Below are 56,365 nucleotides of genomic sequence, written 5' to 3' on the forward strand. Positions count from 1 at the left end.
CGGCATTGAGCGCGATGCTCTTGGGCAGGCCCAGCTTGGTCGGCACGAAGTACAGCAGGAACAGGGTGAACACATAGAAGGCGATGTCGCCGCCCAGCCGCGCGCCAAAGGCGATCAGCAGCTGCTTCTTGTAGTTGCGCAGCACTTCCATGATCGGCGCGCGCGCTTCCGCATGCGATTCCTCGAGCTTCTCGAACATCCCGGATTCACGCACGTTGGCGCGGATGTAGAGGCCGACGCCGACCAGCAGCGCCGACAGCAGGAACGGCACGCGCCAGCCCCAGCTGAGGAAGGCTTCTTCCGAAACCTGCCAGGTCACCAGCGCGAACACGCCGTTGGCCAGCAGCAGGCCGATCGGCGCCGCCAGCTGCACCAGGCTGCCGAGGATGCCGCGCCGCTTTCCTTCAGGGTCCAGCTCGTTGACCATGATCGCCGCCCCGCCCCACTCGCCGCCCAGGGCCAGGCCCTGCACCACGCGCAGCAGCACCAGCAGCGCCGGCGCCAGCGCGCCCGCGGCGGCATAGGTCGGCAGCAGGCCGATGCCGAAGGTGGCCAGGCCCATCATCAGCAGCGTGATGATCAGGATCGACTTGCGGCCCATCTTGTCGCCGAAGTGGCCAAAGATCGCCGCACCCAGCGGCCGCGCCACGAAGGCCACGCCGTAGCTGGCAAAGGATAGCAGCGTCGCGGTCAGCGGATCGCTCTGCGGGAAGAACAGCTTGGGGAAAACCAGCGCGGCGGCCGATCCGTAGATGAAGTGGTCGTAGAACTCGAGCGTGGTGCCGGCCAGGCTGGCCCCGGCGACACGCGCGACGGATTGCTTCTGGGGCGACGCGCCGTTCTTGGCAGGTGCGTCGATGCTGACTGCTTGCATGGTGGATCCTCCGATGGTCCCTGGCCTGCCCTGGCGCGCGGTGATGGTCCCCGGCGTCGCATTCGGGCGTTGTCTCCGACGCGGCATGCGTGTGCGGCGCCTTTGCTCAGTACATTAGGATATAAACCGCCATACAATCAAGTTGAATTTTGTTTGTCAGATTTGGTGCGCGTGCATGGGGGGTTTTGGTGCAATGCACCAGGATGGGTGTTGTTTGGGTTGGGGCGATGCGGCCGCATGGCGCCAGGCCATAAACAAAAACGGCGCATACCCAAAGGCATGCGCCGCTCTCACAGCAAAACCACAGAAACAGATCAGACCACGATCGTCTGCGCCTCGCCTTCCGCACGTGCGCGGATCTCACCAATCTCCCACACCGCCTCACCAGCCGCTTGCAGGTGACGAATAGCGCGCTCAGCGTCTTCCTTGGCCACGATCACCACCATGCCGATGCCGCAGTTGAACACGCGGTGCATTTCGTCGTCGGCCACGCGGCCCTGCGCCTGCAGCCACTGGAACAGCGGCGGCAGCGTCCAGGCATCGCGCTTGAGCACGGCGGTGACGTCCTGCGCCAGCACGCGCGGCACATTCTCGGTCAGGCCGCCGCCGGTGATATGCGCCATGCCCTTGACCGGCAGGGTTTCGATCAGCGACAGCAGCGGCTTCACATAGATCCGCGTCGGCGCCATGATCGCGTCCTGCAGGCGCTGGCCGTGGAAGTCGGCATTCAGGTCCGGCTTGGCCACTTCGATGATCTTGCGCACCAGCGAGTAGCCGTTGGAGTGCGCACCCGACGAAGCCAGGCCCAGCACCACGTCGCCCGGGGTGATGGTGCTGCCGTCGATGATCTTCTTCTTTTCGACCGCGCCGACGGCAAAGCCGGCCAGGTCGTATTCGCCGTCCGGGTACATGCTCGGCATTTCGGCGGTTTCGCCGCCGATCAGCGCGCAGCCGGCCAGTTCGCAACCGCGGGCGATGCCCTGGATCACGGTGGCGGCGGTGTCCACGTCCAGCTTGCCGCAGGCGAAGTAGTCGAGGAAGAACAGCGGCTCGGCACCCTGCACCAGGATGTCGTTGACACTCATGGCGACCAGATCCTGGCCGACGGTGTCATGGCGGTTGAGCTGGAAGGCGAGCTTGAGCTTGGTGCCCACGCCGTCGGTGCCCGACACCAGCACCGGCTCCTGGAACTTCTTCGACAGTTCGAACAGCGCACCGAACCCGCCGATGCCCGCCATCACGCCCTCGCGCATGGTGCGCTTGGCAAACGGCTTGATGCGGTCGACCAGTGCGTCGCCGGCATCGATATCAACACCGGCGTCGCGGTAGGAAAGGCCTGCCTGGCCGGCGGTCGGGGATGCGCTCATGGGAACCTGCTTGTCCTGGAGGAAATAAAGTGAGGAATTCGGCGCTCGGGTCACCGCGGCTTCCGTTGCTTGGCATCGGAAGGCGGACGCGAGTCCAGTAGAATTGCAATTTTAACGGATAGAGGCCCCCCGCTTCCAGTTTCCGGCGAGATTCCGCCGCAAACAGCGCTGTCGCCCGTTCCCCCCAACTATTTGATGAATGCCCCGCTGTTGAACCAAGAGGCCAAGCGCATCCTGCTCTGGATCGTCGTGGCCGTCGCGCTGTTCGCCGCCATCATCGCGCTGGCGCCGGTGCTGACGCCGTTCCTGTTCGCGTTCATCTTCGCCTATATCCTGAACCCGGGCGTTGACTGGCTGCAGCGCCGCCGCGTGCCGCGCGCGGTGGGCGTAACGCTGATGATCCTGCTGCTGACGGTGATCTGCGTGATGCTGGTACTGCTGGCGATCGCAGTTCTGCAACGCGAGATCCCGCAGGTGCACGAGCAATTGCCGATCCTGCTGAAGAAGCTCAATTCGGTGGTTTCGCCCCGCCTGGCCGAGTTCGGCGTACGCGTGCGCTTTGACTTCCCCGGCCTGCGCAACATGCTGTCGGACCGTTTCTCGGCCAGCCCGGAAGACCTGCTGGTGGTGTTGCTGAACTACGTCAAGATGTCGGGCTCCGCGCTGATCACGGTGGCCGGCATCGTCTTTATCGTGCCCATCGTCATGTTCTACCTGATGATGGACTGGCACATGGTGATGCGCCGCATCGAGGGCGTGGTGCCGCGCCGCTGGGTGCCCAAGGTGCGCGAACTGACCAACGAGACCGACGCGCTGCTGTCGCAATACCTGCGCGGCCAGATCCTGGTGATGGTGATCCTGGCGGCAATCTACTCGATCGGCCTGACCATCGCCGGCTTCGATATCGGCGTGCCGGTCGGGGTCTTCACGGGGCTGGCGGTGTTTATCCCGTATATTGGCTTTGGTGTCGGGCTGGTCATGGCGGTCCTGGCCGCGCTGCTGCAGTTCGGCAACTGGTACGGGCTGGCCGCGGTGGCGGTGGTCTACGGCTTCGGCCAGTTTATTGAGAGCTTTTACCTGACCCCGCGCCTGGTGGGCGAACGCATCGGCCTGCACCCGCTGGTGGTGATCTTCGCGCTGCTCGCCTTCGGCCAGCTGTTCGGCTTCTTCGGCGTGCTGCTGGCGCTGCCGACCTGTGCCGTGCTGCTGGTCGGCGCGCGGCAGCTGCGGCGGGTTTACCTGGCCAGCGACCTGTACCGAAAATAACGGCTGCCCCACTGCTGCCCACACCTGCAAGTTAGCCATACGTCATGTCCCCGCGTCCCAAGCAACTGTCGCTCGAGCTGGGCAGCCCGCCGCCTTCGACCTTCGAGAATTTCGTGGTGGCATCCAACCGCGAGGCGGTGCAGCGCCTGCGCGAGCTGCCCGCCGCGCTCGCCCAGGAGCACGCCAGCGACCGGCTGGTCTACCTGTGGGGCGAGGTCGGCTGCGGCCGTACCCACCTGCTGCACGCGGTATGCGAGGCCGGGCCGCAGCACGGCATCCGCAGCCGCTACCTGAGCCCGCACCACCCGCTGTCGGACTTCCTGTTCGATCCCTGGTGCCAGCTCTACACCGTCGATGACGTCGAGTTGCTGGATGAAGCGCGCCAGATCGCGGTGTTCTCGCTCTACAACGAGGTGCGCGCCCACGTGCGCACCGCGCTGGTGGTGGCCGGCGGCCTGGCCCCGCGCGCGATGCCGGTGCGCGAAGACCTGCGCACGCGCCTGGGCTGGGGCCTGGTGTACCAGGTCGCGCCGCTGTCGGACGACGACAAGAAGGCCGCTGTGCTGCATGCAGCACGCGAGCGCGGCCTGCAGCTGTCGCCAGAGATCACGCACTGGCTGGTGACGCGGCATTACCGCGACATGCCAAGCCTGATGGCGCTGCTGGACGCGCTCGACACCTACTCGCTGGAACGCAAGCGGCCGGTGACACTGCCGCTGCTGCGTGAAATGTTTGCTGAATTCCGGGATTAGCGGCGGCATCGGCGCCCAAACCACACCCAACGCGGCCACGGCACCTGCCTGCCTGCCCGCCCGACCTCTCGCCTTAAGGTAAAATCGCCGCCCATGAATCTGGCACTCTTTGATCTCGACCACACCCTGATCCCAACCGACAGCGACCATGAATGGGGCCGCTTCCTGGTCCGCATGGGCGTCGTCGACGAGGAAATCTACAGGCAGAAGAACGACGAGTTCTACGGCCACTACAAGGCCGGCACCCTCGATATCCAGGCCTTCCTGCGCTTTGCGCTGGCGCCGCTGGCGGCCAACCCGCGCGACCGGCTCGATGCCATGCGGGTGCGCTTCATGCACGAGGTGATCGACCCCGTGATCACGCCGCAGGCGCGCGCGCTGGTCTACAAGCACTTGGAAGCCGGCGACCTGTGCGCCGTGGTGACCGCCACCAACAGCTTCGTCACCGCGCCGATCGCCACGGCCTTCGGCATCAAGCACCTGATCGCGACCGAGCCGGCCACCGTCGACGGCAAGCCCGAGAGCCAGTACACCGGCGAGGTCGAGGGCGTGCCCAGCTTCCGCGAAGGCAAGATCACCCGCGTCGAGGCCTGGCTAAAGAGCCAGGGCGCGCAGTGGGACCATTTCGAGAAAACCACCTTCTACAGCGACTCGGCCAACGACCTGCCCTTGCTGGAAAAAGTCTCCGAGCCGATCGCCACCAACCCGGACGATCGCCTGCGCCACCACGCCGCCGCGGCAGGCTGGCGCATCATGGATCTGTTCTGACGTGATCAAGAAGCTAATTACCCGGCTGCTGGGCAAACCCGGCCCCAAGCTGCGCCGCACCGGCCATGCCCATACGCCGCGCATTGTCGGCGCCGACGAACACCAGATCGACCCCGCGCTGCTGTCGCGCAATGCCGTCAAGGTCACCTCCACGCTGCAGCAGGCCGGCTACCAGGCCTACATCGTGGGCGGCGCGGTGCGCGACCTGCTGCTCGGCATCAAGCCCAAGGATTTCGACGTCGCGACCAACGCCACGCCCGACCAGGTGCAGGCGCTGTTCCGGCGCTCGCGCATCATCGGGCGGCGCTTCCAGATCGTGCACGTGACCTTCTACGGTGGGCGCGAGCAGGAAATCATCGAGGTCTCGACCTTCCGCGCGCTGGTCGACGCCATCGCCAGCGAGACCCTGCCCGAAGGCCGCCGCCTGAAGCGCGCCGAGCTCGACAGCAAGACCCATGCGATCGATGCCTCGGGCCGGGTGCTGCGCGACAACGTGTGGGGTTCGCAGGCCGAAGACGCGGAACGCCGCGACTTCACCATCAATGCGATGTACTACGACCCGGCCGCGCAGACCGTGCATGACTACCATCACGGCATGGAAGACATCCGCGCGCGCACGCTGCGCATGATTGGCGACCCGGTCACGCGCTATCGCGAAGACCCGATCCGGATGCTGCGCGTTGTGCGCTTCGCCGCCAAGACCGGCTTCGACATCGACGAAGCCACGCGCCACCCGATCGCCGGCCTGGCCTCGCTGATCCACAACGTGCCCAGCGCGCGCCTGTTCGACGAGATGCTCAAGCTGCTGATGTCCGGCCACGCCTGGGCCTCGCTGCAGGAGCTGCGCAAGGCCGGGCTGCACCAGGGCCTGCTGCCGCTGCTGGACGTGGCGCTGGAGCAGCCCATGGGCCAGCGCTTCGTGCAGCTGGCGCTGGACAACACCGACCGCCGCGTGCAGGCCGGCAAGCCGGTCTCGCCGGGCTTCCTGTTCGCCGCGCTGCTGTGGCATCACGTGCTGCAGCGCTGGACCAGGCTGCGCGAGGAAGGCGAGCACGCCATCGCCGCGCTGAACACCGCCATGGACATGGTGCTGGAAAAGCAGACCGGCCAGCTGGCGATCCAGCGCCGCTTTGTCACCGACATGCGCGATATCTGGGGCATGCAGCCGCGCTTTGAAAAGCGCGTGGGCCGCATGCCGTTCCGGCTGCTGGAATCGCCGCGCTTCCGTGCCGGCTTCGACTTCCTGCACCTGCGCTGCCAGTCGGGCGAGCTGCCCGAGGAACTGGCCGCCTGGTGGCAGGACTTCCAGGACGCCGACCCGGGCGAGCGCGAGGACCTGATCGACGCGGTACGCGGCGCGCGCGGCCCGAGCGGTCAAGGCGGCCAGGGCAGTCAAGGTGGCCAGGGCGCCGAGGGCGAAGGCCCGGCACGCAAGAAGCGCCGCCGGCGCGGTCCGCGGAAATCGGATAAAGTGTCTTCCCGGAGCGACACGGACGCGGGCGAGGCAGCACATGCCGGCCCCGGCCAGCCGGAGGAAACCTAAATGACGCTTGCCTTCATCGGCATCGGGGCCAATCTTGGCGATGCCCGCCAGGCCATCAAGGACGCCATCGTGTGTCTGGCCCAGCAGGTCGGCATCACGGTGCTGGCGCGCTCATCGCTCTACCGCACCGCCCCGGTCGATGCCGGCGGCGACGACTACTACAACGCGGTGGTCAAGGTGCAGACCTCGTTCACCGCGGCGCAGCTCCTGCGCATCTGCCACCACATCGAAGACCAGTTCGGCCGCGAGCGGCCGTTCCGCAACGCGCCGCGCACGCTGGACCTGGACCTGCTGCTGTTCGGCGACGAGCAGCACGACCACGAGCACCTGACGGTGCCGCACCCGCGCCTGACCGAGCGCGCCTTCACGCTGGTGCCGCTGCTAGAGCTGGATGCCGCGCTGGCCATCCCCGGGCGCGGACGCGCCGCCGACTACCTGGCCGGCGTGGGCGCGCAGCGCATCGAGAAGGTGTCCACCTGCAAGTGCCTGCGCATGCAGGCCGCCGCCGGCGGGACCGGCGATGGCGGCACCCCTGGCTGACCCCGCCCGGCGGCGCCCGCGGCGCTGCCATCCACCCCACTGAAGCCCGGAGCGCCATGCTCGATCACCTGCGCCGCATCGTCGTCGAAGGCCCCGTCGGATCCGGCAAGACCTCGCTGGCCCAGCGCCTGGCGCGCACGCTGCAGGCCCAGGAACTGCCCGACAGCGCGCGCCGCAGCCCCTTCCTCGAACCCTTCTACCGCGATCCCGCGCGCCATGCGCTGGCGCTGCAGCTGTGGTGCCTGACCCAGCGCGCGGTGCAGCTGCAGCAATGGCAGGCGGGGGTGCTGGCCGGCCAGCGCATGGTCACCAATTTCCTGATGGCCAAGGATCGGCTGCACGCGGCGCTGACGCTGTCCGACGACGAACTGGCGCTCTACGACGCCATCGCCGCACGCCTTGACCTGCCGCCGCAGCGCGCCGACCTGGTGATCGTGCTGCAGGCCGCCCCGTCGCTCTTGCGCGAGCGCATCGTGCGCCGCGGCGAGCCTGGCGAGGCCGGCATCGACGAACACTATCTGCAGCGCCTGGCCGGCGCCTACGGCGAATTGTTCCACCGGTACGACGACGCCCCGGTGCTGGTCGTCGACACCGCCCACTTCAATCCGGTGGACAATGATGACGATTTCCGTACACTACTGTCGCGCATCGAAAACATGCGCGGCCGCAAGGCCTTTCTCAATCTCGCTGCGCCCTGACAGGCTCCGCCTGCCAGACCCAACACAATAACGACGGCTGTCGTTGCCGTGCGGGCGGCCCTCCCGGCACCGGCAAAGCCGTCCTATATGGGCACTGCCATGAGCTACCTCCTCGATCCCTCCCGCAAGACCATCACGATTCCCAAACTGCAGGCGATGCGTGACGCCGGCGAGAAAATCGCCATGCTGACTGCGTACGACTCCAGCTTCGCCGCGCTGCTCGACTACTGCGGCGTGGAAATGATCCTGGTCGGCGATTCGCTGGGCAATGTGATGCAGGGCCAGCAGACCACGCTGCCGGTCACGCTGGAACAGATGGCCTACCACACCGAATGCGCGGCGCGCGGCAACCAGACCGCGCTGCTGCTGACGGACCTGCCGTTCGGCACCTATCCCACGCCTGAGGCCGCGTTTGCCAGTGCGGTCACGCTGATGAAGGCCGGCGCGCAGATGGTCAAGCTCGAGGGCGGCGACTGGCTGGCGCCGATCGTCAAGTTCCTGGTCGAGCGCAGCATCCCGGTATGCGCGCATATCGGCCTGACGCCGCAGTCGGTGCACGCGCTGGGCGGCTTCAAGGTGCAGGGCAAGACCAACGCCGGCGCGGCCCAGCTCAAGCGCGACGCGCTGGCGCTGCAGGCCGCCGGCGCGCAGGTGGTGCTGATGGAGGCGGTGCCCGCGGCGCTGGCCGGCGAGATCACGCAATCGCTGACGGTACCCACCATCGGCATCGGCGCGGGCGCGGACTGCACCGGCCAGGTGCTGGTGCTACAGGACATGCTCAATATCTACCCGGGGCGCAAGGCCAAGTTCGTGCGCAACTTCATGGACGGCCGGACCTCGATCGAGGCAGCCGTGCGCGCCTACGTGGCCGCCGTCAAGGACGGCAGCTTCCCCGCCGCCGAGCACACCTTCTCCGCCTGACCCGGTGGAGATCGGCACCGCCACCGCCGACGCCTTCCGCCTGCTGGCCAGCGGCGACGCCGGCCTGTGGTTCATCGTCTGGACCTCGCTGATGGTGGCGGTGCTGGGGCTGGCGCTGGCCACGGTGCCGGCGATCGCCGCCGCCTGGCTGATCGCCACGCGGCAGTTCCCGGGCCGGCGCGCAGTGGTGGTGGTGGCGCAGGCCTTCCTGTCGTTTCCGACCGTGCTGGTCGGGCTGATCCTCTACCTGCTGCTGACGCGCCAGGGCCCGCTGGGCAGCCTGCACCTGCTGTTCACGCCGGCGGGCATGGTGCTGGGGCAGGCGGTGATCGGCTTCCCGGTGGTGCTGGCGTTTGCGCTGTCAACCCTGCAGGGCGCCGACGTGCGCCTGCGCGAGACCGCCTGGGTGCTGGGCGCAGGGCGCTGGCGCACCTTCCTGACCGTGATCCGCGAGCTGCGCTTCGGGTTGATGGCGGCGGTGGTCGCCGGCTTCGGGCGCGTGATTGCCGAGGTCGGCTCGGCGCTGATGATCGGCGGCAATATCGAAGGCTCCACCCGCACCATCACCACGGCCATTGCGCTGGAAACCAGCAAGGGCGAGTTCGCGGAGGGCATTGCGCTGGGCATCGTGCTGGTGGCGCTGGCGCTGCTGGTCAATATCGGCATGGCCTGGCTGCAGGGTGCCGGAGGCTTCCGCCGATGACTCCCTCAGTTGCCCATGACCACAGCCCGCTGCTGACCGTGCGCGGGCTGGCGCGCACCATCGGCCTGCGCAAGCTCTTTGCCATCGACAGGCTGGTGATCCCGCGCGCCACGGCGATCGTGCTGACCGGCATGAACGGCGCCGGCAAGACCACGCTGCTGCGCATGCTGGCCGGGCTGGAGCCGGCACCCGGCGCCAGCGCGCAGTGGACCGACGCCCGGGGCCAGGCACACGACGCCCCCCTCACTCCGCTGCCGCCGGCGCTGCGCCAGCGCATCGCCTACCTGCATCAGCACCCTTACCTGTTCCGCACCTCGGTGCGCGAGAACATTGCCTACGGCCTGCATGCACGCGGGATGCCGCGCGACGAGATCGCCCGCCGCGTTGGTGAGGCGCTGGGCTGGGCCGGCGTGTCGCACCTGCAGGACACCGCGCCCGAATACCTGTCCGGCGGAGAGATCCAGCGCGTGGCACTGGCACGCGCCAAGGTGCTGGAGCCGGAGCTGCTGCTGCTGGATGAGCCCACCTCGAGCCTGGACGGCCATGCGCGCGAGCAGGTGATTGGGCTGGTCGGCGACCTGGCCGCCGAAGGCCGCACCGTGGTGATGATCTGCCACGACCGCGAGCTGATCAACCTGCCGGGCGTGGTGCGCTGGAAGCTGGGCGACGGCGTGCTGGACACGCACCACCCTTAGTCTTCAGGCTTTCTGACTCGGCGTCGCCGCCATCGCGCCGCGCAAGGCGTTGACCAGGACGATGGCCTCGGCGCGCGCGAGCATCGCGCGCGTGATCACGGCTTCCGTCACCGCTTCGCCGGGGGCGCCCAGCGTCGCCCCACCCTCGTCCAGCACCACCGCGCGCATCACGCCGGGCAGGATGTCGGCCGACAGCGGCGGCGTCAGCCAGCGGCCATCGATGCGGACGAAGACCGAGCTGCGCCCGCCTTCCAGCAGTTCACCGCGCGTGTTGAAGAACAGCCGGTCAAAGCCGCCGGCACGCTCGGCGGCCTGCCAGCCCGCATCGAACACTGCGCGCGCGCTGGTCTTATGGCGGCGCAGCGGGTCGGCGGCGGGTAGTGGCTCGGGGGCAATGTCGATCCTGACCGGACCGGCCGGCATCGGTGCCACCGCGCCGCTGGCAAATGCGAGCGCGCCGCACTTGTCCACGCTCATACGCAGGCGCCATGTCCCCGCGCCCAGCTGCGCTACCTGCGCGGCCACTGCGGTGCGTGCCGCATCGGCATCGAAAGCGAAGCCGAACGTATGCGCCGAAGCGCCAATGCGCGCAAGGTGCCGCGCCAGGTAAAGGCACTCGCCGTCCTGCACGCGCATGGTTTCGAACAGCGTCAAGCCGGGATCGTGCCGCGTCAGGAAACGCGCCTTCCAGCCGCATTCATCGAATTCCTCCGCCGCGACGCTGTCATGGACGATGCCGCCGCCCACGCCCATTTCACCCGCGCGCAGGCCGGTGTCCGCGAGAGGCGCCAGTACCAGCGTGCGGATTGCCACCGACAGCGCGAACGGTCCCGCGGTGCTTTCGTCAGTTGGCGCATCAATCCAGCCGATCGCGCCGGTGTACAGCCCGCGCGGCGCGCCTTCCAGCTCGGCGATGATCTCCATGGTGCGCCGCTTGGGCGCGCCAGTGATGGAGCCGCACGGGAACAGCGCCGCCATCAGCGCGCCAAAGCGCGTGCCGGACCGCGCCGTCGCGGTGACGGTAGAGGTCATCTGCAGCACCGCACCAAACGGCTGCACCGCAAAGCGCTCCGGCACCGCCACGCTGCCCGGCTGCGCGATGCGCCCCAGGTCGTTGCGCAGCAGGTCGACGATCATCACATTCTCGGCGCGGTTCTTGGCATCGGCGGCCAGCGCGGCGGCGGCCTGCGCATCGCGCACGGCATCGCCCGAGCGCGGCGCGGTGCCCTTCATCGGCCGGGTCAGCAGGTGGCCCTGGCCGTCGTGGCGCACGAACAGCTCGGGCGACAGCGACAGCACCGTGGCGCCATCCGGCAGGCTGGCCAGCACGCCATACGGCACCGGCTGCGCGGCGCGCAGCGCGGCGTACAGCGCCACCGGGTCGCCAAAGGCATCGAAGTGCAGGCGCTGGGTATAGTTGACCTGGTAGGTGTCGCCGGCTTCGATCCACTGGTGGATGCGGGCGATGGCGTCGTCGAAGACCTCGCGGGAGGTATCGGAGGCCACCTCCATCAGGCCCGCTGGCTTGGGGTCGGCTTTCGATTGCAGCCACGCCGTGACCGCCGCGGCATCGAGCCGGCGCAGGTTGCGGAACCACAGCAGGCGCAGCGCGCCGTTGTGGAACGGCATCTCGTTACCGGTATGCACCGGGGCGTCGACCAGTGCGCCGCCGAATTCGTAGGGGGCAAACAGGGTGGCATGCCAGCCCTGGCGCCAGCCGTCGGCAAGCACGGTGTCGAGCTGCGCGATGTCGCTGCCGGCGGGCAGCACGTCTTCGCGAATGAGGCCGGTGTAGAGGCGTGATGCGGCTTGCGCCGCCGGGGCCGTGGCGTCGTCGAGAAGGACGAAGGCCTCTCCGCTTGCTGGCGGCGTGCTCCCCTCGCCCGCTTGCGGGAGAGGGGAGCAAACCAGCGGTTCGCAGACGCGGAGCGCCGCGCCAAAAACAAAACCGGCCACGCTCGCACGTGGCCGGTCCGATACTGCAAACCCGGTCAGCTGAAGAAGCTCTTCACCTTGTCTAGCCAGGATTGCTCCTGCGGGCTGTGGCGCGAGCCGCCCTCATGCACCGAGCGGTCGAACTGGCGCAGCATATCCTTCTGCGCCTCGGTCAGCTTGACCGGCGTCTCCACGTTCACATGCACATAGAGGTCGCCCGGATAGCCCGAGCGCACGCCCTTGATGCCCTTGCCGCGCAGGCGGAAGGTCTTGCCCGACTGGGTGGCTTCAGGCACCGGGAAGGTGGCCTTGCCGCTCAGCGTCGGCACTTCCAGGTCGCCGCCCAGCGCCGCGGTGGCGAAGGAGATCGGCATCTGGCAGTGCAGGTCGTCGCCGTCGCGCTCGAACATCGGGTGCGCCTTGATGTGGACTTCCACATACAGGTCGCCCGGGGGGCCGCCGTTGATGCCCGGCTCGCCGTTGCCCGATGAGCGGATGCGCATGCCTTCGTCGATGCCGGCCGGGATCTTCACTTCCAGCGTCTTCTGCGACTTCAGCTTGCCCTGGCCGTGGCACTTGGTGCAGGGCTTGGGGATGAACTTGCCGCTGCCGTGGCACTTCGGGCAGGTCTGCTGCATGGTGAAGAAGCCCTGCGACACGCGCACCTGGCCGGCGCCGTGGCAGGTCGGGCAGGTTTCCACGCTCGAGCCCGGCTCCGCGCCATTGCCGTGGCAGTGGTCGCAGTCGTCCCAGTGCGGCACGCGGATCTGCGCCTCGTGGCCGTGCGCGGCCTGCTCCAGCGAGATCTCCATGCTGTAGCGCAGGTCGGCGCCGCGATAGGCCTGCGGACCGCCGCCACCGCGGCGGCCACCGGCCTGCTGGCCGAAGATGTCGCCGAAGATATCGCCGAAGGCCTCGGCGAAACCGCCGTAGCCCTGCGCGCCGCCAAAGCCGCCCGCCATGTTCGGATCCACACCGGCATGGCCGTACTGGTCGTAGGCTGCCTTCTTCTCCGGGTCGGAAAGCATCTCGTAGGCCTCTTTGACCTCCTTGAATTTTTCCTCGGCGATCTTGCCGTCCTTGCCCTCCGGATTGCGGTCCGGGTGGTACTTCATCGCGAGCTTGCGATAAGCCTTCTTGATCTCGTCGTCGCTCGCGTTCTTGCCTACCCCGAGCACTTCGTAATAGTCACGTTTTGCCATGGTGGCTCAAACCCTTTTGGCCGGCACGCGCATGCGGCGCGATACCGGCGAATAGCAAAAAAGCCGAGCGAGGCATCCGACGGCGGTTTCCCGCTGGGTCCGATGGCCGCGCCCGGCGTCGGGGCGGGAGCGGTGCCGGCCAGTGCCTGCACCGCCGCCCGCGTGTCCCGATTACTTCTTGTCGTTGACTTCCTTGAATTCGGCGTCCACAACGTTGTCGTCCTGCGGCTGCGCCTGCTGGCCACCGGCCGCGCCGGCACCGGCAGCACCGGGCGCGGCACCTTCGCCGGCCTTGGCCTGCATGTCCGCGTAGACCTTCTCGCCCAGCTTCTGGCTGACTTCGGACAGCGCGTTGACCTTGGCGTCGATCTCGGCCTTGTCGCCGCCGCGAGCGGCGTCTTCCAGTTCCTTGATCGCGGCTTCGATCTTTTCCTTCTCGCCGCCTTCCAGCTTGTCACCGTATTCGGTGAGCGCCTTCTTGGTCGAGTGGATCAGCGCGTCGGCCTGGTTGCGGGCGTCAGCCAGCTCACGGGCCTTCTTGTCTTCCTCGGCATTGGCCTCGGCGTCCTTGACCATGCGCTGGATCTCGTCTTCCGACAGGCCCGAGTTCGCCTTGATGGTGATCCGGTTTTCCTTGCCGGTTGCCTTGTCCTTGGCGCCCACGTGCAGGATGCCGTTGGCGTCGATGTCGAACGACACTTCGATCTGCGGCGTGCCACGCGCTGCGGGCGGAATGCCTTCCAGGTTGAACTCGCCCAGCAGCTTGTTGCCGGAGGCCATTTCACGCTCGCCCTGGAACACCTTGATGGTCACCGCCGGCTGGTTGTCGTCGGCGGTCGAGAACACCTGCGCATGCTTGGTCGGGATGGTGGTGTTCTTGGTGATCATCTTGGTCATCACGCCACCCAGGGTTTCAATACCCAGCGACAGCGGCGTCACGTCCAGCAGCAGCACGTCGGTACGGTCGCCCGACAGCACCGAGCCCTGGATCGCGGCACCGACGGCCACGGCTTCATCCGGGTTCACGTCCTTGCGCGCTTCCTTGCCGAAGAACTCCTTGACCTGTTCCTGCACCTTGGGCATGCGGGTCATGCCGCCGACCAGGATCACGTCGTCGATGTCGCTGACCTTGACGCCCGCATCCTTGATAGCGATGCGGCACGGCTCGATGGTGCGCGTGATCAGCTCTTCCACCAGGGATTCGAGCTTGGCGCGGGTCATCTTCAGGTTCAGGTGCTTCGGACCCGAGGCATCGGCCGTGATGTACGGCAGGTTGATCTCGGTCTGCTGCGAGCTCGACAGTTCGATCTTGGCCTTTTCAGCGGCTTCCTTCAGGCGCTGCAGCGCGAGCACGTCCTTGGACAGGTCCACGCCCTGGTCCTTCTTGAACTCGCTGATGATGTAGTCGATGATGCGCTGGTCGAAGTCTTCGCCGCCCAGGAACGTATCGCCGTTGGTCGACAGCACCTCGAACTGCTTCTCGCCGTCCACGTCCGCGATCTCGATGATCGAGATGTCGAAGGTGCCGCCGCCGAGGTCATACACGGCAATCTTGCGGTCGCCCTTCTCGTTCTTGTCCATGCCGAACGCCAGCGCGGCCGCGGTCGGCTCGTTGATGATGCGCTTGACGTCCAGGCCGGCGATGCGGCCGGCGTCCTTGGTGGCCTGGCGCTGCGAGTCGTTGAAGTAGGCCGGCACGGTGATCACGGCTTCGGTCACCGGCTCGCCGAGGTAGTCCTCGGCCGTCTTCTTCATCTTGCGCAGCACTTCGGCGGACACCTGCGGCGGCGCCAGCTTCTGGTCGCGCACCGACACCCATGCGTCGCCGTTGTCGGCCTTGACGATGGAATACGGCATCAGGCCGATGTCCTTCTGGACTTCCTTCTCTTCGAACTTGCGGCCGATCAGGCGCTTGACCGCGTACAGCGTGTTGCGCGGATTGGTGACGGCCTGGCGCTTGGCCGGCGCGCCGACCAGGATTTCGCCGTCTTCCATGTAGGCGATGATCGACGGGGTGGTGCGGGCACCCTCCGAGTTTTCGATGACCTTGGGGGTGTTGCCTTCCAGGATCGCGACGCAGCTATTGGTGGTACCGAGGTCGATACCGATGATCTTACCCATTATTCTCTCCTCTTGAGCCAGCGCTATCCGCGCGGCTGCAATTCAACCTGAGGCCGAAATGTGGCCGTCCGGGGGCTTTTCAAGGGCATAACCGGCAAATCCGAGTAATTTTCTCGGTTTATGCACGCTTTCAACGGCATCCGCCGCCGCAGGTTAAGCCGGCGGCGCGGCGCGGTCGCCGAAAGTGGCTTATTCCATACCTCCTGGCGCGTCGCGGTCGCGCTGCCACAGCACGTCCGAACCGCCCCCGGCCCGGTTCAGCACCCGCGCCAGCACGAACATCAGGTCCGACAGCCGGTTCAGGTACTGGCGCGGGGCCTCGTTCAGCGGCTCGGCCGCGCCCAGCGCCACCAGCGCGCGTTCGGCACGGCGGCACACGGTGCGGCAGACATGGGCCTGCGCCGCGGCGCGGCTGCCGCCCGGCAGGATGAATTCGGCCAGCCGCGGCAGGTTGGCGTTGTAGTCGGCCAGCCAGGTGTCGAGCTGCGCCACTTGCTCAGGCTTGAGCAGGGTGTAGCCCGGGATGGACAGCTCGCCACCCAGGTCGAACAGGTCGTGCTGAATATGCAGCAGCGCGGCGCGCACGTCGTCCGGCAGGGCCTCGGTCAGCAGCACGCCGACGTGGCAGTTGAGTTCGTCGACGTCGCCGATGGCGGCGATGCGCAGGCTGTCCTTGCCGGTGCGGCTGCCGTCGCCCAGGCCGGTGGTGCCGGCGTCGCCGGTGCGGGTGGCAATCTTGGACAGGCGGTTGCCCATGCCGGTCTCCTCGTAAGCGTGTGGTAGTCGTGGTCCGCCCTGCAACGCGGGGCGCCAGGGGGAAAGACGCATTATCGCGCCGGACCGCCTCGGCGGGCGAAGCTCTTGTGTCCCGGCGCTGGCTGTGCGGCTATCGGCCAGTACCAGCCGGCCACCGACCGCCGCGGCGCCCCGCCAGGGTGCATGAGCCGCCGCGCGGCGTAGAATGCCGGTAGCCCTTATTCATCGTCCATTCGATCACCGGGTCGCGCCCCTGCCGGCCAGACCGGAGCTTGCTCCGGAGCGCCGCCGCCGGCACCAACGTCGCGCCGACCCGCCGGAGACCCGCATGAACCACCCCACGCCGCCCGCCACGCTCGCCCGCCGTCCGCTGCCGCCCGCCTTCAGCGACGCCCTGGCGGCTCGCTTTGGCGACCGCTTCACCACCTCCGCCGGCGTGTGCGAACACCACGGCCGCGACGAATCCCCGTTCCCGCCGGCCGTGCCCGACGCCGTGGTCTTCGCCCACAGCACCGAGGAAGTGGCCGAGGTGGCGCGCCTGTGCAACCAGCATGGCGTGCCACTGATCCCGTACGGCGCCGGCTCATCGCTGGAAGGCCATCTGCTGGCCGTGGCAGGCGGCATCAGCCTGGACCTGTCGCAGATGAACCGCGTGCTGGCGGTGCAGCCCGAGGACCTGACCGTGACCGTGCAGCCCGGCGTCACGCGCAAGCAGCTGAACCAGGAAATCAAGGACACCGGCCTGTTCTTCCCGATCGACCCGGGCGCCGATGCCTCGCTGGGCGGCATGTGCGCCACGCGCGCCTCCGGGACCAACGCGGTGCGCTACGGCACCATGCGCGAGAACGTGCTGGCGCTGACGGTGGTGACCGCCGACGGCCGCGTGGTCCGCACCGGCACGCAGGCGCGCAAGTCGGCGGCGGGCTATGACCTGACCCGGCTCTTTATCGGCAGCGAAGGCACGCTCGGCATCATCACCGAGGTGACGGTGCGGCTCTACCCGCAGCCGGAAGCGATCTCCGCCGCGGTGTGCGCCTTCCCCAGCATGGGCAGCGCGGTGCAGGCCGTGATCCAGACCATCCAGCTGGGCGTGCCGGTGGCGCGCGTGGAGTTTGTCGATGCGCTGGCGATCCGCGCCATCAACCGCCACGACAACCTGACCCTGCCCGAGACCCCCCACCTGTTCTTCGAATTCCACGGCACCGAGGCCGGCGTGCGTGAGCAGGCCGAGACCGTGCAGCAGATCACCGCCGAGCACGGCGGCCAGGGCTTCGAATGGGCCACGCGCCCGGAGGACCGCAGCCGGCTGTGGAACGCACGCCATACCGCGTACTTCGCCATGCTGCAGCTCAAGCCGGGCTGCAAGTCGGTGACTACCGACGTGTGCGTGCCGATCTCGCGCCTGGCCGACTGCGTTACCGAGACCGAGAAGGACCTGAACGCCTCGGCGCTGCCCTGCCCCATCGTCGGCCATGTCGGCGACGGCAACTTCCACGTGGCGATCCTGGTCGACCCCGGCAAGCCCGAAGAGATGGCCGAGGCCGAGGCCATCAACCAGCGCATCGTCGAACGCGCGCTGGCGATGGGCGGCACCTGCACCGGCGAGCACGGCGTCGGCCTGCACAAGCAGCGCTTCCTGGTGGAAGAACACGGCGAGGACGCGCTCGACCTGATGCGCGCGATCAAGGACGCGCTGGACCCCAACCACATCCTGAACCCGGGCAAGATCTTCAGCGCCACGCGCGCGGGCACGCAGTAAGGCGTACCGGGCAGATGGCCCCCATGTTCAACCGCGTCCCGCCGCTGCACCTGCTGATCGCCTTCGAGGCCGCGGCGCGCCTGGGCAGCTTCGCGCGCGCGGCCGAAGAGCTGTCGGTCACGCCCAGCGCGGTCTCGCACCGCATCAAGAACCTCGAGGAGCTGTGGGGCGAAGACCTGTTCGTGCGCGCCAACGCCGCGCTGCGGCTGACCGCCGCCGGCACGCGCTACCTGCGCAACGTGCAGGACGCGCTCAAGTCGCTCAACGAGCTGGCGCGGCCCGAGTACAACAAGCTGCGCACCCGGCTGCGGGTGGCGATCCCGCCCACCTTCGGGCGCCAGCACCTGGTGCCGCGCCTGCCTGAATTCGGCGCGCTGTATCCGCATATCGACCTCGAGCTGCACCTGGCAATCCCATTCCTGGACGTCAAGGCCGAGGACACCGATGTCGAGATCCGCTACGGCACCGGCCGCTACCCCGACCTGAAGACCACCCGGCTGCTGGTCGAGCCGGTGTTCCCGGCGTGCGGCCGCGAATACTACGAGCGCGTCAACGGCCGCGCCATCACCAAGCCCGAGCACCTGCACGGCCTGGTGCTGCTGCGCAGCCCGCTGGAGCCGTGGAAGCCGTGGTTCGAGACTGCCGGGCTGGACTGGGCCGAGCCGCAGACCGGGCCGCAGTTCAATGACATCGGCCTGATGCTGGAGGCGATCGCGTCCAACCAGGGCGTGGCGCTGGTGCGCCAGCGCATGGCGCGGCACTGGCTGTCGCTGGGGCAGATGGTGCGGCTGCTGGATGTGGAATCGGTCTCGCCGCACGGCTACTACATCGTCGAGCGCGAACAGGCTCCGCTCAAGCCCGAGGCGCGCTATTTCGTCGACTGGCTGCTGAGCCTGGACTGGTAGGAGACCGACCCCATGGAAATCCGTTTGCTGACCCCCGCCGATGCCGCCGCCTTCCAGGCGCTGCGGCTGCAAGGCCTGGCCGAAGCGCCGGAGGCCTTCGCTTCCAGCCTGGAGGAGGAACAGGACCGGCCGCTGGAAGTCGTCGCCGCGCGCCTGGCCGCGACCGAGGGCAAGGCCGTGTTCGGCGCCTTCGTTGACGGCACCGATGACACCGCGCTGGCCGGGGTGGTCGGGGTGATGCGCGAGGAAAACGCCAAGCACCGGCACAAGGCCTTTATCTGGGGCATGTACGTGGCCCCGGGCTGGCGCGACCGCAAGCTCGGCCGCGCGCTGATGGAGCGGGCCATGGAACAGGCCGCCGCCATGCCGGGCGTGCGCCAGGTGACGCTGTGCGTCAATGCCGGCAGCGCGGGCGCGGTGCAGCTGTATGAGTCGCTCGGCTTCGTGCGCACGGGGCTGGAGCCGGATGCGCTGTACGTCGCGCCGCACTTCCACGACAAGCTCGATATGGTCTGCTTCCTGCCGCAGCCGCCGGCACGCTGAGTCCGGACGGGCCGCCTTCCCTGCACCCGCGCCGCGGTGTACGCTGGACTTGCGTCCCATGCCAGGCGTGATTTCCCGCGCAGCCATGATGAGCATTTTTGATCGGCCTGCCATGCGGAATTCACGTCTCCCATGGTGCCCGCGCCAGGTGCCCTGCGCTATAGTCACCCGTCCCCGCGGCAGGCCCTGCATTGCCGCGACCGGCAGGCCGCGCACCGGCCGCCATCCAGGAGGCCCCAGAGGAGTCGTTCATGAATGCCCCGCACGAAGCCCAAACCATCGCCCCCGACGGCGCCCATGCCACGGCCGAAGGCCGCCGCAGCGCGCTGCTGGCCGGCCTGGCGCAGATCCTGCCGGATGCCGCGCTGCTGTGGAAGCCGGAAGACACCGTCCCCTATGAATGCGACGGCCTGGCCGCGTACCGCCAGGTGCCGATGGCCGTGGCCCTGCCCGACACTGAAGAACAGGTCTGCGCGATCCTGCGCTTGTGCCACAAGCTGGGCGTGCCGGTGGTGCCGCGCGGCGCCGGCACCAGCCTGTCGGGCGGCGCCATGCCAATCGCCGAGGGCCTGGTGCTGTCGCTGGCCAAGTTCAAGCGCATCCTGTCGGTCGATCCGTACTCGCGCACCGCGGTGGTCCAGCCGGGCGTGCGCAACCTGGCGATCTCCGACGCCGCCGCACCCCACAACCTGTACTACGCACCGGACCCGTCCTCGCAGATCGCCTGCACCATCGGCGGCAACGTCAGCGAGAACTCCGGCGGCGTGCACTGCCTGAAGTACGGCCTGACCGTGCACAACGTGCTGCGCGTGCGCGCGGTGACGATGGAGGGCGAGGTGGTGGTGTTCGGCTCCGAGGCCCCCGACTCGCCGGGCCTGGACCTGCTGGCCGTGCTGATCGGCTCCGAAGGCATGCTGGCCGTGGTCACCGAGGTCACGGTGCGCCTCATCCCCAAGCCGCAGCTGGCGCAGGTGATCATGGCCTGCTTCGACGATGTCGAGAAAGGCGGCAACGCCGTGGCCGACGTGATCGCCGCGGGCATCATCCCGGCGGGACTGGAGATGATGGACAAGCCCGCCACAGCGGCAGTGGAGGAATTCGTGCATGCGGGCTATGACCTCGATGCCGCCGCCATCCTGCTGTGCGAGTCCGACGGCACCCCGGAAGAAGTGGCCGAGGAAATCGAGCGCATGAGCGAAGTGCTGAAGGCTTCGGGCTGCACCCGCATCGTGGTCTCGCAGAACGAGGCCGAGCGGCTGCGCTTCTGGAGCGGCCGCAAGAACGCCTTCCCCGCCGCGGGCCGGATTTCGCCCGACTACTACTGCATGGACGGCACCATCCCGCGCAAGCACATCGGCACGCTGCTCAAGCGCATCGAGGAGATGGAGCGCAAGTACGGCCTGCGCTGCATCAACGTGTTCCATGCTGGCGACGGCAATATGCACCCGCTGATCCTGTTCGATGGCTCGGATCAGGACGAATGGCACCGCGCCGAGCTGTTCGGCGCCGACATTCTGGAAACCTGCGTCGAGCTGGGCGGCACCGTCACCGGCGAGCACGGCGTGGGCGTGGAGAAGCTCAACTCGATGTGCGTGCAGTTCTCGCCCGCCGAGCGCGACACCTTCTTCGGCGTCAAGGCCGCCTTCGACCCGGCGCGGCTGCTCAACCCGGACAAGGCCATCCCCACGCTGGCGCGCTGCGCGGAGTACGGCAAGATGCATGTGAAGCGCGGCCTGCTGCCGCACCCGGAACTGCCGCGCTTCTGAGCCACGCCATGTCCAGCCCACGCCGACGCCAGCAGCAGGAAGCGTTCATCCGCCAGCGCCTGGGCCAGCCCGAGACCGGCTGGCGCCAGCGCTGGTACACCATCATCTTCGAGGCCGATACCCGCGAAGGCCGGCTCTTCGATGTCGCGCTGCTGCTGGCCATTGTCGCCAGCGTGATGGTGGTGATGCTCGACAGCCTGCCCGCGGTGAACAACCGCCTCGGGCAGCTGTTCACCGTGCTGGAATGGATGTTCACGCTGTTCTTCACGGCCGAGTACATGATGCGCATCCTGGTGGTGCGCCGGCCGTGGCGCTATGTGTTCAGTTTCTACGGCATCATCGACTTCGTCTCGATCATGCCGACCTGGCTGGCTTTCTTCCTGCCCGAGCTGCATTTCCTGATCGATGTGCGCCTGTTGCGGCTGCTGCGCGTGTTCCGGATCCTGAAGCTGACCGTGTACTTCGAGGAAGCCGAGATCCTGTACCGCGCGCTGGTCAACAGCCGGCGCAAGATCTTCGTGTTCCTGGGCACGGTGTTCATCATCACGGTGATCCTGGGCACGGTGATGTACGTGGTGGAAGGTCCGCAGCACGGTTTCACCAGCATCCCGGTCAGCATGTACTGGGCGGTGGTGACGCTGACCACCACGGGCTTCGGCGACATGGTGCCCAAGACTCCGCTGGGGCAGTTCATCACCTCGCTGACCATCCTGCTGGGCTACGGCATCATCGCCTTCCCCACCGGCATCGTCGGCGCCGAGCTGGCCGCCAGCATCCTGAAGCGGCCGCTCACCACGCGCACCTGCACCCATTGCCTGACCGAGGGCCACGAACCCGACGCCGACTACTGCAAGCATTGCGGCAGCCAGCTGCCCGAATACCAGAACGACCGGCCGGAAGTGCCCGGCGGACCTGCCGGCTCCTGAGCCGGCCTTCCCTACCCCACGACGCATATGCAAGCCACCCTCGACGCCATCCGCGACGCCGTCAGGCAAGCCACCGAGACCCGCACCGCGCTGCGGCTGCGCGGCGGCGGCAGCAAGGACTTCTACGGCCAGCCCGCCGCGGGCCAGCTGCTGGACACGCGCGCCTATGCCGGCATCGTCGAATACGACCCGGCCGAGCTGGTGATCACCGCGCGCTGCGGCACGCCGCTGACCGAGATCGAGGCTGCGCTGGCCGAAAAGCGCCAGATGCTGGCCTTCGAGCCGCCCCATTTCGCACTGCCGGGCCAGCCCAGCACCGCGACGCTGGGCGGCGCCGTGGCCGCGGGATTGTCGGGCCCGCGCCGGCAGTCGGTGGGCGCGCTGCGCGACTTCATGCTGGGCGCGCAGCTGATGGACGGCCGCGGCGAGGTGATGGACTTCGGCGGCCAGGTGATGAAGAACGTGGCGGGCTATGACGTGTCGCGGCTGCTGGCGGGCTCGCTCGGCACGCTCGGGCTGATCCTGCAGGTATCGGTCAAGGTGCTGCCGGCACCGTTCGACGAGGCCACGCTGCGCTTCGAGCTGGCGCAGGCCGATGCCATCCGGCAACTGAACCAGTGGGGCGGCCAGCCGCTGCCGCTGGCGTCTTCGGCCTGGCACGCGGGCGTGCTGCATGTGCGCCTGGCCGGCGCCACCGCCGCGGTGCGTGCCGCGTGCGCCAGGCTGGGCGGCGAGCGCGTGGACGCTGCAGAAGCCGCGGCGCTGTGGCAAACGCTGCGCGAGCAGACCCACCCGTTCTTCGCCCCCGCCCAGGCGGGCCGCGCGCTGTGGCGCCTGGCGGTGCCCACCATCGCCGCGCCGCTGGAGCTGCCCGGTTCACAACTGATCGAATGGGGCGGCGGCCAGCGCTGGTGGCTGCCCGAGGACGGCACTGACAAGACCGATGCCGAAAGCGTGCGCGCCGTGGCGCAAGCCGCCGGCGGCCATGCCACGCTGTTCCGCAACGGCGACAAGTCAGTGGGCGTGTTCACGCCGCTGGCCACGCCGCTGGCCGCGATCCACCGCCGCCTGAAAGAGACCTTCGACCCGGCCGGCATCTTCAACCCGCAGCGCATGTACCCCGGGCTCTGATCCGGCAGGTCCAGACAACCCCAGGCACAACCTCCCCACACCATGCAAACGAACCTGGCCGATTTTCTTCGCAACACGCCCGAAGGCGAGGAAGCCAAATCCATCGTCGGCAATTGCGTGCATTGCGGCTTCTGCACCGCCACCTGCCCCACCTACCAGTTGCTCGGCGATGAGCTGGACGGCCCGCGCGGGCGCATCTACCTGATGAAGCAGGTGCTGGAAGGCCATGCCATCACCGAAAGCACGCGCCTGCATCTGGACCGTTGTCTGACCTGCCGCAACTGCGAATCGACCTGCCCGTCGGGCGTGCGCTACGGCCGCCTGGTCGATATCGGCCGCAAGCTGGTCGACGACAAGCTCGAGGCCGAAGGCGTGCGGCGCCCCGCCCGCGAGCGCATCGCGCGCTGGGTGCTGCGCGAGGGGCTGACGCGCCCGGCGCTGTTCGGCACGGCGCTGCGCCTGGGCCAGATGGTGCGGCCGCTGCTGCCGGGCACGCTGCGCAACAAGGTGCCGGCGCAGTCCAGCACCGCCGCGCCCGGCACGTGGCCGCGCAATGTGCATGCACGCAAGATGTTGTTGCTCGACGGCTGCGTGCAGCCGTCAATGTCGCCCAACATCAATGCCGCCACCGCGCGCGTGTTCGACCGTGTCGGCGTACAACTGCTGGTGGCGCGCGAAGCCGGCTGCTGCGGCGCGATCCGCTTCCACACCGGCGACCACGACGGCGGCCTCGACAATATGCGCCGCAATATCGACGCCTGGTGGCCGCATATCGAGGACGGCGCCGAAGCCATCGTGATGACCGCCTCGGGCTGCGGCGCGATGGTCAAGGACTACGGCCACCTGCTGCGCGACGATCCGAAGTACGCCGAGCGCGCCCGCCGCGTATCGGCGCTGACGCGCGACCTGTCCGAAGTCTTGCCGGACTTTGCCGACGAGCTGCACAGCCTGGCCGGCGCGGTCCCGCGCGACAACCGGCGCGTGGCTTACCACCCGCCCTGCACGCTGCAGCACGGCCAGCAGATCCGCGGCAAAGTCGAAGCGCTCTTGACCGGCCTCGGCGTCGAAGTCAAACTCTGCGCTGACAGCCACCTGTGCTGCGGCTCGGCAGGCACTTATTCGGTGTTGCAGCCGGAACTGGCCTACCGCCTGCGCGACGACAAGCTCGCCAAACTGCAGGCCACGCAGCCCGAAGCCATCGTCTCGGCCAATATCGGCTGCATCTCGCACCTGCAGAGCGGCACCGGCACCCCGGTGATGCACTGGATCGAACTGGTCGACAAGATGCTCGGCTAGCGCGGGCGGGCAGCATGGGCGGCAGCGCGCATCCTTCCGGACGCGCGCCGCGCACCTGCGACCAAAACGCCACGCCCCATGCTCCAGACCTTTGCAATCCTGTTGGTTTTCCAGTCCGTCGGTGAGGTGATCAGCTACGCGCTGACCCTGCCGGTGCCCGGCCCCGTGCTGGGCATGATCCTGCTGTTCGGCTGGCTCGTCTTCGACGACCGCCTGCTGCCCATCATCCAGGGCACCACATCTGAACTGCTCAAGCACCTGTCGCTGCTGTTCGTGCCGGCCGGCGTCGGCATCATGGTCCATGCCAACCGCATCGAGGGCGAATGGATGCCGATCCTGGTGGCGCTGGTGGTGTCCACCTGGCTGGCCATCGCCACCACCGCCGTGGTCACGCGCATGCTGATGCGCAAGCGCGCCGATGTCCCGCCCGCCGATGCGAAAGGAGAGCAGGCATGATGACGCCCCGCCTCAACGAGATCTGGGTCTACCTGGCCGCAAGCCCGCTGGTCGGGCTGACCGCTACGCTGCTGGCCTACGTCTTTGCCTTCCGCATCTATGAGCGTTCGCGCTTCTCGCCGCTGGCCAACCCGGTGATGATCGCGGTGGCGCTGCTGGTCACGGTGCTGACCGTCACCGGCACGCCCTACAAGACCTACTTCGACGGCGCGCAGTTCGTGCACTTCCTGCTGGGGCCGGCCACGGTGGCGCTGGCGGTGCCGCTGTACCTGCAACTGCCCAAGCTGCGCACCCATGTGTTCCCGCTGCTGGCAGGGCTGGTGGCGGGCTCGGTGGTGGCGGTGGTGTCGGCAGTGGGCATTGCCTGGCTGCTGGGCGCATCGCCCGAGACCGTGCGCTCGCTCGCGCCCAAGTCGGTGACGATCCCGATCGCCATGGGCGTGGCCGAGAAGATCGGCGGGCTGCCGTCGCTGACGGCGGTGCTGGTGATGGCCACCGGCATCATCGGCGCGATCAGCGCCACCAGCGTGCTGAACCTGCTGCGCATCCGCGACTACAGCGTGCGCGGCTTCGCCACCGGCGTGGCGGCGCACGGCATCGGCACCGCGCGGGCCTTCCAGGTCAACCAGGAAGCCGGCGCCTTTGCCGCGCTGGGCATGGGCCTGAACGGCGTGCTGACGGCGATCATGGTGCCGGTGATGGCGGCGTGGATGCCACACTGACACGCTCCTGACAGGACGCTGTCAGCAGCCCCCGCGCATGATGCGAACTCCTCACTCCCCTTCACTTGGAACCAAGGAGTCTGTCATGAGCAACCGTCTGATCAACTGGCTGGAAATCCCCGTCGTCGACATGAACCGCGCGGTCGGCTTCTACGAGCAGGTGTTCGATATCCAGCTGCGCCGCGAGACCATGAGCCAAGTCGACATGGCCGTGTTCCCCCACCCCGACCCGGGCGGCGCGCTGGTGGCCGGCGAAGGCTACCGCCCCAGCAACTACTACGGCGCGGTGCCATACCTGCATGCGCCGGAACTGGATGTGCTGCTGGAGCGCGCCGCGCGCGCCGGCGGCAAGACCGTGTTCGGGCCGCTGCGCCTGCCGGGCGAGATCGGCCGCATCGCCCATATCACCGACAGCGAAGGCAACCGCATCGGGCTGCACGAGCCCGTGGCCGGTTGACCCCGATGGCTAGCCACCCCCGATGAGCCGCCGCGCCGACCGCCTGTTCCAGATCGTGCAGGTGCTGCGCGGCCGCCGCCTGACCACGGCGGCGCTGCTGGCGCAGCGGCTCGGGGTGTCGGAACGCACCGTCTACCGTGATATCCAGGCGCTGTCGCTGTCAGGCGTGCCGGTCGAGGGCGAGGCCGGCATCGGCTACCGGCTGCGTGCCGACTTCGATGTCCCGCCGCTGATGTTCACCGCCATGGAAGTGGAAGCGCTGGTGGCCGGCCTGCGCCTCCTGAAAGCCTGGGGCGGCGGCGCGCTGGCCGCCGCGGCCGATCCCGCGCTGGAGAAACTGATGGCTGCGCTGCCGCCGCCGCGTCGGCTGGCTGCGCAGCAAAGCCGCGTGTTCGCGCCGGAATACGTCAACCAGGCGCATGTGCGCGAGGTCTTCGACGTGGTGCACGGCGCGCTGGGCGAGCAGAAATTGCTGCTGCTCGACTACTGCGACGTGCAGCAGCGCATCACCGAACGCGTGGTGATGCCGCTGGGCCTGTTCTTCTGGGGCAATGCCTGGCTGCTGGCGGCGTGGTGCACCACGCGCTCGGACTACCGCAGCTTCCGGCTGGACCGCTGCCGCGCCATCCGCATGCTGGACGACCATTTCCACGAAACGCCCGACCGCTCGCTCAACGGCTTTTTGCGCGCGGTGCGCGCCAGCGGCACCTAGTCCTGCTCAGGCAGCCGGGTCGGACAGCAGCTTCTCGATATCGGCGCGCAGCTCGTCGGGCTTGGTGGTCGGCGCATAGCGCTTGAACACCGTGCCGTCGCGGCGCAGCAGGAACTTGGTGAAGTTCCATTTGATGCCCTGGGTACCGAGCACGCCACGCTTTTCCGTGGTCAGCCACTGGTACAGCGGATGGGCGTCGGCGCCGTTCACGTCGACCTTGGCGAACATCGGGAAGCGCACCGCAAAGCGCGTTTCGCAGAACTGGCCGATCTGCTGCGCATCGCCCGGCTCCTGCTTGCCGAACTGGTTGCACGGGAAGCCCAGCACCTCCAGGCCGCGCCCGTGGTATTCGTCATAGAGCTTCTGCAGGCCCTCGTACTGCGGCGTGAACCCGCATTCGCTGGCGGTGTTGACGACCAGCATCACCTTGCCCTGGAACTGCGACAGCGGTACCGGCTGGCCGGCCAGCGAGTTGGCTTCGAACTGGTAGACATTGCTCATGGCAGACTCCTCTAGGTAGCCCAAGCATACCGCCATGCGCACTGGCGTGCACGAATCAGATGACGTTGAGATGCTCGGTGCCGGCACCCAGGTCGGTATCCTTGGCGCTCGCGCTGTGCAGCTTGATCATCAGGCGCAGGTCGTTGAGCGAGTCGGCGTTGCGCAGCGCGTCCTCGTAGGTGATCTTGCCTTCCTCGTACAGGTCGAACAGCGCCTGGTCGAACGAGACCATGCCCTGCTCGCGCGACTTCTTGATGACTTCCTTGAGCTCGTGGATCTCGCCCTTGAAGATCAGGTCGGCCACCAGCGGCGTGCCGATCATGATCTCCACCGCCGGCACCCGCCCTTTGCGGCCCGCGCGCGGCAGCAGGCGCTGCGAGATCATCGCCTTCAGGTTCAGCGACAGGTCGATCAGCAGCTGCTGGCGCTTTTCCTCGGGGAAGAAGTTGACCACGCGGTCGATCGCCTGGTTGGCGTTGTTGGCGTGCAGCGTGGCCAGGCACAGGTGGCCGGTCTCGGCGTACTGCATCGCGTACTCCATGGTCTCGCGATCGCGGATTTCGCCGATCAGGATCACGTCGGGCGCCTGGCGCAACGTGTTCTTCAGCGCCACGTGCCAGGACTCGGTATCGATGCCGACCTCGCGCTGCGTGACGATGCAGTTCTGGTGCGCGTGCACGTACTCGATCGGATCCTCGATGGTGATGATATGGCCGTACGAATGCGCATTGCGGTGATCCAGCATTGCCGCCAGCGTGGTCGACTTGCCCGAGCCGGTGGCACCGGTCACGATCACCAGCCCGCGCTTGGCCATCACCACCTCATGCAGCGTAGCCGGCAGGTCCAGGTCGGCCACCGAGGGGATGCGCGTATTGATGGTGCGCACCACCATGCCGGCCTTGCCCTGCTGGATAAAGGCCGACACGCGGAAGCGCCCGGCCTTGGGCGCGGTGATCGCGAAATTGCATTCGCGGCTGGTGTCGAAGTCCTGCACCTGGCGCTCGTTCATCACCGAGCGCACCAGGCCCAGCGCCTGGGTCGGGTTCAGCGGCTGCTGCGACACCGGCTTGATCTTGCCGTCGACCTTGATCGCCGGCGGGAAGTCAGAAGTGATGAACAGGTCAGAGCCGCGGTTGCTGACCATCAGCTCCAGCAGGTCGTTGATGTACTTGGCGGCGGATTCGCGATCGAGCATGGCAGTGTCCTGCTAGGGAGCGGGCCTCAGCCCATGAACGCGTCGGGGTTCTTCGCGATGGCGCGCGCGTCGTTGTAGCTGATGACGCTGCGCTTGATCAGGTCAGACAGGCACTGGTCCAGCGTCTGCATGCCCAGCCCGCTGCTGGTCTGCATCATCGAGTACATCTGCGCGATCTTGTTCTCGCGGATCAGGTGGCGGATCGCGGGCGTGGCGATCATGATCTCGTGCGCGGCGGTGCGGCCATTGCCGTCGCGCGTCTTCAGCAGCGTCTGCGAGATCACCGCCTCCAGCGATTCCGACAGCATGGTGCGCACCATGTCCTTCTCTTCGGGCGGGAACACATCGACCACCCGGTCGATGGTCTTGGCCGCGGAGCTGGTGTGCAGCGTGCCGAAGACCAGGTGGCCGGTCTCGGCCGCGGTCAGCGCCAGGCGGATGGTTTCCAGGTCGCGCAGCTCACCCACCAGGATCACGTCCGGGTCTTCACGCAGTGCCGAGCGCAGCGCGTTGGCAAACGAATGCGTATGCGGCCCCAGCTCGCGCTGGTTGATCAGGCTCTTCTTGGAGCTGTGCACGAATTCGATCGGGTCCTCCACCGTGAGGATGTGGCCCATGTCGCTTTCGTTGCGATGGTCGACCATCGCCGCCAGCGTGGTGGACTTGCCCGAGCCGGTCGGGCCCGTTACCAGCACCAGCCCGCGCGGCTTCATGCACAGGTCGGCAAACACCGCGGGCGCGCGCAGCTCTTCGAGCGTGAGCACCTTGGAGGGAATGGTACGGAACACCGCGGCGGCGCCGCGCTGGGTGTTATAGGCATTGACCCGGAAGCGGGACAGGCCGGCGATCTCGAACGAGAAATCGATTTCGAGGCGTTCTTCGTAGGCCTTGCGCTGGGTGTCGCTCATGATGTCGTACACCATGGCGTGGACATCCTTGTGCGTCATCGAGGCGACGTTGATCCGGCGCATGTCGCCGTGGATCCGCACCATCGGCGGCATGTCCGCGGAGAGATGAAGATCAGACGCCTTGTTCTTGACAGCGAAAGCCAATAGCTGCGCGATGTCCATCTATAATGACCCCACCCTGAGTTATCAGTACTTTGCGTACTTTCTTTTGTATGTTCGCCGGATTATGTCTGTAATTGCCGCCAACTTGCAAGCCGTTCACCAGCGCATCGCGGCGGCCGCACAACAAGCCGGCAGACAGCCCACGGACATCGCCCTGCTGGCCGTTTCCAAGACCGTTTCCCCCGACCGCATAAGGGCCGCATACGCCGCCGGACAGCTTGCCTTCGGCGAAAACTACGTCCAGGAAGGCGTCGACAAGATCGCCGCGCTGGCCGACCTGCGCCACCGCCTGCAATGGCATTTCATCGGTCCGCTGCAAAGCAACAAGACCCGGCTGGTGGCGGAGCATTTCGACTGGGTGCACGCCGTCGACCGGCTCAGGATCGCCGAGCGGCTGTCGGCCCAGCGCCCGGCCGGCATGGCGGCGCTGCAGGTCTGCATCCAGGTCAATATCAGCGGCGAAGCCAGCAAGAGCGGCGTCGCCCCGGCAGAGGTACCCGCCCTGGCACATACCGTCGCCGCGCTGCCCGGCCTGCGTCTGCGCGGGCTGATGGCCATCCCCGAGCCTGAGGACGACCTCGCCGCGCAGCGCCGCCCGTTCGCGGCCATGCGCGCCATGCTGCAGGCGCTGCGCGCCGACGGCCTGGACCTCGACACCCTGTCGATGGGCATGTCGGGCGACATGGAAGCCGCCATCGCCGAGGGCGCCACGCTGGTGCGGATCGGCACCGCCATTTTTGGAGCGCGCCAGTACCCGTAGCCCAGTCATTTTCCCTGCAAGCCGAGTCCATTCCCTTCAAGCCCCAACGGATCCCCATGCTCGATACCCTTACCTTTGGCTTTCTCGGCGGCGGCAACATGGCCACCGCACTGATCGGCGGCCTGATCGCCCGCGGCGTGCCGGCCGGCTCGATCCGCGTGGTCGACCCCTTCCCCGAGGCCCAGCAACGCCTGGCGCGCGACCTCGGCGTGCATGCCGCCGGGGCGCCGGATGCCGCCTTCGGCGCCAGCGACGTGCTGGTGCTGGCAGTCAAGCCGCAGCAGTTCCGCGACGCCGCGGCGCAGCTGCTGCCGATCCTGCCGGCCAGCGGCAAGGGCAACCTGGTGATCAGCGTGGCCGCCGGCATCCGGCTGCAGGACATGCAGCGCTGGCTGGACGGGCGCACCCGGCTGGTGCGGGCGATGCCGAATACGCCGGCGCTGGCTGGCATGGGCATGACGGGGCTGGCCGCCCCGGCCGGGCTGTCGGCCGAAGACCGCGCGATTGCCAGCGCCGTGGCCGAGGCCGTCGGCAAATGCGTGTGGGTGGATGGGGATGACCAGATCGATGCGGTCACCGCCATTTCCGGCAGTGGGCCGGCCTATGTCTTCTACTTTATCGAGGCAATGGAACGCGCTGCCACGGAGCTGGGCCTTACCGCGGAGCAAGGCCGCGAACTGGCGGTGGAGACCTTCCGTGGCGCTGCTACCCTGGCCGGGCAGTCTTCCGAGCCGGTGTCAACGCTGCGTGAGCGCGTGACGTCCAAGGGCGGCACCACCTATGCGGCGCTGACGTCGATGGAGGCTTCGGGAATTGGTGACGCGTTCGTGCGCGCGATGCGTGCCGCCGCAGCGCGGGGCAAGGAGATGGGGGCGGAGTTCGGGAAGGATTGAGCGCTATCTTGCCCGACTGTTTGCTCCCTCTCCTGCAAGCGGGAGGGGAGCAAACCGGCAGGATTTAATCACCGAATCGCATAAGCCACCGCCGTCCCCGCAAACACACAAGCCCCCAGCCAGTTGTTATGCCGGAACGCCGCGAAACACCGCATCCGGTCCCGATCGCGAATCAGCGTGTAGTGATACCCGGCGCAACCCGCCGCCGCCACCAGCCCCACCCAGTAAGGCCACCCCAGCCCCAGCAGCACCCCCGCCCACGCCATCAGCGCCAGGAAGGCAGCGTAGCAGAGCATGATCGCCGCCACGTCGAAGCGGCCAAAGGTAATGGCTGAAGTCTTCATGCCGATCAGGAGATCGTCGTCGCGATCGACCATCGCATACGCCGTGTCATACGCCACCGCCCAGAACACATTGGCCAGCAGCATCATCCACGCCACCGGCGGCACCTGGTCCTGGATCGCGGCAAAGGCCATCGGGATACCAAAGCCAAACGCGATGCCAAGATAAGCCTGCGGAATCGCAAAGAAGCGCTTGAAGAACGGGTAAGTGCCCGCCACCACCGCCGCCACCACCGCCAGCCATTTGGTCAGCGCATTGAGCGGCAGCACCAGCGCAAAGGCCACCAGCGCCAGCACGGCGGCCACGGCCAGCGCTTCCCATGCGGCGATCTTGCCCGCGGTCAGCGGCCGCTCCCTTGTGCGCTTGACGTGCTTGTCGAAGTCGCGGTCGGCCCAGTCGTTGATGGCGCAGCCAGCCGAGCGCATCAGGAAGGTGCCCGCCACGAAGATCCAGAACAGCCCCCATGCCGGCGGCCCGCCCGCGGCCATCCACATGGCCCACAGCGTCGGCCACAGCAGCAGCAGCGTGCCGATCGGCTTGTCGATGCGCACCAGGCGCGCGTAGAGGGAAAGGCGTTCAAGCATGGGCGTGGGCGGCAACGGCGAGAGGGTCTGCACAGCGCGGATCCGGGAAGGAGGATTCAATGAAAACGCGCCGCAGCCCGGACGGTTGCGACGCGCAGTGCCGGCCGCCACTGAAGGGCAGCCGGAGGTGGCCGGCAGGCCTCAGGCCAGCATCGCGCGCAGCATCCACGCGGTCTTTTCATGCGTCTGCATGCGCTGGGTCAGCAGGTCGGCCGACGGCTCGTCGCCGGCGGCGTCGATCACCGGGAAGAGCGAGCGCGCGGTGCGCACCACGGCTTCCTGGCCTTCGACCAGCTTGCGGATCATGTCGGTGGCCTCGGGCACGCCCTCTTCCTCCGCGATCGACGACAGGCGGGCGTATTCCTTGTAGGTGCCCGGTGCCGGGTAGCCCAGCGCGCGGATACGCTCGGCGATCGAGTCCACGGCGAGCGCCAGCTCGGTGTACTGGGTCTCGAACATCAGATGCAGCGTATTGAACATGGGACCCGTCACGTTCCAGTGGAAGTTATGGGTCTTGAGGTAGAGGGTGTAGGTGTCCGCCAGCAGCTTGGACAGGCCTTCCGCGATCTTCTTGCGGTCCTTGTCGGAAATACCGATATTCACGCTCATCTCATTCTTCTTTGCCATGGTAAATACACTCCGTTCTGGTAAAGCCACGAGGGGCGCCGCCGGGCTTGCCATGTTTCGGGGCCGGGCGGCGCAGTACCCGCATTATTGCATTAGCCGGCGATCCCGGCCAAACCCCGGGCCACCTCGCTGAACATCACGGCCGCGCCGAGCACGATCACGGCGGCGCCGATTTCCTTGCGCCACAGCTTGTGGCGCAGCCGCGCGGCGTCGGCGCGCCCGGGCTGGTCGTGCCCGTCGTGCCACAGCTGCCGCCACTCGTCGATAAACAACCGGATCATCGCCATCATCGTTCTCCGCGGCGCGGCAGCCCGCCAGGGGCGCCGCGCCAGGCTGCCGCTTACTTCAGGTTGAGCGCGCGCTTCACGCCCTCGCCGTAGGCCGGGTCGGCCTTGGTGAAGTGCTCCAGCTGCACGCGCACGATCGCCTCAGGCACGCCCTGCATGGCCGCCGCGACATTGGCGAACAGGCGCTGGCGCTGGCCCTCGTCGAACAGGCGGAACAGCGCGCCGGGCTGGCTGTAGTAGTCCGGGTCGACGCGGTGGTCCCAGTGGTCGGCGGCGCCATCCAGTGCCAGCGGCGGCTCGATCGCGCGTTCGCTGGCGGCGTAGGCGCTTTCGCGGTTGGGCTCATAGTTGAGCTTGCCGCCCTGGTTGCCGTCCACGCGCATCGCGCCGTCACGGTGGAAGCTGTTGTGGAACGGGCATTTCGGTGCATTCACCGGGATCTGGTTGTGGTTGATCCCCAGGCGGTAGCGCTGCGTGTCGCCGTACGAGAACAGCCGTCCCTGCAGCATCTTGTCGGGCGAGAAGCCGATGCCCGGCACGATATTGGCCGGATTCATCGCCACCTGCTCGACCTCGGCAAAGTAGTTGTCCGGGTTGCGGTTGAGCTCGAGCACGCCCACGTCGATCAGCGGGTAGTCCTTGTGCGGCCAGACCTTGGTCAGGTCGAACGGATTGATGTGGTACTTGGCCGCATCGGCCTCCGGCATGACCTGCACGCGCAGGTTCCAGCGCGGAAAATTGCCTTGCTCGATGTTCTCGAACAGGTCGCGCTGCGCGCTTTCGCGGTCCGTTGCCACGACCTTGGCCGCTTCTTCATTGGTCCAGTTGGCGATGCCCTGCTGCGACTTGAAGTGGAACTTGACCCAGAAGCGCTCGTTGTTGGCGTTGATGAACGAGTACGTGTGCGAGCCGAAGCCGTGGATCTGGCGGTAGTTCTGCGGCAGGCCGCGGTCGCTCATCAGGATGGTGACCTGGTGCAGCGATTCCGGATGGCGCGACCAGAAGTCCCACACCGCGATCGGGTCGCGCAGGTTGGTGCGCGGATTCCGCTTCTGCGTGTGGATAAAGTCCGGGAATTTGAGCGGGTCGCGCACGAAGAACACTGGGGTGTTATTGCCGACCACGTCCCAGTTGCCTTCGTCGGTGTAGAACTTGATCGAGAAACCGCGCACGTCGCGCTCGGCATCGGCCGCGCCGCGTTCGCCGGCCACGGTCGAGAAGCGGATGAACAGCGGCGTTTCCTTGCCGACCTGGGCAAAGACCGAAGCCTTGGTGTACCTGGTGATGTCGTGGGTGATCCTGAGCGTGCCATAGGCGCCGGAGCCCTTGGCATGCACGCGCCGCTCGGGGATGACCTCGCGGTCGAAGTGGGCCAGCTTTTCGAGGAACCAGACATCCTGCAGCAGCATCGGGCCGCGCGGGCCTGCCGTCTGCGAGTTCTGGTTATCGGCGACGGGTACGCCGGCGGCAGTGGTAAGGGTGTCCTTCTTGCTCATCTTTTCCTCTTGGTGGGTAGGCTGAAAGGGATCGCTGCGTCAGAGCGCGGCGGCATAGCAGGCAAGGCAATCGAGCAGGCAGCGCCCCATGCGGAGGGGAAACGGGCGCTTGTTGGTTGTTGTTCGAGAGAACTGGACGCTGGCGCTCATCATCGGATCCTGTCCCAGGTCGATGCCATCTGCAGCGACACGAGTCAGCCTACCAATGATCTATCGAATAGAGAATTCAATTATTTGTACCTATGCATTAGGTCAAATCTATCGGGGATTTCTGCAACTTATCGCAGCGGAAAATGACCGCCCGAAGACAGGTAGCGCCGTGGCGGGGCCGGAAATGACGACGGCCGCAGCGGAATCTCCGGTGCGGCCGTGGGAATTGCCGGTACTGCAGGGGTAAGACAATCAGGCCGCTTCGGCCAGCTCCTTGGCGTCCAGCTTGCGCACGCCGGCCAGCTCGCACGCAGCCACGGCGTTGGCCAGCGCTTCCATGGCCGGCAGGCGGGTGAAGCTTTTGCGCCAGGCCAGCACCACGCGCCGGTCGGGCACCGGATCGGAGAACGGCACATAGGACAGCATGTCACCCTTGGCCTTCAGGTCGGGCACCGAGGTGCGCGGCAGCACGGTGATGCCAACCCCGCTGGCCACCATATGGCGGATGGTTTCCAGCGACGAGCCCTCGAAGGTCTTCTGGATGCCGTCGGCCGCCTGCGAGAAGCGCGACAGCTCCGGGCACACGCCCAGCACATGGTCGCGAAAGCAGTGGCCGCTGCCCAGCAGCAGCATGGTCTGCTGCTTCAGTTCATCGGGGTCGATGGAGTGCGCCTGCGCCAGCTGGTGGCCGCGCGGCACGGCGACGACAAAGGGTTCATCGTAGAGCGGGCGCACCGTCAGGCCCGAATCCGCGAACGGCTCGGCCATCACCGCGCAGTCGATCTCACCCTGCTTGAGCAGCTCGATCAGCTTGTGGGTGTAGTTCTCCTGCAGCATGAGCGGCATCTGCGGCACGGTCTCGATCATCTGCTTGACCAGCGACGGCAGCAGGTACGGCCCGATGGTGTAGATCACGCCCACGCGCAGCGGGCCCGCCAGCGGGTCCTTGCCCTGCTTGGCGATCTCGCGGATGGCCATGGTCTGCTCAAGCACGCGCTGGGCCTGCGCCACGATCTGCTCGCCGACCGACGTCACCGACACCTCGGAGGTGCCGCGCTCGAAAATCTGCACGTTGAGTTCGTCTTCCAGCTTCTTGATCGCGACCGACAGCGTCGGCTGCGACACAAAGCAGGCTTCGGCGGCCCGGCCGAAATGGCGCTCGCGCGCCACGGCGACGATGTACTTGAGTTCGGTGAGCGTCATGACTTATCAATTTGCGGTAGGCGATAGATTTTACCTTCGATTGCCGCTTCTGTCAGAGCGCCAACGCATTGTGTCGACGCATGCGAAGCATCGCGCACCTGGACAGCACCGTTCAGGCTTTCAGGTAGTGCTCGCGCCCGCCCAGCCAGCGCGAAAGGTGTGCTTCGACCGCTTCCGGATAGCGAGCCAGCATCAGCTCGGCCGCCTCCTGCGCGTAGTCGACCAGCCATGCGTCGGTCTGCAGGTCGGCAAAGCGCAACATCGCTTCGCCGGACTGGCGCGCGCCCAGGAACTCGCCGGGGCCGCGGATCTCCAGGTCGCGCCGGGCGATCTCGAAGCCGTCGGTGGTCTCGCGCATGGTCGCCAGGCGCTCGCGCGCGGTGGGCGACAGCGGCGCCTGGTACATCAGCAGGCAGACCGATTCGGCGCTGCCGCGCCCCACCCGCCCGCGCAGCTGGTGCAGCTGCGCCAGGCCGAAGCGCTCGGCGTGCTCGATCACCATCAGCGAGGCATTGGGCACATCCACGCCCACTTCGATCACGGTGGTGGCCACCAGCACCTGCATGCGGTTGGCGCTGAAGTCGTCCATCACGGCGGCCTTCTCGGCCGGCGGCAGGCGCCCGTGCACCAGGCCCACGCGCAGGTCCGGCAGTGCGGCCACCAGCGTTTCATAGGTCTCCACCGCGGTCTGCAGCTGCAGCGCCTCGCTTTCCTCGATCAGCGGACAGACCCAGTAGACCTGGCGGCCTTCGGCGGCGGCGTGATGGATGCGTCCGATCACTTCGTCGCGCCGCTCGTCGTTGACCAGGCGCGTGACGATGGGGGTGCGGCCCGGCGGCAATTCATCGATCACCGACACATCGAGGTCGGCGTAGTAAGTCATGGCGAGCGTGCGCGGGATCGGCGTGGCCGACATCATCAGCTGGTGCGGCACGGCGTCGACCGCGGGCACCGTAGCATCGGCGGCACCGGCCTTGCCGCGCAGCGCCAGCCGCTGCGCCACGCCGAAGCGGTGCTGCTCGTCGACCACTGACAGCCCCAGCTTGGCAAAGCGCACCGTGTCCTGGATCAGCGCGTGGGTGCCGATCACCAGTTGCGCCTGGCCCGATTCCACGCGCGCCACGGCCTCGCGCTTGTCGCGTGCCTTCTGGCTGCCGGCTAGCCACGCCACCGGCACGCCCAGCGGCTCCAACCATGCGGACAGCTTGCGGTAGTGCTGCTCGGCCAGGATTTCGGTGGGCGCCATCAGCGCGGCCTGGTAGCCGGCGTCGATGGCCTGGCAGGCCGCCAGCGCCGCAACGATGGTCTTGCCGCTGCCCACGTCGCCCTGCAGAAGACGGTGCATCGGGTGCGGGCGCGTCATGTCGGCGGCGATCTCTTCGACCACGCGCTGCTGCGCACCGGTCAGCCGGAACGGCAATGCGGCCAGGAAGCGCGTGAGCAACCCGCCCTCGCGGCGCGGCATGGTCGGCGCATTTTTTTCGCGCCGCGCCGCGTGCGCGCGCCGCAGCGAGATCTGCTGCGCCAGCAGTTCGTCGAACTTGATGCGCTGCCAGGCCGGGTGCGAGCGGTCGGCCAGCGCAGCCTCGCTCTCCTGCGGCGGGGGCGCGTGCAGCAGCCGCAGGCAGTCGGCCAGCGGGCGCAGGTGCAGGCGTGCCAGCGGCCCCTCCAGCACCGCCTGCGGCAGCGTCTCGGGCATCGGCGTGCGCGACAGCGTGCCGCCGATGGCCTTGCGCAGATAGGCCTGCGGGATGCCGGCGGTGGACGGATACACCGGCGTCAGGCGGTCGGGCAGCGCTTCGCCGGGCACCACCGGGCGCACCGTCGGGTGGACCATCTCGGCGCCGAAGAAGCCGCCACGCACCTCGCCGCGCACGCGCAGGCGCACGCCTTCAGCCATCTGCTTGGTCTGGTTGCCGTAGAAGTTCAGGAAGCGCAGCGTCAGCTCGCCGCTATCGTCGGCAATCTTGACCACCAGCTGGCGGCGCGGCCGGAACGTGACTTCGTTGGAGATGACCTCGCCTTCCACCTGCGCCGGCAGCCCGAGCCCGGCGCGGCGGATCGCCTCGGCGATCGGCGCCAGCGTGGTCTCGTCCTCATAGCGCATAGGCAGGTGCAGCACCAGGTCGACGGGACGACGCAGGCCGAGCTTGGCCAGCCTCGCGGCCGCGGTCGACGTGCCGGAGGCGGCGGCCTTGCCCCTGGCTTCGCCGGCCTTGCCGCGCGCGGGCGCCGCCGTGTCCTTGGCGGCGTCGGCGGGGTCGTGGATCGGTTCAGCGGCGGTTCCGGGCATCGGCGAAAAATTTGGCAGCGGTCGCTCTCGTGCTGCGGGGTTGGCTGGCGCGGCGCCGGCGAATAGCCGGTATCACGCCCGCCCCGGCGGCAAGCGCGCCCGTGGCCTTACAATATCGGATTCGCCGATTGTACCCATGCCGGCTGCCACCACGGGCAGCGGAGTGCCGTTTTGTGCCCCGCTCCGGCCTGCATGGCATCGCGCAGCCCGCCGCTCCCACGATGTTGACGCTTTCTGATTTCGATTTCCCGCTGCCACCAGAACTGATTGCCCAAAGCGCGCTGCCCGACCGCAGCGCGAGCCGGCTGCTGGTGGTCGAACGGCTGGCCCCGGCCGACACCGCCGACGCGGTGCGCATGGTCGACCGTGCCTTCAGCGACATCGTCGACTACCTGCGTTCCGATGACCTGCTGGTCTTCAACGACACCCGCGTGATCAAGGCGCGCTTCTTTGGCCACAAGCCTAGCGGCGGCAAGATCGAGGTGCTGGTCGAGCGCGTGGTCGATACCCACACCGTGCTGGCCCAGGTGCGCGCCTCCAAGACCCCGGCCGAGGGCAGCACGCTGCATCTGGCCGACGACGCCTTCGCCGTCACCGTGGGCCCGCGCGTGGACCAGTTCTTCACGCTGCGCTTCCCCGAGCCGGCGCTGGACCTGATTGAGCGCTACGGCCGCCTGCCGCTGCCGCCGTATATCACGCACGACCCGGACGCCTACGACGAAACCCGCTACCAGACCGTCTACGCGCGCAGCCCCGGCGCGGTGGCCGCACCCACCGCGGGCCTGCATTTCGACGATGCGCTGTTCGCCCGGCTCGATGCCGCCGGCGTGCGGCGCGCCTTTCTGACGCTGCACGTGGGCGCCGGCACCTTCCAGCCGGTGCGCACCGAGAACCTGGCCGAGCACAAGATGCACTCGGAGTGGTACGCCGTTTCCGAAGACCTGGCCCAGGCCGTGCGCGACACCCGCGCGCGCGGCGGCCGCGTGATCGCGGTCGGCACCACCTCGCTGCGCGCGCTGGAATCGGCCGCGCAGGCCGACGGCACGCTTGCCGCCGGCAGTGGCGACACCGATATCTTCATCACGCCCGGCTACCGCTTCCGCCTGGTCGATGCCCTGATCACCAACTTCCACCTGCCCAAGTCGACGCTGCTGATGCTGGTGTCGGCGCTGGCCGGCGTGGAAGCCATCCGCGCCGCCTACCGCCATGCGGTCGAGCAGCGCTACCGCTTCTTCAGCTACGGCGACGCCATGCTGCTGACCCGCCAGCCCGGCGCCTGAATCCAGAATCACAAGCCATGCTCAACTTCGAACTCATCACCACCGACGGCAACGCCCGCCGAGGCCGCGTCACGCTGAACCACGGCGTGGTCGAAACGCCGATCTTCATGCCGGTGGGCACCTATGGCTCGGTCAAGGCGATGTCGCCGCTGGAGCTCAATGAAATCGACGCGCAGATCATTCTGGGCAACACCTTCCACCTGTGGCTGCGCCCCGGGCTGGACGTGGTCAACGCCCACGACGGCCTGCACCGCTTTATCGGCTGGGACAAGCCGATCCTGACCGATTCCGGTGGTTTCCAGGTGTTTTCGCTGGGCGATCTGCGCAAGATCACCGAAGATGGCGTCACCTTCGCATCCCCGGTCAATGGCGACAAGCTCTTCCTGTCGCCCGAGATCTCGATGCAGATCCAGCGCACGCTGAACTCCGACATCGTCATGCAGTTCGACGAATGCACGCCGTATGAGATCGACGGCCGCCCCGCCACGCATGAGGAAGCCGCCAAGTCGATGCGCATGAGCCTGCGCTGGGCCAAGCGCTCGCGCGACGAGTTCGAGCGCCTGGCCAACCCCAACGCGCTGTTCGGCATCGTCCAGGGCGGCATGTACGAGGACCTGCGCGACGAATCGCTGGCCGGCCTGTCCGAGCTGGACTTCCACGGCCTTGCCATCGGCGGGCTGTCGGTGGGCGAGCCCAAGGAAGACATGATGCGCGTGCTCGAGCACGTGGCGCCGCGCCTGCCGGCCAACAAGCCGCACTACCTGATGGGCGTGGGCACGCCCGAAGACCTGGTCGCCGGCGTCGCCGCCGGGGTGGATATGTTCGACTGCGTGATGCCCACCCGCAACGCGCGCAACGGCTGGCTCTTCACCCGCTTCGGCGACGTCAAGATCAAGAACGCGGCGCACCGCAACGACCCGCGCCCGCTCGATGAAAGCTGCGCCTGCTACACCTGCCGCAACTTCTCGCGCGCCTACCTGCACCACCTGCACCGCGTGGGCGAGATCCTGGGCGCGCGCCTCAATACCATCCACAACCTGCACTACTACCTGCAACTGATGCGCGAGATGCGCGAAGCGATCGAGCACCACCGCTTTGCCGACTTCCGCCGCCAGTTTGCGGCCGACCGCGCCCGCGGCACGCAGTGACAACGCCGGGTGGCGCGAACTTTTGCGCTGCCGGCGGTCGAATAGCCGGGTCATCCGGAAGCCACCCGCGAGCCGGAGAGCCCGGCCATGCCGACCCCTGCCGCAAGTTGCCCCGGGCGCACCCGAACAAACCCGTATTCCGCCCTAGAATGCCAAGGGCGGGCGAAATGCGAATGGTAGAATGATCGATTATTTGACTGACTTTTGTGACGGAGAAACAACGTGCTGATTTCTAACGCATTTGCCCAGACCGCCGGAGCCGGCGGCGCGGCTGGCGGCCTGATGAGCTTCCTGCCCATCATCCTGATGTTTGGCGTGCTGTGGTTTATCATGATCCGCCCGCAAATGAAGCGCCAGAAGGAAGCCAAGGCAATGCTCGAAGCACTGGCCAAGAACGACGAAGTCGTGACCGCCGGTGGCATCCTGGGCAAGGTGACCAAGGTCACCGACCAGTACGTCAGCCTGGAAATCGCCGAAGGCACTGAAATCACCGTGCAGAAGAGTGCCGTGACCACCGTGCTGCCCAAGGGCTCGCTCAAGGCGCTCTGATCTCCGGATCGCGCGCGCGACTCCCGCCTTTGTCTTTTCCGGCATGCCCGTTCGCGCATGCCCCGGCAGCCGCCTGATCCAGCCCGACGAAGCCCCCGTGGTTTCGATCCGTGGCTGCCAGGCGGCTGTTTGCCAAACCGGTTCGGCCCCGCCGACGTGGTGCGCCACGCCAGCGCCGGCCCCGCCAACCGCAGAATGACTGGCCCGAGATGAATCGTTATCCGCTTTGGAAATACCTCGTGATCCTGGTGGCCCTGGCCATCGGCATCATCTATACCTTGCCGAACTTCTTCGGCGAGGCGCCTGCCGTGCAGGTGTCCTCGGGCAAGGCCACGGTCAAGGTCGACCTGGCGATGCAGAAGCAGGTCGAAGAGATCCTGGCGCAGAACCAGCTGCGGCCTGATGGCGTCTTCTTTGATATTTCCGGCCAGTCCGGCTCGGTCAAGGCGCGCTTCCGCACCACCGACGAGCAGCTCAAGGCCAAGGACGTGCTGTCGCGCACCCTGAACCCGGACGCGGCCAACCCCACCTACGTGGTGGCGCTGAACCTGCTGTCGGGCTCGCCGCGCTGGCTGACCGCCATGCATGCGCTGCCGATGTACCTGGGCCTGGACCTGCGCGGCGGCGTGCACTTCCTGCTGCAGGTCGACATGAAGGGCGCCGTCGACAAGAAGCTCGACAGCCTGGGCGGCGACGCGCGCACCCTGCTGCGCGACAAGAGCATCCGCCACGGCGGCATCGACCGCGACGGCGAGCGCCTGACGGTGCGCTTCAACAACGCAGACGACGCCAACCGCGCGCGTCCCATCCTGGCCGACAACCTGCGCGAAGTGGCCTTCGCCATGGACGGCAACAATATCGTCGGCACCTTCACCGAAGCCGCGCGCAAGGCGGTGCAGGACGCAGCGGTCAAGCAGAACATCACCACGCTGCACAACCGCGTGAACGAGCTTGGCGTGGCCGAGCCGGTGATCCAGCAGCAAGGCGCCGACCGCATCGTGGTGCAGCTGCCGGGCGTGCAGGACACCGCCAAGGCCAAGGACATCATCGGCCGCACCGCCACGCTCGAAGCCCGCCTGGTCGACAACGACGCGCCGCGCAGCCCGCGCCCGGGCGACCCGATCCCGTTCGGCAGCGAGCTCTTCACGCAAGGCAACGGCGCCCCGGTGGTGCTCAAGAAGCAGGTCATCTTCACCGGCGACCGCATTGAAAGCGCCTCGGCCGGCTTCGACCAGAACCAGCATCCTTCGGTCAACATCAAGCTCGACGCCCAGGGCGGCCGCGTGCTGCGCGACGTCTCGCGCGAGAACCTGAAGAAGCCGATGGCGATCGTGCTGTTCGAAAAGGGCAAGGGCGAAGTGCTGACGGTGGCGACGATCCAGTCCGAACTGGGTTCCAGCTTCCAGATCACCGGCTCCTACTCCACCGAAGCCGCCAACGACCTGGCGCTGCTGCTGCGCGCCGGCTCGCTGGCCGCACCGATGGAGATCATCGAAGAGCGCACCATCGGCCCGTCGCTGGGCGCGGACAACATCCAGAAGGGTTTTGACTCGGTCGCCTACGGCTTTGCCGCCATCGCCGTGTTCATGGTCCTGTACTACATGCTGTTCGGCGTGTTCTCGGTGGTGGCGCTGGGCGTGAACCTGCTGCTGCTGATCGCGGTGCTGTCGATGCTGCAGGCCACGCTGACGCTGCCGGGCATTGCCGCCATCGCGCTGGTGCTGGGCATGGCCATCGACGCCAACGTGCTGATCAACGAGCGCATCCGCGAAGAACTACGCGCGGGCGCGTCGCCGCAGATGGCGATCGCGGTCGGCTTCGACCGCGCCTGGGCCACCATCCTGGACTCCAACGTGACCACGCTGATCGCCGGCCTGGCACTGCTGGCCTTTGGTTCGGGCCCGGTGCGCGGCTTTGCCGTGGTGCACTGCCTGGGCATCCTGACCTCGATGTTCTCGGCGGTGTTCTTCAACCGCGGCCTGGTCAACCTCTGGTACGGCCGCAAGAAGAAGCTGCAGAGCGTGGCCATCGGCCAGATCTGGAAGCCGGGCAACACCACCGACACGCCGGTCGCCAAGTAAGGCGAGCAGCAACAACTAGCAGTACAGAACAGGATTCAACATGGAATTCTTCCGCATCCGGCGCGACATTCCGTTCATGAAGCACGCGTTGGTCTTCAACGTGATCTCCTTCCTGACGTTTGCCGCGGCCGTGTTCTTCCTCTGGCACAAGGGCCTGCACCTGTCGATCGAATTCACCGGCGGCACGGTGATGGAGGTCAGCTACCAGCAGGCGGCCGACCTGGAAAAGATCCGCGGCCAGGTGGGCAAGCTGGGCTATACCGACGTGCAGGTGCAGAACTTCGGCACCTCGCGCGACGTGATGATCCGACTGCCGCTGCAGAAGGGCCCGGACGGCAAGCCCGTCACCTCGGCCCAGCAGAGCGAGCAGGTGCTGGCCTCGCTGCAGGCGGCCTCGCCTGACGTGAAGCTGCAACGGGTGGAGTTCGTCGGCCCGCAGGTGGGCAAGGAACTGGCCACCGACGGCCTGCTGGCGCTGTTGTGCGTGGTGGCCGGCATCGTGATCTACCTGTCGTTCCGCTTCGAATGGAAGTTCGCGGTGGCGGGCATCATCGCCAACCTGCACGACGTGGTCATCATCCTGGGCTTCTTCGCCTACTTCCAGTGGGAGTTCTCGCTGTCGGTGCTGGCGGCGATCCTGGCGGTGCTGGGCTACTCGGTCAACGAATCGGTGGTGATCTTCGACCGGATCCGCGAGAACTTCCGCAAGTACCGCAAGATGACCACGCACGAGATCATCGACAACGCGATCACCAGCACCATCTCGCGGACCATCATCACCCACGGCTCGACCCAGATGATGGTGCTGTCGATGTTCTTCTTCGGCGGCCCCACGCTGCACTACTTTGCCCTGGCACTGACGGTCGGCATCTTGTTCGGCATCTACTCGTCGGTGTTCGTGGCCGCGGCGCTGGCGATGTGGCTGGGCGTCAAGCGCGAGGACCTGGTCAAGGGTGAAAAGAAGTCCGACTCGACCGACCGCAACGACCCCAACTACGGCGCGCAGGCCTGACCCCTGCCCTGCGGTAAAACAGAACGGCGCCCCGCGGGGCGCCGTTTTTTTATGGCTGCAAGGTCTGGGAAATTCAGGCCGGCATCGAGAACCGCTCGATCCACGCGGCCAGCCGGTCGGCCGCGAAGGCCTCGCTGCGCGGGCATGCGCGGCACACCACGGTGTTGCCGTCGCGCGCAAACTGCAGCGCGCCGCCAGCCTCTTCCAGCCACAGCAGGCTGGCCAGCCAGGCCGCGTGCTGCGCGGACACGGGTGCGCCGATCGGCTGCGCGAGGAACTCCGCCAGCGTGGCCGGAGCGGTCCACACCACGGTGTCGCCGTCGCGGCGCACCACCTCGCTGCCCAGCGCATCGACAATCACCGCGGCGGCATCGGCAGCGCCCCGGCCGGCATTGGCGCTGCGCAGGCCCGCCAGGCGCGTGGCCACGGCATGGCCGAAGCTGCCGCTGCGCTCGGCCTCTGCGCGCACCAGGTCGGCGTAGTCCATGCGCTGCCAGTCCGGCTCGACGCTGCCCGCGCCGGCGAGGTCGACCGCCGCGAGGTAGGTCTCCACCGGCTGGAAACGGCCCGGCCCGATCAGGCTGGCACACAGCGCATGCACCATGCCGATGCGCGAGGCCACGGTCTGGGTCTGCAGCACGGACAGCTTCTCGCGCAGCAGCTGGTCGCGTTCCTTGCGCAGGCCGGCCAGTTCCAGTGCCTGCTTCAGCTCCATGCGCAGCGCGGTGATGTCCCACGGCTTCTTGATGTAGCGGTGGATCTGCCCCTGGTTGACCGCTTCGACGGTCTGGTCGAGCTCCGAATACGCGGTGGTCAGGATGCGCACGATATGCGGGTAGCGCTCGCGCGCGTAGCGCAGCAGTTCGTTGCCATACTCGCCCGGCATGCGCTGGTCGGACACCAGCACCGCCAGGCTGCCTGCGTGGGCGTCGAGCAATGCCTTGCCCTCTTCAACGGAGCCGCCGGTGGCCACCGGTGCCAGCGCCCCGATGGCACGCTGGAAATACTTGACTGCAGTCGCTTCGTCATCGACGAACAGAATCGCCGGGGGTGGTGCCTGCGTGGCATTCGGTTCGGTCATCGGTCACTCCTATGCTTTCGACTCTTGAAACTTGGAAAGTCCAGCGTCACCGTGGTGCCGGCACCGGATGCGGATTCGATCCGGATGCCGCCGCCAAACGACTGCATGACGCGGTTGCAAAAAATCATGCCCAGCCCGCTGCCGCCGGCACTGGCGTGGGTGGTGACAGGATCGACCAGCAGCCGCTCCATCACTTCCGGCGGAATGCCCGGCCCGTTGTCGCAGATGCGGATTTCCGGGCGCGGCTGCGCCACCACCACAAAGCGCAACGCCGGCGTGCCGACACTGCGCAGCGCCCGCAGCGCGTTGCTCATCACCGAGGAGAGCACCAGCGCCACGCAGTTGGGCAGCGTCTGCACCGGGAAATCGCCGTGCATCTCCACCTGCACCCAGCTGCGCTGGTCGCCCGCGAACGGGTAGCTGTCCAGCAGCGAAGTGACCAGCGTGCCGGCGCTGACCTCGGTACCGGCATCGGACCGGGCCGGCATGCTGCCGGCACTGTTGCGCACTGATTGCAGGAACGATGACAGCACCGCCAGGCAATACTGGGCGTTGTCGTACATGGCGCTGGCCGCCTGGCCGATCTCGGCCTGGCGGCCAGCGCTGTATTCGCCGGCGACACGGCCGCGGATGCCGTGGGCAAAGTTGGCGATGGCCGCCAGCGGCGTGTTCAGTTCGTGCGCCAGAAAGGCCAGGGTCTCGTCGATCGCCATCAGCCGGTGCTGGCGCAGGGTGCGCTCGCGGTGGCGCTCGGCGGCGCGTGCCAGCACCTCGCGCAGGTCGGCCACGCTCAGCGGCTTTTCCAGGATGCGGAAGACTTCGCCGCTGTTGACCGTTTCCAGCAGCACATCCTTGTCGGCATAGGCCGTGACCAGGATGCGCACGATCTGCGGGTATTCCTGCGCCACCTGGCGCAGCAGCTGGCCGCCGTCGCGCCCGGGCATGCGGAAGTCGGTCACCAGCACCGCCACGCGGGCAGGGTCCGCGCGCAGCACTGCCAGAGCCTCGTCGGCGCCGTCTGCCACCAGCACCTCATAGTCGCCGCCGGCGGCCCGGGCGAAATACTTGCGCGCCATCTCCTCGTCGTCGACATAGAGAACGGCAAGCCGTGCCTGCTTCACTTCGCTCATGGCTGGTTACTCCGCACGCGGCAGGTCGAAGCTGAACGCGGTCCACTGGCCCAGTTCGCTCTCGGCATACAGCTGCCCGCCGTGGCGCTCCACCACCGCGTAGCTGATCGACAGGCCCAGGCCAAGCCCCTGCCCCACCTCGCGCGTGGTGAAGAACGGCTCGAACACGCGCGCCAGGTTTTCCTGGGGGATGCCAGGGCCGTTGTCGCGCACCATGATGTGCAGGCGGTGGTTGTCCCACCGGGCCGTGGTATGGATCGCCGGCGCGGCCGTGCCCGCCTTGCGCATGGCCAGCGCGGCATTCGAGAACAGGTTGATCAGCACGCCGATGATGGCCGCCTCGTCGCCCAGCACCAGGGTGTCGGCAGGCAGTTCGCGGCTGAGGCTGACGCCGCGCAGCTCATGCGCGGTCAGCCGGATCGACGAATCGAGCGCCTTCTCGAACAGGAACGGCGTGCCTTCCACCTCGGCGCCCGGCTTGCGGTAGGCAAAGGTCTTGAGGTCGGAGACGATATGCTGGATGCGCTGCATCCCCTGCTTGGCGTCGACCAGGCACTCTTCCAGCGAAGGGTTCTCCTTGGCCTGCGGCTCTTCCATCGCCACCTCGATCGCCATCAGGCAGAAGTTGACCGGGTTGTTCACCTCGTGCAGCAGCCCGGCCGCCAGCGTACCGATGGCGGCCATCTTCTCCTGCTGCAGCATCTGGCCCTTGATGTCGGCCAGCCGGCGGTTGATCACCTCGAGCTCAGTATTCTTCTCGGCGACCTCGTCCTTCAGACGGAACAACATGAAGCGCGCCCGCTCGTTGAAGAAGGTATAGACCCCGCTGGCCGCCGCGGCGAACAGCAGGAACAGTGAATTGGCGATAAAAGCGCCCACCGGCTCGATGCCGCCGGGGTGGAACAGGCATGCCAGTACGTACAGCAGGTACGAGAGCACGCCGAACACCAGGTTCTGCCACAAGCCGAACGGCAGCGCGATGCCCGACGCGAAGATCGCGAGGTTAAGCCCGACGTAGTATGGCGACTGCGCCCCTTCAGTCTGCCAGATCATCCACGCAATCATGATCTGTGGCAGCAGCAGCCACGTCAGCGTCAGCCATGGCGCGAAGCGGCGCCCCGCAGCGCTGTACAGCACCACCACCACGCCCGCGATCAACAGCGACACCAGCACGCGCGCCACCCCGAAGGCAAGCTGCTGCTGCGGATACTGGCCGTAATCGAGTCCGACGCCGAGCAGAACCAGCGCGATCGCGGTATAGGCGCCGCCACGGCTGAATGCCAGGCGAAAGTCAGCCAGCTCGGACTGGTAGCCGGCGTAGAGTTGGTTGGTGCTCATGGCGTGCCCCGCAAGGACTGCTTCAGTCAATGGTGGCTTCCGCAAATACGTTGACGCCGGTGGCATCGCCGTAAATGCGGTGCGAGTGCGAATTTTCAGGCAGTAGCTGCGCCATGCCCGCGTCGTCGCGGTAGATCAGGTACCACTCCAGCAGGTGTTCCATGCCGAATTTCTCAGGATTGTCGACGTGGACGTTGGTTACCAGAATCTGCCCTCCGTGCCGCGAGCGGGAGGCGAAATACGAGAGTAGCCGCGTACACACCTTGTCGGACAGGTAGTCGAACAGGCCCGCACAATAGACCGCGTCGAACTCCCTTGCACTGATATCGTCCGGCGAGATGCGCCGCTTGAGCAGTTCATGCACGGACTGGTGCACCATCTCGACGGCAACCTTGCTCCCGGCGCTGGTGGCCGAGCGTTCGATCGTGCTACGCGTGAACTCCAGCGTCTCTTCGCTGAAGTCGACCAACTGGAACGACAGCAGTTCGGGGTTGGGGTATTCGCGCACGAAGCGCTGGATCTCGAAGGCAGGGCCGCAGCCCACGTTGAGCACGCGGAACGGCCGGCCAGCGGCGCGCGCGCGATCGGCTTGGCGCGTCAGGAAATCGATCAGCAGTTCGATGCGGTTGCGGTGCGCGGTCGCCACCGCCGCCTTGAGGAAGGCGGTGTTGACGATCTGGAAATAGGTGGTGGGACCCTGCTGCGGGTCGTTCAGGATCTGGTTCACCATCTCGTAGTCGCCGGCATAGCCGAGCGGCTTGGTGAAGGTGCGGTATACGAACGGCGCCCGCAGCAAGAGCGGGTGCAGCGCCGACTGCGCGTAAGTGCGGTGCACCGGCGCGATCTCCGGATCCACGCGCTGGGCCTCGCCCTCAAGCCAATCCAGGTATGTCTTTGTCTTGACCATGATGGGCGTGGCCAGCTCGTAGAAGACGTCCTCGCGGAGCTTGCCTTCAATCTTTGGCAGCGATTCGGTCATGTCGACCTGCTCGACCCAGCGCGACACTTCGGACAGGAACGCGCGCATCTCGTTGACCACGATCTGGTAGTCGCGCCGGATATTGAAGCGCGTGTCCCAGTCCTGCACAAAAAGCTCGGCTTCGCGCGCGACTGACTTGGGCTCGTTGGTCAGGTCCGTCAGTTCGCGCCACTCGTCGATCAGCGTCAGCGACACCACGGCGGTCAGGCCGGTGTTCACCAGGCTCATCACCACGGCCTTGCCGAGGTAGGCGTTCTTGGCCCCCATGCGGACGCTGAGTTCGCTCAGCACCTCGCTGACCTGCACGATCGAATACGGATTGTAGATTTCCATCACCAGAGACTTTCTCTGGAGATTGATGATCGTGCCCCGCACCTGCTCGCCCTGCGAGTTGCGGAAACCAACTACCGGATCGATTTGCGTTTTGGAATACACGGTATTGCGCCAGGGAAAACCGAGAAACGCTGCGGACCGTACAGGCAAGGCGGAACGGCCAGGTACAGCATGAGGGGCGAGGAGGTCGCGGGGATGGCTACCGGTATCGGGACATGCAGCGAATGCTCATAGTGATGCGCTTTAGCCGGTTGCGGGCATGGCTGCCCCCGCCTTGGCAGGAGTAGCATTGCCCCGATCAAGGAGGAATTGCCGCGGGCCATTGTACTGTGCCCGTCGGGGGTCGTACAACCAAGTGCCCTGGCAGGCGCCTGAATGATGCCGGACAACAAAAAAGGCCGGCATGGCCGGCCTTGACTGCCTGGAAGCCCGGCGCAGCGGGCTGGCACGCTCAGTCCGCGCGCACGCCTTCCACCTGGATGGCGAGCTTGACCTCGGGCTTGAAGCCCATTTTCACGCCATAGTCCAGGCCGAAGTCGGCACGGTTGAAATGGCCCACGGCGTCGGCGCCGCAGGCTTCGCGCTTGAGCATCGGGTGCTGGATGCACTTGAAGTCGCGGATTTCCAGCTTAACCGGCTTGGACACGCCGCGCAGCGTCAGCATGCCGTCAACCTCGGTCGGCACGTCGCCCTTGAACTTGGAGAACTTGCCCTTGTAGACGGCCTCGGGGAAGGCTTCCACGTCGAACATGTCCGGGCCCTTGGCGTGCTGGTTCAGCTTGGCATTGCCGAAATCGATCGAAGCCGGGTCGATCTTGACCTCGACCGAGCCCGCCTTGGCGGCACGGTCCAGCGTGACCACGCCGCTGGACTTGTCGAACTTGCCGCGCCAGGTCGACAGGCCGCCCAGGTGGTCGGCCTCGAAGCTCGGGTAGGTGTGGGTCGGATCGAGGTTGTACGTCACGGTATTGGCCGAAGCCACGCCGAAAGCGGCAGTTGCGGAAATGGCCGCGACGGCGGCAACGAGGAAACGCAGTTTCATGAAATCTCCCGACAAATCAGGTTGGGGCGGAACGTTCTCAGGAACGTCGATTGGGTACGTCAGCGGAATACCGGCCTTGCTTCCTACTTCTTGGCCAGCACGATACGGAATTTGATCTGCACGTCGTCGGCCACCACGGAAGTGTCCTTCCATTCGCCGTCGCCGATATTGAAGACCGTGCGCTTGATCGGCAGCGCGCCCTCAAACACCTGGACCGCGCCTTCCTGGCGGTAGGTGGCGGGCACCACCACGTCCACGGTCTTGCCCTTGATGGTCAGCTTGCCGGCCACGTCGTACTTGCCCGGCGTGCCGTTCTTGATGCTGGTGGACTGGAACACGGCCTTGGGGTACTTGGCGGCGTCAAACCAGTCCTTGCCCTTCACTTCCTTGGTGGTCTCGGCGTCGCCGATCTCGAAGCTGGACACATCGATCTCGACCTTGGCCGACGAGGTCGCCAGCTTGGCCGGGTCGAAGCTGACCGCGGCATCGAACTTCTTGAACTTGCCTTCCATCGGCACGCCAATCTGGCGCGCGACCGCGGTCACCGAGCTCTTGGCGGCGTCAACCTGCGCCCAGGCCAGGTTGGCGGCAATGCCGGAGGCGGCCAGGACGGCGGCGATGACGAGCGAGCCGCGGCGGGAATTGCGTTTCATCTCAAAAAACTCCTGTCAGGGTCGGCGCAGCGCGCCGCGGTACGGAAAAAGTTGGCCGGGGCGGCGCCTCAGCGCAGGAACGGCAGCATCCGGCCCAGCGTGCCGTCGCGGTCGACGAACTGGTGCTTGACCGCCGCCGCTGCATGGACAACGACCACAGCCGCCATCAGGTAGTTCAGCCAGATATGGACAAATTTCAGTACTTCTTTCAGTTCGTCGTTCTTTTCCAGCAGCGCCGGCATCTTCCACAGGCCCAGGTAGACCACCGGCACGCCCGCGGCCGAGCTGTAGAGGTAGCCGCTGATCGGCACGATCACGATCAGCAGGTACAGCAGGTGATGGGCGCCGGCCGCAGCCCTGGCCTGCCAGGCCGGCGTGCCGGGCGCCGCCGGCGGTGCCGCATGGGTTGCACGCCACAGCACGCGCAGCACGGCAACCGCGAAGATCGTCACGCCCAGCCACTTGTGCCAGGAGTAGAGCTTGAGCTTGGTCGGCGTCAGCCCCGGAATGCCCGTCATGTACAGGCCGAGCCCGAACGCGGCGAAGATCGCCAGCGCAATGACCCAGTGCAAGGCGATCGCGGTGGCACCGTAGCCGGTGGGGGCATTGGCGGTAGAACGCATCGGATTCCTCTCGCTCGCGCAGGAGCGTTTCACAATTTTGGGGAAGGCACCGGCGAGGGCGGACCCGCCCGTGCGCTTACGATTCTCGCATTATTGCGGCGGGCTGTGCGCCGATGAAGGACAGTCCTTCATTAAGTTATTCAAATGCTTTGAAGTGACATTCTGTCGCAAGCGGCACAAAGCCGCAGCGACCTGCCGGCCGCGCTGCGCCAGAAAAGCAAAAAGCCATCCTCGCGGATGGCTTTTGCAGCACGTCGCCCCGATTCGGGGGCGGAATGTGGCGTCAGATGCGCTCGGCCAGCACCACGGCCTTGCCGATATAGCTGGCGGGCGTCATGTCCAGTAGCAGCTTCTTGGCGTCGTCGGGGATCGCCAGGCCGTTGATGAAGGTCTGCAGCGCCTCGCGCGAGATGCCCTTGCCGCGGGTCAGCTCCTTGAGCTGCTCGTACGGGTTGGGCACGCCGAAGCGGCGCATCACGGTCTGCACCGGCTCGGCCAGCACCTCCCAGCAGTTGTCCAGGTCTTCGTCCAGGCGCTCGGGGTTGGTTTCCAGCTTGCCCAAGCCGCGCAGGCAGGCCTCATAGGCCAGCAGGCTGTAGCCGAAGGCCACGCCGATATTGCGCAGCACGGTCGAATCGGTCAGGTCGCGCTGCCAGCGCGACAGCGGCAGCTTCTCGGACAAGTGGCGCAGGACCGCGTTGGCCAGGCCCAGGTTGCCTTCGGAGTTCTCGAAGTCGATCGGGTTGACCTTGTGCGGCATGGTCGACGAGCCGATTTCGCCGGCCTTGGTCTTCTGCTTGAAATAGCCCAGCGAGATATAGCCCCAGACGTCGCGGTTCAGGTCGAGCAGGATGGTGTTGGCGCGGGCGATCGCGTCAAACAGCTCGGCCATGTAGTCGTGCGGCTCGATCTGGATGGTGTAGGGGTTGAAGGCCAGGCCCAGGCGGGTCTCGATCACCTGCTTCGAGAAGGCTTCCCAGTCGAAGGTCGGGTAGGCCGACAGGTGGGCGTTGTAGTTGCCCACCGCGCCGTTCATCTTGCCCAGCAGCTCGACCTGCTCGATGCGCTGGATCGCGCGCGCCAGGCGCGCGGCCACGTTGGCCATTTCCTTGCCCAGCGTGGTCGGGCTGGCCGGCTGGCCGTGAGTGCGCGACAGCATCGGCTGCGCGGCATTGAGCCTGGCCAGCTCGACCAGGCGGGCGTGCACGCGCTTGAGCGCCGGCACCACCACGCCCTCGCGGGCGCCCTTGAGCATCATGCCGTGCGAGGTGTTGTTGATGTCTTCCGAGGTGCAGGCGAAGTGGATGAACTCGCTGGCGGCTTCCAGCTCGGCGTTGCCCTTGACCTGTTCCTTGAGCCAGTACTCGACCGCCTTCACGTCATGGTTGGTGACGGCTTCGATTTCCTTGATGCGGGCGGCATCGGCCTCGCTGAACTTGTCCACCAGCGCCAGCAGCGCGGCCTCGGAGGCGGCCGAAAACTTCGGCATGTCGGGCAGGCCGGCCTGCGCCAGCGCGATCAGCCAGTGCACCTCGACCTTGACGCGGTTGCGCATGAAAGCGGCCTCGGACAGCCATTCGCGCAGCGCATCGGCCTTGGCGGCGTAACGGCCATCGATCGGGGACAGGGCGGTGAGCGGCGAAAGCGAAGAGGAGGTCATGCTGGAAACCGGGAAAAGGGAGGCAATGGAAGAAGGCGACGAACAAGGCGCGCCGCGGGGGCTGGCGCTGTCAGCGTTGGCGGCGGGAGGGATCGAAAAAGCGACTTTATGCGGCCGGATGCGTCCAAAACGCAATGCCGGCAGGCCCGCCGGCGCTGCGCAACGCGGGATTTTACCACCCCTGCCCCGGCTCCGGGCAGCGGTAAAGCGCCGCCGCGGGGCATCGGTGCGCAAGCCCGCATTCGCCACGCACCGCGGGTATACTCGCGCACGCCGTTCCAGTAGCCTGTTATGAAGTGCATCGGGCAAGCCGCGTGCCCCACCGCCGCTGCCGCAGAGCGACGATGCACTTCATAACAAGCTCAAGGGGAGAACATGAAGCTGTATGCGTCCCGGACCAGTCCCTACGCGCGCAAGGTGCGCGTGGTGATGGCCGAGAAAAAGATCGAGTGCCAGCTCATCGAAGAGGATGTCTGGTCGCCCGAGACCAGGATCGGCCAGTTCAACCCGCTCGGCAAAGTGCCTTGCCTGGTCATGGAAGACGGCGGCGCGATCTTCGATTCGCGCGTGATCGTCGAATATGTCGACACCTTGACGCCGGTCGGCCGGATGATCCCGCAGGGCGGGCGCGAGCGCCTGGAAGTCCGCTGCTGGGAGGCGCTCGCCGACGGCCTGCTCGACGCTGCGCTGCTGGTGCGCCTGGAGGCAACCCAGCGCGAGCCGCACGAGCGCAGCGAGCGCTGGGTGCAACGCCAGCGCGGCAAGATCGACGCGGCGCTGGTGGCCATGGCGCACGGCCTGGCCGACCGCCCCTTCTGCACTGGCACGCACTATTCGCTGGCCGACGTGGCGGTGGGCTGCGCGCTGTCCTACCTGGACTTCCGCTTCCCCGAGATCGCCTGGCGCGAGAGCCATCCCAACCTGGCGGCGCTGGAGGAAAAGCTGTCCAAACGCCAGTCGTTTATCGATACGGAGCCGCCGCGCGGCTGATCCGCAGCGGCCGACAAGAAAACACCCGCCTCGAGCGGTCGCCTCGAGCGGGTGTTTTTTCGTGCAGCGGCAGCGCTTACTGGATGATGCCGCCGCCCAGACAGATGTCGCCGTCATACAGCACCGCCGACTGGCCGGGAGTAACCGCCCATTGCGCCTCGGCAAACCCGAGCGTCAGCGCGTCGCCGTCCACCGCCTGCACCGTGCAGGCGGCATCGCTCTGGCGGTAGCGCGTCTTGGCCGCCATCGGCGCGCCCGCGGCAGGCGGCTCGCCGGCCACCCAGGACAGGTCCGACGCGGTCAGCACCGGCGTCAGCAGCCACGGGTGGTCGTGGCCCTGCACCACGTAAAGCGTATTGTTCGCCATATCCTTGCGCGCCACATACCAGGCATCGCCGTTGCCGTCGCGGCTGCCGCCCAGGCCAATGCCCTTGCGCTGGCCCAGCGTGTAGAAGGCCAGGCCGATATGCTCGCCCACGACCTTGCCCTCGGGCGCCTTCATCGGGCCCGGCTTGGTCGGCAGGTAGCGGTTCAGGAAATCGCGGAACGGGCGCTCGCCGATAAAGCAGATGCCGGTGGAGTCCTTCTTTTTCGCGTTCGGCAGGCCGATCTCGGCGGCAATCTCGCGCACGCGCGTCTTGGGGATCTCGCCCAGCGGGAACAGCGTGCGCGACAGCTGCGCCTGGTTCAGCCGGTGCAGGAAGTAGCTCTGGTCCTTGGTATGGTCGAGCGCCTTGAGCAGCTCGAACCGGCCGGCCGCGTTCTGCCGCACGCGCGCATAGTGGCCGGTGGCGATGGTTTCCGCCCCCAGCGACATGGCATGGTCGAGGAAGGCCTTGAACTTGATCTCGGCATTGCACAACACGTCCGGGTTGGGCGTGCGCCCGGCGGAGTATTCGCGCAGGAAGTCGGCAAAGACCCGGTCCTTGTACTCGGCGGCAAAGTTGACCGCCTCCACGTCAACGCCGATCAGGTCGGCCACCGACACCACGTCCAGCCAGTCCTGGCGCGTGGAGCAGTACTCGCTGTCGTCATCGTCTTCCCAGTTCTTCATGAACAGGCCGATGACCTCGTAGCCCTGCTGCTTGAGCAGCCACGCGGTCACCGATGAATCGACCCCGCCCGACATGCCCACGACGACACGTTTTCCCGCACCACTCACAGCTGCACTCCCAGCGGGACGGCCGCGGCCAGCGCCGACGGGTGCGTGTACAAGGCGTCCAGCGCAAAGCGCTTGCCGGCCAGGTAGTCGTTGACGCAGGCCATCACCAGCGGCGAACGGTGACGCTCCGGGCAGGCGCGCAGTTCTTCCGCGCTCATCCAGACCGTGCGCACGATGCCGGTATCGAGCTGGCGGCCGGCGTCGAGCGAGCCGAGGTCGCCGGTAAAGGCAAAGCGCACATAGGTCACATCGGTGCCGGTGCGCGACGACAGCGAACGGCCCATGTAGCAGCCCAGCAGCGCGCGCGGCTCAAAGGTGTGCGCGGTCTCTTCCAGGGTTTCGCGGATCACGGCGCGGATCAGGCTCTCGCCCGGGTCCAGGTGCCCGGCGGGCTGGTTCAGGCGCAGCCCGTCGGCGGTTTCCTCTTCGACCAGCAGAAAGCGTCCACCGCGCTCGATCACGGCGGCAACGGTCACGCTGGCATTCCAGTCACTTGACATGATGCTCAATTTTTAGGCAATCCCGCATTCTACCGGTTGCGGGCCCATCGTGCAGCGCCGCCGACCCGCCATGGCCCCCGGCCGATGAGCCCGCCTGGTGCTGAATTGCCGGCTGCAACTACCCTTTGGCGGTCGCCGCAAAAGCCGACCGGCCGGTCACCGTTGAACGTCAGATTCCTGTAAGCTGCGAAAAAATTGTTGCGCTGCGGCTTAAGCCTGCGGCGCGCACGGGCCAGCCGTCGGTCCGCCCAACCAGACAAGACGCCAGCTAAAGGAGAAATTGACGATGTACATCGGCATCCCGCAGGAGACGCGGGCCGGCGAGACTCGCGTCGCCGCCACCCCGGAGACAGTCAAGAAGTACGTCGCCCAGGGCCACAAGGTGGTCGTGCAGGCCGGCGCCGGCGTAAGCGCCAGCCAGCCCGACGGCGCGTATGAGGCGGTCGGCGCCACCATCGGCACCGCAGCCGAAGCACTGGGCGCGCAACTGGTTTTGAAGGTGCGCGCGCCGGACGCCGCCGAACTGGCGCAGATGAAGCCAGGCGCCGTACTGGTCGGCATGCTCAATCCCTTCGACGCCGAGAACAAC

At 67.0% G+C, this 56,365-nt stretch carries 54 protein-coding genes and 1 pseudogene (2 of these 55 only partly in view); 30 read left to right on the forward strand and 25 right to left on the reverse strand.

Going from position 1 to position 56,365, the window contains the following annotated elements; genetic code table 11:
- On the reverse strand, positions 1-874 hold the 5' portion of the coding sequence (locus CNE_RS14790) for an MFS transporter (RefSeq protein WP_013957905.1). 458 nt of this gene lie to the left of the window's left edge; the window shows 874 of its 1,332 coding nt (coding positions 1-874); it begins with the start codon at positions 872-874; the stop codon falls past the left edge of the window.
- A 314-nt stretch (positions 875-1,188) separates the two neighbouring features.
- Positions 1,189-2,241 (reverse strand): phosphoribosylformylglycinamidine cyclo-ligase, encoded by a 1,053-nt coding sequence (purM, locus tag CNE_RS14795; protein ID WP_013957906.1) that lies wholly within the window; start codon positions 2,239-2,241, stop codon positions 1,189-1,191.
- Positions 2,242-2,436: 195 nt separating this feature from the next.
- On the opposite strand from purM, the gene CNE_RS14800 reads away from it, so the two are divergent.
- From CNE_RS14800 to CNE_RS14840, 9 genes are all read left to right on the forward strand, one after another.
- A complete protein-coding gene (locus CNE_RS14800) occupies positions 2,437-3,507 on the forward strand; it encodes an AI-2E family transporter (RefSeq protein ID WP_041228110.1) in 1,071 nt (356 codons plus the stop codon).
- A 44-nt stretch (positions 3,508-3,551) separates the two neighbouring features.
- Positions 3,552-4,259: a DnaA regulatory inactivator Hda gene (gene hda, locus CNE_RS14805; RefSeq protein WP_013957908.1), complete on the forward strand. Its 708-nt coding sequence runs from the start codon at positions 3,552-3,554 to the stop codon at positions 4,257-4,259.
- Positions 4,260-4,352: 93 nt separating this feature from the next.
- The gene (locus tag CNE_RS14810; protein WP_013957909.1) at positions 4,353-5,027 is read left to right on the forward strand and encodes a histidinol-phosphatase; all 675 of its coding nucleotides are present in this window, start codon (positions 4,353-4,355) and stop codon (positions 5,025-5,027) included.
- A 1-nt stretch (position 5,028) separates the two neighbouring features.
- Positions 5,029-6,570, forward strand: coding sequence for a polynucleotide adenylyltransferase PcnB (gene pcnB, locus CNE_RS14815; RefSeq protein WP_013957910.1), 1,542 nt, complete (start codon positions 5,029-5,031; stop codon positions 6,568-6,570).
- Positions 6,571-7,110, forward strand: coding sequence for a 2-amino-4-hydroxy-6-hydroxymethyldihydropteridine diphosphokinase (gene folK, locus CNE_RS14820; protein ID WP_013957911.1), 540 nt, complete (start codon positions 6,571-6,573; stop codon positions 7,108-7,110). It abuts the gene before it with no gap.
- Between the two features lie 56 nt (positions 7,111-7,166).
- Positions 7,167-7,808, forward strand: a complete 642-nt coding sequence (locus CNE_RS14825) for a deoxynucleoside kinase (RefSeq protein WP_013957912.1) — start codon at positions 7,167-7,169, stop codon at positions 7,806-7,808.
- A 99-nt stretch (positions 7,809-7,907) separates the two neighbouring features.
- Positions 7,908-8,729: a 3-methyl-2-oxobutanoate hydroxymethyltransferase gene (gene panB, locus CNE_RS14830; RefSeq protein ID WP_041228460.1), complete on the forward strand. Its 822-nt coding sequence runs from the start codon at positions 7,908-7,910 to the stop codon at positions 8,727-8,729.
- 4 nt (positions 8,730-8,733) lie between these two features.
- Positions 8,734-9,432: an ABC transporter permease gene (locus tag CNE_RS14835; RefSeq protein WP_013957914.1), complete on the forward strand. Its 699-nt coding sequence runs from the start codon at positions 8,734-8,736 to the stop codon at positions 9,430-9,432.
- Entirely contained in the window at positions 9,429-10,127 is a 699-nt protein-coding gene (locus CNE_RS14840; protein ID WP_013957915.1) for an ATP-binding cassette domain-containing protein, read from the forward strand. The genes CNE_RS14835 and CNE_RS14840 overlap by 4 nt, the downstream gene beginning before the upstream one ends.
- Before the next feature lie 3 nt (positions 10,128-10,130).
- Here the strand turns inward: CNE_RS14840 and CNE_RS14845 are convergent, their stop codons facing one another.
- The 4 genes from CNE_RS14845 to CNE_RS14860 all read right to left on the reverse strand — a co-directional run bounded on the left by CNE_RS14845 (position 10,131) and on the right by CNE_RS14860 (position 16,141).
- A complete protein-coding gene (locus tag CNE_RS14845; RefSeq protein ID WP_013957916.1) occupies positions 10,131-12,083 on the reverse strand; it encodes a chorismate-binding protein in 1,953 nt (650 codons plus the stop codon).
- Between the two features lie 35 nt (positions 12,084-12,118).
- Positions 12,119-13,264, reverse strand: a complete 1,146-nt coding sequence (gene dnaJ / locus CNE_RS14850; protein WP_013957917.1) for a molecular chaperone DnaJ — start codon at positions 13,262-13,264, stop codon at positions 12,119-12,121.
- 171 nt (positions 13,265-13,435) lie between these two features.
- Positions 13,436-15,385 carry a molecular chaperone DnaK gene (dnaK, locus tag CNE_RS14855; RefSeq protein WP_013957918.1) on the reverse strand — a complete coding sequence of 650 codons (1,950 nt, stop codon included), beginning with the start codon at positions 15,383-15,385 and terminating at the stop codon, positions 13,436-13,438.
- 189 nt (positions 15,386-15,574) lie between these two features.
- Complete coding sequence (locus tag CNE_RS14860; protein ID WP_041228113.1) at positions 15,575-16,141, reverse strand: cob(I)yrinic acid a,c-diamide adenosyltransferase; 567 nt, start codon at positions 16,139-16,141, stop codon at positions 15,575-15,577.
- Positions 16,142-16,469: 328 nt separating this feature from the next.
- Here CNE_RS14860 and CNE_RS14865 point away from each other — a divergent pair, with 328 nt between their 5' ends.
- The 12 genes and pseudogenes from CNE_RS14865 (at position 16,470) to CNE_RS43300 (ending at position 26,893) form a co-directional block, all read left to right on the forward strand.
- A complete protein-coding gene (locus CNE_RS14865) occupies positions 16,470-17,900 on the forward strand; it encodes an FAD-binding oxidoreductase (protein WP_041228114.1) in 1,431 nt (476 codons plus the stop codon).
- A gap of 14 nt (positions 17,901-17,914) precedes the next feature.
- Positions 17,915-18,805, forward strand: coding sequence for a LysR substrate-binding domain-containing protein (locus tag CNE_RS14870; protein ID WP_041228115.1), 891 nt, complete (start codon positions 17,915-17,917; stop codon positions 18,803-18,805).
- Between the two features lie 12 nt (positions 18,806-18,817).
- On the forward strand, positions 18,818-19,348 hold the full coding sequence (locus CNE_RS14875) for a GNAT family N-acetyltransferase (protein WP_013957922.1): 531 nt from the start codon (positions 18,818-18,820) through the stop codon (positions 19,346-19,348).
- 251 nt (positions 19,349-19,599) lie between these two features.
- Positions 19,600-21,114, forward strand: a complete 1,515-nt coding sequence (locus CNE_RS14880; RefSeq protein WP_013957923.1) for an FAD-linked oxidase C-terminal domain-containing protein — start codon at positions 19,600-19,602, stop codon at positions 21,112-21,114.
- Positions 21,115-21,122: 8 nt separating this feature from the next.
- A complete protein-coding gene (locus CNE_RS14885; protein ID WP_013957924.1) occupies positions 21,123-22,040 on the forward strand; it encodes an ion transporter in 918 nt (305 codons plus the stop codon).
- A gap of 27 nt (positions 22,041-22,067) precedes the next feature.
- Complete coding sequence (glcE, locus tag CNE_RS14890) at positions 22,068-23,171, forward strand: glycolate oxidase subunit GlcE (protein WP_013957925.1); 1,104 nt, start codon at positions 22,068-22,070, stop codon at positions 23,169-23,171.
- 42 nt (positions 23,172-23,213) lie between these two features.
- Positions 23,214-24,467, forward strand: coding sequence for a glycolate oxidase subunit GlcF (gene glcF, locus CNE_RS14895; protein WP_013957926.1), 1,254 nt, complete (start codon positions 23,214-23,216; stop codon positions 24,465-24,467).
- A gap of 78 nt (positions 24,468-24,545) precedes the next feature.
- Positions 24,546-24,923, forward strand: a complete 378-nt coding sequence (locus tag CNE_RS14900; protein WP_010815044.1) for a CidA/LrgA family protein — start codon at positions 24,546-24,548, stop codon at positions 24,921-24,923.
- On the forward strand, positions 24,920-25,645 hold the full coding sequence (locus tag CNE_RS14905; protein ID WP_013957927.1) for an LrgB family protein: 726 nt from the start codon (positions 24,920-24,922) through the stop codon (positions 25,643-25,645). Before CNE_RS14900 ends, CNE_RS14905 begins: the two co-directional genes overlap by 4 nt.
- 85 nt (positions 25,646-25,730) lie before the next feature.
- Positions 25,731-26,102, forward strand: coding sequence for a VOC family protein (locus tag CNE_RS14910; protein WP_018311518.1), 372 nt, complete (start codon positions 25,731-25,733; stop codon positions 26,100-26,102).
- Between the two features lie 22 nt (positions 26,103-26,124).
- Positions 26,125-26,724: pseudogene (locus tag CNE_RS14915) on the forward strand (helix-turn-helix transcriptional regulator); the annotation flags it as partial.
- Positions 26,654-26,893 (forward strand): zinc finger domain-containing protein, encoded by a 240-nt coding sequence (locus CNE_RS43300; protein WP_455423814.1) that lies wholly within the window; start codon positions 26,654-26,656, stop codon positions 26,891-26,893. The pseudogene CNE_RS14915 and the gene CNE_RS43300, both read left to right, overlap by 71 nt.
- On the opposite strand, the gene CNE_RS14920 is transcribed toward CNE_RS43300, so the two are convergent.
- Genes CNE_RS14920 through CNE_RS14930 form a run of 3 tightly spaced genes read right to left on the reverse strand, consistent with a single transcriptional unit; the run spans position 26,821 to position 29,580 of the window.
- Positions 26,821-27,315: a glutathione peroxidase gene (locus CNE_RS14920; RefSeq protein WP_041228117.1), complete on the reverse strand. Its 495-nt coding sequence runs from the start codon at positions 27,313-27,315 to the stop codon at positions 26,821-26,823. The genes CNE_RS43300 and CNE_RS14920 overlap by 73 nt on opposite strands.
- Before the next feature lie 55 nt (positions 27,316-27,370).
- Positions 27,371-28,510 (reverse strand): PilT/PilU family type 4a pilus ATPase, encoded by a 1,140-nt coding sequence (locus tag CNE_RS14925; protein ID WP_013957931.1) that lies wholly within the window; start codon positions 28,508-28,510, stop codon positions 27,371-27,373.
- A gap of 26 nt (positions 28,511-28,536) precedes the next feature.
- A complete protein-coding gene (locus tag CNE_RS14930; protein WP_013957933.1) occupies positions 28,537-29,580 on the reverse strand; it encodes a type IV pilus twitching motility protein PilT in 1,044 nt (347 codons plus the stop codon).
- 64 nt (positions 29,581-29,644) lie between these two features.
- On the opposite strand from CNE_RS14930, the gene CNE_RS14935 reads away from it, so the two are divergent.
- The gene (locus CNE_RS14935) at positions 29,645-30,340 is read left to right on the forward strand and encodes a YggS family pyridoxal phosphate-dependent enzyme (RefSeq protein ID WP_041228119.1); all 696 of its coding nucleotides are present in this window, start codon (positions 29,645-29,647) and stop codon (positions 30,338-30,340) included.
- A 56-nt stretch (positions 30,341-30,396) separates the two neighbouring features.
- On the forward strand, positions 30,397-31,233 hold the full coding sequence (gene proC / locus CNE_RS14940) for a pyrroline-5-carboxylate reductase (protein WP_013957934.1): 837 nt from the start codon (positions 30,397-30,399) through the stop codon (positions 31,231-31,233).
- Between the two features lie 68 nt (positions 31,234-31,301).
- Here proC and ubiA read toward each other — a convergent pair whose 3' ends face one another.
- The 6 genes from ubiA to recG form a co-directional block, all read right to left on the reverse strand.
- The gene (gene ubiA / locus CNE_RS14945) at positions 31,302-32,159 is read right to left on the reverse strand and encodes a 4-hydroxybenzoate octaprenyltransferase (protein ID WP_041228121.1); all 858 of its coding nucleotides are present in this window, start codon (positions 32,157-32,159) and stop codon (positions 31,302-31,304) included.
- 141 nt (positions 32,160-32,300) lie between these two features.
- The gene (locus tag CNE_RS14950) at positions 32,301-32,786 is read right to left on the reverse strand and encodes a Dps family protein (RefSeq protein WP_041228123.1); all 486 of its coding nucleotides are present in this window, start codon (positions 32,784-32,786) and stop codon (positions 32,301-32,303) included.
- 92 nt (positions 32,787-32,878) lie between these two features.
- On the reverse strand, positions 32,879-33,076 hold the full coding sequence (locus CNE_RS14955) for a hypothetical protein (protein WP_013957937.1): 198 nt from the start codon (positions 33,074-33,076) through the stop codon (positions 32,879-32,881).
- Between the two features lie 50 nt (positions 33,077-33,126).
- A complete protein-coding gene (locus tag CNE_RS14960) occupies positions 33,127-34,569 on the reverse strand; it encodes a catalase (RefSeq protein WP_013957938.1) in 1,443 nt (480 codons plus the stop codon).
- Positions 34,570-34,971: 402 nt separating this feature from the next.
- Entirely contained in the window at positions 34,972-35,922 is a 951-nt protein-coding gene (locus CNE_RS14965; RefSeq protein WP_013957939.1) for a LysR substrate-binding domain-containing protein, read from the reverse strand.
- 112 nt (positions 35,923-36,034) lie between these two features.
- The gene (gene recG, locus CNE_RS14970; protein ID WP_013957940.1) at positions 36,035-38,215 is read right to left on the reverse strand and encodes an ATP-dependent DNA helicase RecG; all 2,181 of its coding nucleotides are present in this window, start codon (positions 38,213-38,215) and stop codon (positions 36,035-36,037) included.
- 221 nt (positions 38,216-38,436) lie between these two features.
- Here recG and queA point away from each other — a divergent pair, with 221 nt between their 5' ends.
- From queA to secF, 5 genes are all read left to right on the forward strand, one after another.
- Positions 38,437-39,495: a tRNA preQ1(34) S-adenosylmethionine ribosyltransferase-isomerase QueA gene (gene queA / locus CNE_RS14975; RefSeq protein WP_013957941.1), complete on the forward strand. Its 1,059-nt coding sequence runs from the start codon at positions 38,437-38,439 to the stop codon at positions 39,493-39,495.
- Between the two features lie 17 nt (positions 39,496-39,512).
- Positions 39,513-40,643 (forward strand): tRNA guanosine(34) transglycosylase Tgt, encoded by a 1,131-nt coding sequence (tgt, locus tag CNE_RS14980; protein ID WP_013957942.1) that lies wholly within the window; start codon positions 39,513-39,515, stop codon positions 40,641-40,643.
- 222 nt (positions 40,644-40,865) lie between these two features.
- Positions 40,866-41,192: a preprotein translocase subunit YajC gene (gene yajC / locus CNE_RS14985; RefSeq protein WP_013957943.1), complete on the forward strand. Its 327-nt coding sequence runs from the start codon at positions 40,866-40,868 to the stop codon at positions 41,190-41,192.
- A 209-nt stretch (positions 41,193-41,401) separates the two neighbouring features.
- Complete coding sequence (secD, locus tag CNE_RS14990; RefSeq protein WP_041228125.1) at positions 41,402-43,273, forward strand: protein translocase subunit SecD; 1,872 nt, start codon at positions 41,402-41,404, stop codon at positions 43,271-43,273.
- A 40-nt stretch (positions 43,274-43,313) separates the two neighbouring features.
- Positions 43,314-44,285: a protein translocase subunit SecF gene (gene secF / locus CNE_RS14995; RefSeq protein ID WP_013957945.1), complete on the forward strand. Its 972-nt coding sequence runs from the start codon at positions 43,314-43,316 to the stop codon at positions 44,283-44,285.
- A gap of 73 nt (positions 44,286-44,358) precedes the next feature.
- On the opposite strand, the gene CNE_RS15000 is transcribed toward secF, so the two are convergent.
- From CNE_RS15000 to purB, 8 genes are all read right to left on the reverse strand, one after another.
- On the reverse strand, positions 44,359-45,366 hold the full coding sequence (locus CNE_RS15000; protein ID WP_013957946.1) for a response regulator: 1,008 nt from the start codon (positions 45,364-45,366) through the stop codon (positions 44,359-44,361).
- The gene (locus CNE_RS15005) at positions 45,363-46,496 is read right to left on the reverse strand and encodes a hybrid sensor histidine kinase/response regulator (RefSeq protein ID WP_013957947.1); all 1,134 of its coding nucleotides are present in this window, start codon (positions 46,494-46,496) and stop codon (positions 45,363-45,365) included. The genes CNE_RS15000 and CNE_RS15005 overlap by 4 nt, the downstream gene beginning before the upstream one ends.
- Positions 46,497-46,502: 6 nt before the next feature.
- On the reverse strand, positions 46,503-47,834 hold the full coding sequence (locus CNE_RS15010; protein ID WP_013957948.1) for a sensor histidine kinase: 1,332 nt from the start codon (positions 47,832-47,834) through the stop codon (positions 46,503-46,505).
- A gap of 22 nt (positions 47,835-47,856) precedes the next feature.
- On the reverse strand, positions 47,857-49,248 hold the full coding sequence (locus CNE_RS15015) for a class I SAM-dependent methyltransferase (RefSeq protein ID WP_013957949.1): 1,392 nt from the start codon (positions 49,246-49,248) through the stop codon (positions 47,857-47,859).
- Between the two features lie 349 nt (positions 49,249-49,597).
- Positions 49,598-50,188, reverse strand: coding sequence for a YceI family protein (locus CNE_RS15020; RefSeq protein WP_013957950.1), 591 nt, complete (start codon positions 50,186-50,188; stop codon positions 49,598-49,600).
- Positions 50,189-50,271: 83 nt separating this feature from the next.
- On the reverse strand, positions 50,272-50,841 hold the full coding sequence (locus CNE_RS15025) for a YceI family protein (protein WP_013957951.1): 570 nt from the start codon (positions 50,839-50,841) through the stop codon (positions 50,272-50,274).
- Between the two features lie 68 nt (positions 50,842-50,909).
- The gene (locus tag CNE_RS15030) at positions 50,910-51,464 is read right to left on the reverse strand and encodes a cytochrome b (RefSeq protein ID WP_013957952.1); all 555 of its coding nucleotides are present in this window, start codon (positions 51,462-51,464) and stop codon (positions 50,910-50,912) included.
- 283 nt (positions 51,465-51,747) lie between these two features.
- Positions 51,748-53,124, reverse strand: a complete 1,377-nt coding sequence (gene purB, locus CNE_RS15035) for an adenylosuccinate lyase (protein ID WP_013957953.1) — start codon at positions 53,122-53,124, stop codon at positions 51,748-51,750.
- A 375-nt stretch (positions 53,125-53,499) separates the two neighbouring features.
- On the opposite strand from purB, the gene CNE_RS15040 reads away from it, so the two are divergent.
- Positions 53,500-54,114, forward strand: a complete 615-nt coding sequence (locus CNE_RS15040; RefSeq protein ID WP_013957954.1) for a glutathione S-transferase C-terminal domain-containing protein — start codon at positions 53,500-53,502, stop codon at positions 54,112-54,114.
- Positions 54,115-54,190: 76 nt separating this feature from the next.
- On the opposite strand, the gene mnmA is transcribed toward CNE_RS15040, so the two are convergent.
- Positions 54,191-55,276, reverse strand: coding sequence for a tRNA 2-thiouridine(34) synthase MnmA (gene mnmA / locus CNE_RS15045; protein WP_013957955.1), 1,086 nt, complete (start codon positions 55,274-55,276; stop codon positions 54,191-54,193).
- Positions 55,273-55,776, reverse strand: a complete 504-nt coding sequence (locus CNE_RS15050) for an NUDIX hydrolase (protein ID WP_013957956.1) — start codon at positions 55,774-55,776, stop codon at positions 55,273-55,275. The genes mnmA and CNE_RS15050 overlap by 4 nt, the downstream gene beginning before the upstream one ends.
- A 286-nt stretch (positions 55,777-56,062) precedes the next feature.
- On the opposite strand from CNE_RS15050, the gene CNE_RS15055 reads away from it, so the two are divergent.
- Positions 56,063-56,365, forward strand: partial view of a Re/Si-specific NAD(P)(+) transhydrogenase subunit alpha gene (locus tag CNE_RS15055; protein ID WP_013957957.1) — the start only. 819 nt of this gene lie beyond the right edge of the window; only the first 303 of its 1,122 coding nucleotides appear in the window; the start codon lies at positions 56,063-56,065; the stop codon falls past the right edge of the window.

This window comes from Cupriavidus necator N-1 (assembly GCF_000219215.1).
GTDB classification, from domain to species: domain Bacteria; phylum Pseudomonadota; class Gammaproteobacteria; order Burkholderiales; family Burkholderiaceae; genus Cupriavidus; species Cupriavidus necator.

Bases quoted from the DNA above. Each gene is read 5' to 3' on its own strand.
- purM (WP_013957906.1), bottom strand. From the start codon at position 2,241: ATGAGCGCATCCCCGACCGCCGGCCAGGCAGGCCTTTCCTACCGCGAC.
- CNE_RS14800 (WP_041228110.1), top strand. From the start codon at position 2,437: ATGAATGCCCCGCTGTTGAACCAAGAGGCCAAGCGCATCCTGCTCTGG.
- hda (WP_013957908.1), top strand. From the start codon at position 3,552: ATGTCCCCGCGTCCCAAGCAACTGTCGCTCGAGCTGGGCAGCCCGCCG.
- CNE_RS14810 (WP_013957909.1), top strand. From the start codon at position 4,353: ATGAATCTGGCACTCTTTGATCTCGACCACACCCTGATCCCAACCGAC.
- folK (WP_013957911.1), top strand. From the start codon at position 6,571: ATGACGCTTGCCTTCATCGGCATCGGGGCCAATCTTGGCGATGCCCGC.
- CNE_RS14825 (WP_013957912.1), top strand. From the start codon at position 7,167: ATGCTCGATCACCTGCGCCGCATCGTCGTCGAAGGCCCCGTCGGATCC.
- panB (WP_041228460.1), top strand. From the start codon at position 7,908: ATGAGCTACCTCCTCGATCCCTCCCGCAAGACCATCACGATTCCCAAA.
- CNE_RS14840 (WP_013957915.1), top strand. From the start codon at position 9,429: ATGACTCCCTCAGTTGCCCATGACCACAGCCCGCTGCTGACCGTGCGC.
- dnaJ (WP_013957917.1), bottom strand. From the start codon at position 13,264: ATGGCAAAACGTGACTATTACGAAGTGCTCGGGGTAGGCAAGAACGCG.
- dnaK (WP_013957918.1), bottom strand. From the start codon at position 15,385: ATGGGTAAGATCATCGGTATCGACCTCGGTACCACCAATAGCTGCGTC.
- CNE_RS14860 (WP_041228113.1), bottom strand. From the start codon at position 16,141: ATGGGCAACCGCCTGTCCAAGATTGCCACCCGCACCGGCGACGCCGGC.
- CNE_RS14865 (WP_041228114.1), top strand. From the start codon at position 16,470: ATGAACCACCCCACGCCGCCCGCCACGCTCGCCCGCCGTCCGCTGCCG.
- CNE_RS14870 (WP_041228115.1), top strand. From the start codon at position 17,915: ATGGCCCCCATGTTCAACCGCGTCCCGCCGCTGCACCTGCTGATCGCC.
- CNE_RS14875 (WP_013957922.1), top strand. From the start codon at position 18,818: ATGGAAATCCGTTTGCTGACCCCCGCCGATGCCGCCGCCTTCCAGGCG.
- CNE_RS14880 (WP_013957923.1), top strand. From the start codon at position 19,600: ATGAATGCCCCGCACGAAGCCCAAACCATCGCCCCCGACGGCGCCCAT.
- CNE_RS14885 (WP_013957924.1), top strand. From the start codon at position 21,123: ATGTCCAGCCCACGCCGACGCCAGCAGCAGGAAGCGTTCATCCGCCAG.
- glcE (WP_013957925.1), top strand. From the start codon at position 22,068: ATGCAAGCCACCCTCGACGCCATCCGCGACGCCGTCAGGCAAGCCACC.
- glcF (WP_013957926.1), top strand. From the start codon at position 23,214: ATGCAAACGAACCTGGCCGATTTTCTTCGCAACACGCCCGAAGGCGAG.
- CNE_RS14900 (WP_010815044.1), top strand. From the start codon at position 24,546: ATGCTCCAGACCTTTGCAATCCTGTTGGTTTTCCAGTCCGTCGGTGAG.
- CNE_RS14905 (WP_013957927.1), top strand. From the start codon at position 24,920: ATGATGACGCCCCGCCTCAACGAGATCTGGGTCTACCTGGCCGCAAGC.
- CNE_RS14910 (WP_018311518.1), top strand. From the start codon at position 25,731: ATGAGCAACCGTCTGATCAACTGGCTGGAAATCCCCGTCGTCGACATG.
- CNE_RS43300 (WP_455423814.1), top strand. From the start codon at position 26,654: ATGCCTGGCTGCTGGCGGCGTGGTGCACCACGCGCTCGGACTACCGCA.
- CNE_RS14920 (WP_041228117.1), bottom strand. From the start codon at position 27,315: ATGAGCAATGTCTACCAGTTCGAAGCCAACTCGCTGGCCGGCCAGCCG.
- CNE_RS14925 (WP_013957931.1), bottom strand. From the start codon at position 28,510: ATGCTCGATCGCGAATCCGCCGCCAAGTACATCAACGACCTGCTGGAG.
- CNE_RS14930 (WP_013957933.1), bottom strand. From the start codon at position 29,580: ATGGACATCGCGCAGCTATTGGCTTTCGCTGTCAAGAACAAGGCGTCT.
- CNE_RS14935 (WP_041228119.1), top strand. From the start codon at position 29,645: ATGTCTGTAATTGCCGCCAACTTGCAAGCCGTTCACCAGCGCATCGCG.
- proC (WP_013957934.1), top strand. From the start codon at position 30,397: ATGCTCGATACCCTTACCTTTGGCTTTCTCGGCGGCGGCAACATGGCC.
- ubiA (WP_041228121.1), bottom strand. From the start codon at position 32,159: ATGCTTGAACGCCTTTCCCTCTACGCGCGCCTGGTGCGCATCGACAAG.
- CNE_RS14950 (WP_041228123.1), bottom strand. From the start codon at position 32,786: ATGGCAAAGAAGAATGAGATGAGCGTGAATATCGGTATTTCCGACAAG.
- CNE_RS14955 (WP_013957937.1), bottom strand. From the start codon at position 33,076: ATGATGGCGATGATCCGGTTGTTTATCGACGAGTGGCGGCAGCTGTGG.
- CNE_RS14960 (WP_013957938.1), bottom strand. From the start codon at position 34,569: ATGAGCAAGAAGGACACCCTTACCACTGCCGCCGGCGTACCCGTCGCC.
- CNE_RS14965 (WP_013957939.1), bottom strand. From the start codon at position 35,922: ATGACGCTCACCGAACTCAAGTACATCGTCGCCGTGGCGCGCGAGCGC.
- recG (WP_013957940.1), bottom strand. From the start codon at position 38,215: ATGCCCGGAACCGCCGCTGAACCGATCCACGACCCCGCCGACGCCGCC.
- queA (WP_013957941.1), top strand. From the start codon at position 38,437: ATGTTGACGCTTTCTGATTTCGATTTCCCGCTGCCACCAGAACTGATT.
- tgt (WP_013957942.1), top strand. From the start codon at position 39,513: ATGCTCAACTTCGAACTCATCACCACCGACGGCAACGCCCGCCGAGGC.
- secD (WP_041228125.1), top strand. From the start codon at position 41,402: ATGAATCGTTATCCGCTTTGGAAATACCTCGTGATCCTGGTGGCCCTG.
- secF (WP_013957945.1), top strand. From the start codon at position 43,314: ATGGAATTCTTCCGCATCCGGCGCGACATTCCGTTCATGAAGCACGCG.
- CNE_RS15000 (WP_013957946.1), bottom strand. From the start codon at position 45,366: ATGACCGAACCGAATGCCACGCAGGCACCACCCCCGGCGATTCTGTTC.
- CNE_RS15005 (WP_013957947.1), bottom strand. From the start codon at position 46,496: ATGAGCGAAGTGAAGCAGGCACGGCTTGCCGTTCTCTATGTCGACGAC.
- CNE_RS15010 (WP_013957948.1), bottom strand. From the start codon at position 47,834: ATGAGCACCAACCAACTCTACGCCGGCTACCAGTCCGAGCTGGCTGAC.
- CNE_RS15020 (WP_013957950.1), bottom strand. From the start codon at position 50,188: ATGAAACTGCGTTTCCTCGTTGCCGCCGTCGCGGCCATTTCCGCAACT.
- CNE_RS15025 (WP_013957951.1), bottom strand. From the start codon at position 50,841: ATGAAACGCAATTCCCGCCGCGGCTCGCTCGTCATCGCCGCCGTCCTG.
- CNE_RS15030 (WP_013957952.1), bottom strand. From the start codon at position 51,464: ATGCGTTCTACCGCCAATGCCCCCACCGGCTACGGTGCCACCGCGATC.
- purB (WP_013957953.1), bottom strand. From the start codon at position 53,124: ATGACCTCCTCTTCGCTTTCGCCGCTCACCGCCCTGTCCCCGATCGAT.
- CNE_RS15040 (WP_013957954.1), top strand. From the start codon at position 53,500: ATGAAGCTGTATGCGTCCCGGACCAGTCCCTACGCGCGCAAGGTGCGC.
- CNE_RS15050 (WP_013957956.1), bottom strand. From the start codon at position 55,776: ATGTCAAGTGACTGGAATGCCAGCGTGACCGTTGCCGCCGTGATCGAG.